At 68.5% G+C, this 56,132-nt stretch carries 47 protein-coding genes, 1 pseudogene and 1 riboswitch (1 of these 49 running past the window's edge); of the genes and pseudogenes, 24 read left to right on the top strand and 24 right to left on the bottom strand.

The window, feature by feature from the left end; translation table 11 throughout:
* A protein-coding gene (locus tag FURADRAFT_RS21320) for a methyl-accepting chemotaxis protein (RefSeq protein ID WP_294867965.1) crosses the window boundary here: on the top strand, positions 1 to 131 show its 3' end. 976 nt of this gene lie to the left of the window's left edge; 131 of the gene's 1,107 nt are visible here — the last part of the coding sequence; the start codon falls outside the window, past its left edge; it ends in the stop codon at positions 129 to 131.
* A gap of 239 nt (positions 132 to 370) precedes the next feature.
* On the opposite strand, the gene glpK is transcribed toward FURADRAFT_RS21320, so the two are convergent.
* Entirely contained in the window at positions 371 to 1,855 is a 1,485-nt protein-coding gene (gene glpK, locus FURADRAFT_RS12960) for a glycerol kinase GlpK (protein ID WP_008954617.1), read from the bottom strand.
* A 113-nt stretch (positions 1,856 to 1,968) separates the two neighbouring features.
* Between glpK and FURADRAFT_RS12955 the strand changes: the two genes are divergently transcribed.
* Together FURADRAFT_RS12955 and FURADRAFT_RS12950 are read left to right on the top strand one after the other, a co-directional pair.
* Positions 1,969 to 2,733, top strand: a complete 765-nt coding sequence (locus FURADRAFT_RS12955) for a DeoR/GlpR family DNA-binding transcription regulator (protein WP_008954616.1) — start codon at positions 1,969 to 1,971, stop codon at positions 2,731 to 2,733.
* A 120-nt stretch (positions 2,734 to 2,853) separates the two neighbouring features.
* Positions 2,854 to 4,740, top strand: a complete 1,887-nt coding sequence (locus tag FURADRAFT_RS12950; protein WP_008954615.1) for a ribonuclease catalytic domain-containing protein — start codon at positions 2,854 to 2,856, stop codon at positions 4,738 to 4,740.
* An 86-nt stretch (positions 4,741 to 4,826) separates the two neighbouring features.
* Here FURADRAFT_RS12950 and FURADRAFT_RS12945 read toward each other — a convergent pair whose 3' ends face one another.
* From FURADRAFT_RS12945 to FURADRAFT_RS12925, 5 genes are all read right to left on the bottom strand, one after another.
* A complete protein-coding gene (locus FURADRAFT_RS12945) occupies positions 4,827 to 5,549 on the bottom strand; it encodes a CbtA family protein (protein ID WP_008954614.1) in 723 nt (240 codons plus the stop codon).
* A gap of 16 nt (positions 5,550 to 5,565) precedes the next feature.
* Positions 5,566 to 5,763, bottom strand: coding sequence for a CbtB domain-containing protein (locus FURADRAFT_RS12940; protein ID WP_008954613.1), 198 nt, complete (start codon positions 5,761 to 5,763; stop codon positions 5,566 to 5,568).
* A gap of 149 nt (positions 5,764 to 5,912) precedes the next feature.
* A riboswitch (cobalamin riboswitch) is annotated at positions 5,913 to 6,119 on the bottom strand.
* Between the two features lie 151 nt (positions 6,120 to 6,270).
* Positions 6,271 to 7,959 (bottom strand): DEAD/DEAH box helicase, encoded by a 1,689-nt coding sequence (locus tag FURADRAFT_RS12935; RefSeq protein WP_008954612.1) that lies wholly within the window; start codon positions 7,957 to 7,959, stop codon positions 6,271 to 6,273.
* 401 nt (positions 7,960 to 8,360) lie between these two features.
* Positions 8,361 to 9,143, bottom strand: coding sequence for a DODA-type extradiol aromatic ring-opening family dioxygenase (locus tag FURADRAFT_RS12930; RefSeq protein WP_008954611.1), 783 nt, complete (start codon positions 9,141 to 9,143; stop codon positions 8,361 to 8,363).
* Positions 9,144 to 9,181: 38 nt separating this feature from the next.
* On the bottom strand, positions 9,182 to 9,589 hold the full coding sequence (locus FURADRAFT_RS12925; RefSeq protein WP_008954610.1) for a DoxX family protein: 408 nt from the start codon (positions 9,587 to 9,589) through the stop codon (positions 9,182 to 9,184).
* Between the two features lie 103 nt (positions 9,590 to 9,692).
* On the opposite strand from FURADRAFT_RS12925, the gene FURADRAFT_RS12920 reads away from it, so the two are divergent.
* The gene (locus FURADRAFT_RS12920) at positions 9,693 to 10,589 is read left to right on the top strand and encodes a LysR family transcriptional regulator (RefSeq protein ID WP_081455957.1); all 897 of its coding nucleotides are present in this window, start codon (positions 9,693 to 9,695) and stop codon (positions 10,587 to 10,589) included.
* Between the two features lie 128 nt (positions 10,590 to 10,717).
* Positions 10,718 to 11,263: a YaeQ family protein gene (locus FURADRAFT_RS12915; protein WP_008954608.1), complete on the top strand. Its 546-nt coding sequence runs from the start codon at positions 10,718 to 10,720 to the stop codon at positions 11,261 to 11,263.
* Between the two features lie 94 nt (positions 11,264 to 11,357).
* On the opposite strand, the gene FURADRAFT_RS12910 is transcribed toward FURADRAFT_RS12915, so the two are convergent.
* Complete coding sequence (locus FURADRAFT_RS12910; RefSeq protein WP_008954607.1) at positions 11,358 to 12,830, bottom strand: NCS1 family nucleobase:cation symporter-1; 1,473 nt, start codon at positions 12,828 to 12,830, stop codon at positions 11,358 to 11,360.
* A 332-nt stretch (positions 12,831 to 13,162) separates the two neighbouring features.
* On the opposite strand from FURADRAFT_RS12910, the gene FURADRAFT_RS12905 reads away from it, so the two are divergent.
* Complete coding sequence (locus FURADRAFT_RS12905; protein ID WP_008954606.1) at positions 13,163 to 13,882, top strand: GntR family transcriptional regulator; 720 nt, start codon at positions 13,163 to 13,165, stop codon at positions 13,880 to 13,882.
* Positions 13,883 to 14,094: 212 nt separating this feature from the next.
* Entirely contained in the window at positions 14,095 to 15,456 is a 1,362-nt protein-coding gene (ccoG, locus tag FURADRAFT_RS12900; RefSeq protein ID WP_008954605.1) for a cytochrome c oxidase accessory protein CcoG, read from the top strand.
* On the opposite strand, the gene FURADRAFT_RS12895 is transcribed toward ccoG, so the two are convergent.
* On the bottom strand, positions 15,443 to 16,777 hold the full coding sequence (locus tag FURADRAFT_RS12895) for an aminotransferase-like domain-containing protein (protein WP_008954604.1): 1,335 nt from the start codon (positions 16,775 to 16,777) through the stop codon (positions 15,443 to 15,445). The genes ccoG and FURADRAFT_RS12895 overlap by 14 nt on opposite strands.
* Before the next feature lie 145 nt (positions 16,778 to 16,922).
* Here FURADRAFT_RS12895 and FURADRAFT_RS12890 point away from each other — a divergent pair, with 145 nt between their 5' ends.
* Entirely contained in the window at positions 16,923 to 17,906 is a 984-nt protein-coding gene (locus FURADRAFT_RS12890; protein WP_008954603.1) for a serine/threonine protein kinase, read from the top strand.
* Between the two features lie 80 nt (positions 17,907 to 17,986).
* Here the strand turns inward: FURADRAFT_RS12890 and FURADRAFT_RS12885 are convergent, their stop codons facing one another.
* Positions 17,987 to 19,243, bottom strand: a complete 1,257-nt coding sequence (locus tag FURADRAFT_RS12885; protein ID WP_008954602.1) for an MFS transporter — start codon at positions 19,241 to 19,243, stop codon at positions 17,987 to 17,989.
* A 336-nt stretch (positions 19,244 to 19,579) separates the two neighbouring features.
* Between FURADRAFT_RS12885 and FURADRAFT_RS12880 the strand changes: the two genes are divergently transcribed.
* On the top strand, positions 19,580 to 20,710 hold the full coding sequence (locus FURADRAFT_RS12880) for a porin (protein WP_008954601.1): 1,131 nt from the start codon (positions 19,580 to 19,582) through the stop codon (positions 20,708 to 20,710).
* Between the two features lie 108 nt (positions 20,711 to 20,818).
* Here FURADRAFT_RS12880 and FURADRAFT_RS12875 read toward each other — a convergent pair whose 3' ends face one another.
* Complete coding sequence (locus FURADRAFT_RS12875; protein WP_008954600.1) at positions 20,819 to 21,868, bottom strand: sigma-54-dependent Fis family transcriptional regulator; 1,050 nt, start codon at positions 21,866 to 21,868, stop codon at positions 20,819 to 20,821.
* Between the two features lie 133 nt (positions 21,869 to 22,001).
* Here FURADRAFT_RS12875 and FURADRAFT_RS12870 point away from each other — a divergent pair, with 133 nt between their 5' ends.
* The gene (locus tag FURADRAFT_RS12870) at positions 22,002 to 22,508 is read left to right on the top strand and encodes a M48 metallopeptidase family protein (protein WP_008954599.1); all 507 of its coding nucleotides are present in this window, start codon (positions 22,002 to 22,004) and stop codon (positions 22,506 to 22,508) included.
* Positions 22,509 to 22,657: 149 nt separating this feature from the next.
* Here the strand turns inward: FURADRAFT_RS12870 and FURADRAFT_RS12865 are convergent, their stop codons facing one another.
* Together FURADRAFT_RS12865 and FURADRAFT_RS12860 are read right to left on the bottom strand one after the other, a co-directional pair.
* Entirely contained in the window at positions 22,658 to 23,194 is a 537-nt protein-coding gene (locus FURADRAFT_RS12865; RefSeq protein ID WP_008954598.1) for a glycine zipper 2TM domain-containing protein, read from the bottom strand.
* A 101-nt stretch (positions 23,195 to 23,295) separates the two neighbouring features.
* Positions 23,296 to 24,192, bottom strand: coding sequence for a DMT family transporter (locus tag FURADRAFT_RS12860; protein ID WP_008954597.1), 897 nt, complete (start codon positions 24,190 to 24,192; stop codon positions 23,296 to 23,298).
* 101 nt (positions 24,193 to 24,293) lie between these two features.
* On the opposite strand from FURADRAFT_RS12860, the gene FURADRAFT_RS12855 reads away from it, so the two are divergent.
* Complete coding sequence (locus FURADRAFT_RS12855; RefSeq protein WP_008954596.1) at positions 24,294 to 24,860, top strand: helix-turn-helix domain-containing protein; 567 nt, start codon at positions 24,294 to 24,296, stop codon at positions 24,858 to 24,860.
* Between the two features lie 191 nt (positions 24,861 to 25,051).
* On the opposite strand, the gene ggt is transcribed toward FURADRAFT_RS12855, so the two are convergent.
* Positions 25,052 to 26,812: a gamma-glutamyltransferase gene (gene ggt / locus FURADRAFT_RS12850; RefSeq protein ID WP_008954595.1), complete on the bottom strand. Its 1,761-nt coding sequence runs from the start codon at positions 26,810 to 26,812 to the stop codon at positions 25,052 to 25,054.
* 409 nt (positions 26,813 to 27,221) lie between these two features.
* On the opposite strand from ggt, the gene FURADRAFT_RS12845 reads away from it, so the two are divergent.
* A complete protein-coding gene (locus tag FURADRAFT_RS12845) occupies positions 27,222 to 28,838 on the top strand; it encodes an NAD(P)/FAD-dependent oxidoreductase (protein WP_008954594.1) in 1,617 nt (538 codons plus the stop codon).
* 221 nt (positions 28,839 to 29,059) lie between these two features.
* Here FURADRAFT_RS12845 and FURADRAFT_RS21250 read toward each other — a convergent pair whose 3' ends face one another.
* Complete coding sequence (locus tag FURADRAFT_RS21250; RefSeq protein WP_008954593.1) at positions 29,060 to 29,182, bottom strand: hypothetical protein; 123 nt, start codon at positions 29,180 to 29,182, stop codon at positions 29,060 to 29,062.
* A gap of 249 nt (positions 29,183 to 29,431) precedes the next feature.
* Here FURADRAFT_RS21250 and FURADRAFT_RS12840 point away from each other — a divergent pair, with 249 nt between their 5' ends.
* The 4 genes from FURADRAFT_RS12840 (at position 29,432) to FURADRAFT_RS12825 (ending at position 36,229) form a co-directional block, all read left to right on the top strand.
* Positions 29,432 to 29,623: a Lar family restriction alleviation protein gene (locus FURADRAFT_RS12840; RefSeq protein WP_008954592.1), complete on the top strand. Its 192-nt coding sequence runs from the start codon at positions 29,432 to 29,434 to the stop codon at positions 29,621 to 29,623.
* 240 nt (positions 29,624 to 29,863) lie between these two features.
* Positions 29,864 to 31,720, top strand: a complete 1,857-nt coding sequence (locus tag FURADRAFT_RS12835; RefSeq protein ID WP_008954591.1) for an ABC transporter ATP-binding protein — start codon at positions 29,864 to 29,866, stop codon at positions 31,718 to 31,720.
* A 522-nt stretch (positions 31,721 to 32,242) separates the two neighbouring features.
* A complete protein-coding gene (locus tag FURADRAFT_RS12830) occupies positions 32,243 to 33,571 on the top strand; it encodes an MFS transporter (protein WP_008954590.1) in 1,329 nt (442 codons plus the stop codon).
* A 246-nt stretch (positions 33,572 to 33,817) separates the two neighbouring features.
* Complete coding sequence (locus FURADRAFT_RS12825; RefSeq protein WP_008954589.1) at positions 33,818 to 36,229, top strand: EAL domain-containing protein; 2,412 nt, start codon at positions 33,818 to 33,820, stop codon at positions 36,227 to 36,229.
* A 327-nt stretch (positions 36,230 to 36,556) separates the two neighbouring features.
* Here FURADRAFT_RS12825 and gabP read toward each other — a convergent pair whose 3' ends face one another.
* Positions 36,557 to 37,963 carry a GABA permease gene (gene gabP, locus FURADRAFT_RS12820; protein WP_008954588.1) on the bottom strand — a complete coding sequence of 469 codons (1,407 nt, stop codon included), beginning with the start codon at positions 37,961 to 37,963 and terminating at the stop codon, positions 36,557 to 36,559.
* Between the two features lie 202 nt (positions 37,964 to 38,165).
* On the opposite strand from gabP, the gene pdxR reads away from it, so the two are divergent.
* Positions 38,166 to 39,671, top strand: a complete 1,506-nt coding sequence (gene pdxR, locus FURADRAFT_RS12815) for a MocR-like pyridoxine biosynthesis transcription factor PdxR (RefSeq protein WP_008954587.1) — start codon at positions 38,166 to 38,168, stop codon at positions 39,669 to 39,671.
* Positions 39,672 to 39,677: 6 nt separating this feature from the next.
* Here the strand turns inward: pdxR and FURADRAFT_RS12810 are convergent, their stop codons facing one another.
* From FURADRAFT_RS12810 to FURADRAFT_RS12800, 3 genes are all read right to left on the bottom strand, one after another.
* Positions 39,678 to 40,463, bottom strand: coding sequence for a substrate-binding periplasmic protein (locus tag FURADRAFT_RS12810; protein ID WP_008954586.1), 786 nt, complete (start codon positions 40,461 to 40,463; stop codon positions 39,678 to 39,680).
* 247 nt (positions 40,464 to 40,710) lie between these two features.
* Positions 40,711 to 40,926: a YdcH family protein gene (locus tag FURADRAFT_RS12805; RefSeq protein ID WP_008954585.1), complete on the bottom strand. Its 216-nt coding sequence runs from the start codon at positions 40,924 to 40,926 to the stop codon at positions 40,711 to 40,713.
* A 233-nt stretch (positions 40,927 to 41,159) separates the two neighbouring features.
* Entirely contained in the window at positions 41,160 to 41,771 is a 612-nt protein-coding gene (locus FURADRAFT_RS12800) for a phosphorylase family protein (protein WP_008954584.1), read from the bottom strand.
* Positions 41,772 to 41,987: 216 nt separating this feature from the next.
* Between FURADRAFT_RS12800 and FURADRAFT_RS12795 the strand changes: the two genes are divergently transcribed.
* Both FURADRAFT_RS12795 and FURADRAFT_RS12790 read left to right on the top strand, forming a co-directional pair.
* Entirely contained in the window at positions 41,988 to 43,349 is a 1,362-nt protein-coding gene (locus FURADRAFT_RS12795; RefSeq protein ID WP_008954583.1) for a pyridoxal-phosphate dependent enzyme, read from the top strand.
* A gap of 192 nt (positions 43,350 to 43,541) precedes the next feature.
* Positions 43,542 to 44,684: a cystathionine gamma-synthase gene (locus tag FURADRAFT_RS12790; protein WP_008954582.1), complete on the top strand. Its 1,143-nt coding sequence runs from the start codon at positions 43,542 to 43,544 to the stop codon at positions 44,682 to 44,684.
* A 114-nt stretch (positions 44,685 to 44,798) separates the two neighbouring features.
* Here FURADRAFT_RS12790 and metH read toward each other — a convergent pair.
* Positions 44,799 to 48,517 (bottom strand): annotated as a pseudogene (metH, locus tag FURADRAFT_RS12785) (methionine synthase).
* Between the two features lie 112 nt (positions 48,518 to 48,629).
* On the opposite strand from metH, the gene FURADRAFT_RS12780 reads away from it, so the two are divergent.
* The gene (locus FURADRAFT_RS12780; protein WP_008954579.1) at positions 48,630 to 49,397 is read left to right on the top strand and encodes a substrate-binding periplasmic protein; all 768 of its coding nucleotides are present in this window, start codon (positions 48,630 to 48,632) and stop codon (positions 49,395 to 49,397) included.
* A gap of 19 nt (positions 49,398 to 49,416) precedes the next feature.
* Here the strand turns inward: FURADRAFT_RS12780 and FURADRAFT_RS12775 are convergent, their stop codons facing one another.
* Entirely contained in the window at positions 49,417 to 49,932 is a 516-nt protein-coding gene (locus tag FURADRAFT_RS12775) for an acyloxyacyl hydrolase (RefSeq protein WP_008954578.1), read from the bottom strand.
* A 291-nt stretch (positions 49,933 to 50,223) separates the two neighbouring features.
* On the opposite strand from FURADRAFT_RS12775, the gene FURADRAFT_RS12770 reads away from it, so the two are divergent.
* Together FURADRAFT_RS12770 and FURADRAFT_RS12765 are read left to right on the top strand one after the other, a co-directional pair.
* Positions 50,224 to 50,817: a YqiA/YcfP family alpha/beta fold hydrolase gene (locus FURADRAFT_RS12770; RefSeq protein WP_008954577.1), complete on the top strand. Its 594-nt coding sequence runs from the start codon at positions 50,224 to 50,226 to the stop codon at positions 50,815 to 50,817.
* Positions 50,818 to 50,929: 112 nt separating this feature from the next.
* Positions 50,930 to 51,904 carry a quinone oxidoreductase family protein gene (locus FURADRAFT_RS12765; protein ID WP_008954576.1) on the top strand — a complete coding sequence of 325 codons (975 nt, stop codon included), beginning with the start codon at positions 50,930 to 50,932 and terminating at the stop codon, positions 51,902 to 51,904.
* 104 nt (positions 51,905 to 52,008) lie between these two features.
* Here the strand turns inward: FURADRAFT_RS12765 and FURADRAFT_RS12760 are convergent, their stop codons facing one another.
* The 3 genes from FURADRAFT_RS12760 to FURADRAFT_RS12750 all read right to left on the bottom strand — a co-directional run bounded on the left by FURADRAFT_RS12760 (position 52,009) and on the right by FURADRAFT_RS12750 (position 53,238).
* A complete protein-coding gene (locus FURADRAFT_RS12760) occupies positions 52,009 to 52,455 on the bottom strand; it encodes a hypothetical protein (protein WP_008954575.1) in 447 nt (148 codons plus the stop codon).
* A 105-nt stretch (positions 52,456 to 52,560) separates the two neighbouring features.
* Complete coding sequence (locus tag FURADRAFT_RS12755; protein ID WP_014085518.1) at positions 52,561 to 52,947, bottom strand: hypothetical protein; 387 nt, start codon at positions 52,945 to 52,947, stop codon at positions 52,561 to 52,563.
* A gap of 63 nt (positions 52,948 to 53,010) precedes the next feature.
* Positions 53,011 to 53,238 carry a hypothetical protein gene (locus FURADRAFT_RS12750; protein ID WP_008954573.1) on the bottom strand — a complete coding sequence of 76 codons (228 nt, stop codon included), beginning with the start codon at positions 53,236 to 53,238 and terminating at the stop codon, positions 53,011 to 53,013.
* Positions 53,239 to 53,406: 168 nt separating this feature from the next.
* Here FURADRAFT_RS12750 and ompR point away from each other — a divergent pair, with 168 nt between their 5' ends.
* Both ompR and FURADRAFT_RS12740 read left to right on the top strand, forming a co-directional pair.
* Positions 53,407 to 54,132 carry an osmolarity response regulator transcription factor OmpR gene (ompR, locus tag FURADRAFT_RS12745; RefSeq protein ID WP_008954572.1) on the top strand — a complete coding sequence of 242 codons (726 nt, stop codon included), beginning with the start codon at positions 53,407 to 53,409 and terminating at the stop codon, positions 54,130 to 54,132.
* Positions 54,133 to 54,142: 10 nt separating this feature from the next.
* The gene (locus FURADRAFT_RS12740) at positions 54,143 to 55,474 is read left to right on the top strand and encodes an ATP-binding protein (protein WP_008954571.1); all 1,332 of its coding nucleotides are present in this window, start codon (positions 54,143 to 54,145) and stop codon (positions 55,472 to 55,474) included.
* Here the strand turns inward: FURADRAFT_RS12740 and FURADRAFT_RS19890 are convergent.
* Positions 55,425 to 55,898, bottom strand: a complete 474-nt coding sequence (locus tag FURADRAFT_RS19890; protein ID WP_081455956.1) for a TolC family protein — start codon at positions 55,896 to 55,898, stop codon at positions 55,425 to 55,427. The two genes, FURADRAFT_RS12740 and FURADRAFT_RS19890, sit on opposite strands and share 50 nt — an antisense overlap.
* Positions 55,899 to 56,132 lie beyond the last annotated feature (234 nt).

Genomic DNA, 56,132 nt, shown 5'->3' with positions numbered 1-56,132 from the left:
CCGTGGAGCTGTTCTACGCCGGGCGCTTCGAGCAGGCGCTGACCGAACTGGCGGCGATGGAACAGGCCAACGCCGCGGTGATGAGCGGCCTCACCCGCATGCTGTCCGAGCAGGCGCCGGCCGGCCGCTGACCCTGCCCCGCGGGCCGACGTTCTGCCGGCCCGCCCGCTTACCCCCCAGCGCCGATGCCAGTCGGCGCGCACCAAAGCCGGCCGGACGTCGCCTGAAGCGTAGGATGGGAAGAGCAAGGCGACCCCCGTCGGACGATGGTCGATGGGGTTCGGCACTGACGTGGCGAGGAAAGCAGCGCATCGTGTGGCGATGGTGCCATCGCCCGGATGCCAGCCTCACGAGACGCCGGCGCTACCGCCTAACGGGCCAGGCTTTCCGGCTGGCTCAGGGTGCGCGCCACCGCCACCCGCCAGCCCTGATACAGCACCGCGCGCCGCTCCTCGCTCATGCCCGGCTCGAAACGCTGCTGGCGCCGCCACAGCGCCGCCAGCTCGTCGAGCGAGCCGTACACCCCCGCCCCCAGCCCCGCCAGGAACGCCGCCCCGAGCGCGGTGGTTTCGCTCACCGTCGCGCGCTCCACCGGCACCGCCAGCATGTCGGCCAGGAACTGCATCAGCCAATCGTTGCCGACCATGCCGCCGTCGACGCGCAGGCTGGCGGGGCGCGCCGCGCCGTCGGCCTGCATCGCCTCCATCAGGTCGCGCGTCTGGTAGCACACCGACTCCAGCGCGGCGCGCACGATGTGGGCGATGCCGGAGTCGCGCGTCAGGCCGATGATGGCGCCGCGCGCCAGCGGGTCCCAGTACGGCGCGCCGAGCCCGGTGAACGCCGGCACCAGATAGACGCCGCCGGTGTCGGCCAGCTGGCGCGCCAGCGTTTCGCTCTCGCCGGCCGAGTGGATCAGCCGTACCGCGTCGCGCAGCCATTGCAGCGCGGCGCCGGCGACGAAGATGCTGCCTTCCAGCGCGTAGGTGGTGCGTCCTTCCAGCCGGTAGCACACCGTCGACAGCAGGCGGTGGCGCGACGCCAGCACCTCGCTACCGGTGTTCTGCACCAGGAAGCAGCCGGTGCCGTAGGTGGACTTGATCATGCCCGGCTCGAAGCAGGCCTGGCCGACGGTGGCGGCCTGCTGGTCGCCGGCCAGCGCGGTGATCTTCAGGGGTTGGCCGAACAAGGTGGTGACGCCGTAGTCGGCGACGTTGTCGCGCACCTCCGGCAGCAGCGCGCGCGGGATGGCGAACAGCGCCAACAGCTCGTCATCCCACTCTTGGGTGTGGATGTTGAACAGCAAGGTGCGCGCGGCGTTGCTGGCGTCGGTGGCGTGCACCCGACCTTCGGTCAGGCGCCACAGCAGGAAGCTATCGACGGTGCCGAACGCCAGCTCGCCGCGCTCGGCGCGTTCGCGCGCGCCGGGGACCTGGTCGAGCAGCCAGGCGAGCTTGCTGGCGGAGAAGTAGGGGTCGAGCACCAGGCCGGTTCGGGCGCTCACCAGCGCGGCGTTGTCCGGCGTGGCGAGCGCCGCGCAGTGCTCGGCGGTGCGCCGGTCCTGCCACACGATGGCGCGATGCAGCACCCGGCCGCTGGCGCGCTCCCACAACAGCGTGGTCTCGCGCTGGTTGGTGAGCCCCAGCGCCACCGGGGTGGCCCCGTGCGCCAGCACCTCGCGCGCCAGCGCCAGCGTGTCGCGCCAGATGTCCTCCGGCTCGTGCTCCACCCAGCCCGGCTGAGGAAAGTGCTGCGGCAGCTCGCGCTGGGCGCGGGCCAGCACCCGGCCCCCGGCGTCGAACAGCATGGCGCGGGTGCTGGTGGTGCCCTGGTCGATTACCAGCAGTGTTGCCGTCATAGGCCGAACTCCTTGCGATTGGCGCGCGGCGCCGACAAAATCGCGCCCCGATTTGCCCGCGGGCGGCGAAATATGTTAATTAACAGACGACAGATTTTCGGAATCGAACCAACATGAGCCGCTCCCCCCGCCACGAAAAGATTCTGCAACTGGTCCGCGAAAACGGCTTCATGCCGATCGAGGAACTGGCCCGCCTGCTCGACGTCACGCCGCAGACCATCCGCCGCGACATCAACCAGCTGTGCGAGGAAAACCTGCTGCGCCGCTACCACGGCGGCGCCGCGCTCGGCAGCAGCGTCGAGAACGAAGACTACGTGGCGCGCAAGGGCAAGCTGCAGAGCGAGAAGGCGTACATCGCCGACATGATCGCCGAGAACATCCCGGACCACGCCTCGCTGTTCATGAGCATCGGCACCACCATCGAGGCCGTGGCCCAGGCGCTCACCGCCAGCCACAAGGGCTTGCGCGTGATCACCAATAATATTCACGTGGCATCGATCATGTCGACCAACCCGGACTTCAACGTGCTGATCACCTCCGGCGTGGTGCGCGCTTCGGACGGCGGCATCACCGGGGTCGCCACGCTCGACTTCATCAACCAGTTCAAGGTCGACTACGCCATCCTCGGCGTCTCCGGCATCGAGCCGGACGGCTCGCTGCTCGACTTCGACTACCGCGAAGTGCGCGTGGCGCAGGCGATGATGAACAACGCGCGCCATCGCTACCTCGCCGCCGACCACAGCAAGTTCGGCCGCAACGCGCTGGTGCGCATGGGCCACATCAGCGAATTCCACGCCGTGTTCACCGACGAAACCCCGCCCGAGCCGCTGGCCAAGATGATGTCCGAACACAACGTGCGCCTGTACCTTGCAGAATAGGCGGCAACCGGCTCCCGGCCAAAGCCCGCCGCGCGCGGGCTTTTTTACGCCGGCGCCGCGGCGCCCCGGCCCCTGCTGGTATACTGCAGCGTTTGCAAGCAACAACAAGCCTGACGCGCCATGAACGTTTTTTACGAAGAAAGCGGCAGCTTCAAGGTGGGCGCCGTGGTGTCCCGCAATGACGCCAGCCTGCAGGTCGACACCCTCCACGGCAAACGCGCCAAGATCAAGTCGGCCAACGTGATGCTGGAATTCAACTCGACGCTGGCCGAGTTCCTGCCGGCGGTCGAGAAGCTGGCCGCCGAGATCGACGTCGACTTCCTGTGGGAAGTGAGCGGCCAGGATGAATTCGGCTTCGAGGCGCTGGCCGCCGACTACTGGGGCCACACCCCGAGCGCGGCCGAAGCCGCCGCCATCATCCAGCGCCTGTTCGAGGCGCCGATGTACTTCTACAAGAAGGGCAAGGGGCGCTTCAAGGCGGCACCGGAAGAGTCGCTGAAGGCGGCGCTGGCCGGCATCGAGAAGAAGAAGCGCGAGCAGGAGCAGATCGACGCCTGGGTGACCGAGCTGAAATCCGGCCGCCTGCCGGACGCCATCCGTGCCCAGCTGATGACGCTGCTGTTCCGCCCGGACAAGAACACGCTGGAGTTCAAGGCCTTCGACCAGGCCTGCCGCGAGCGCAACCTGCCCCCGGTGCGGCTGGCGGCCGCGGTCGGCGGCATCCCCTCGGTGCCGGACTACCTGATGGCGGGCTTCCTGCTCGAGTACTTCCCCAAGGGCACCGGTTTCGGCCAGTACGCCGCGCCGACGCTGCCGGGCGACGACGAGCTGCCGCTCGCCGAGGTGGCCGCGTTCTCGATCGACGACGCCGCCACCACCGAGATCGACGACGCGCTGTCGCTGGTCGTGCTGCCCAACGGCAACCAGCGCGTCGGCATCCATATCGCCGCGCCGACGCTGGGCGTGGCGCCCGGTTCGGACATCGAGAAACTGGTGTTCCAGCGCCTCTCCACGGTGTACTTCCCCGGCGACAAGATCACCATGCTGCCGGACGAGCTGGTCGAACAGTTCACGCTGAAGGAAGGCCAGGCCTGCCCGGCGGTGAGCCTGTACGTCGAGGTGACGCCGGAGTTCGAGCCGGTCGGCTACGAGAGCCGCATCGAGCGCGTGACCATCGCCGCCAACCTGCGCCATGACCAGCTGGAACAGGTGTTCAACGAAGACACCCTGGCGCGCCCGGACGGCGGGCCGGACTACGCGTTCAAGCATGAGCTGACCTGGCTGTGGCAGTTCGCCAACGCGCTGGAGAAGCGCCGCGGCAAGTACGACCCGACGCGTCCGGTGCAGATGGACTACAACTTCAACGTGGTCGACGGCAAGGTGCAGATCACGCTGCGCAAGCGCGGTGCGCCGATGGACAAACTGGTGTCCGAGCTGATGATCCTCGCCAACAGCGAGTGGGGCCGCATGTTGGCCGAAGCCGACATCCCGGCGATGTACCGCGCGCAAAGCATGGGCAAGGTGCGCATGACCACCCGTCCCGAGCCGCACATCGGCCTGGGCGTGGCGCAGTACGCCTGGTCCACCTCGCCGCTGCGCCGCGCCACCGACTTCGTCAACCAGCGCCAGCTCACCGCGATGATCCGCGGCGACAAGCCCGAGTTCGAGCAGGGCAACGCCATGCTGTTCGCCATCCTGCGCGACTTCGACGCCACCTACAGCGCCTACCTCGCCTTCCAGGACCGCATGGAGCACTTCTGGTGCCTGCGCTGGTTCAGCCAGGAGGGCGTCACCGAGCCGACCGCGACGCTGATCAAGGAAGACCTGGTGCGCATCGACGGCCTGCCGCTGCGCCTGCGCGTGCCCGGCCTGCCGGAACTGGCGAGCGGCGACAAGGTACGCCTGGCGGTGATCCGCATCGACGAGCTGACGCAGGAGATCGAGCTGCGCTACGCCGGCAAGGTCGGCCACGAGGACGTGCCGGTCGAGGAAGACAGCACGGTGTGAGCGCAGGCCGGCTTCGGCCAACCTTGAGAAACAAAAAAGCCCCGGAATCGCTTCCGGGGCTTTTTCTTTGCGAGACGACCAAGCGGTTAGCGCGATTCCACCGGGAAGCGCTGCAACAGCCCCCCCAGCACGCCGCCCAGTGCCAGCCACAGCACCGCCGCGGAGGCCAGCGCCGCCAGCATGAAGTCGCTCATCAGGCGCGCGGGCACCAGCGTGTGCACCTCGGCCAGTACCGGCGCGCCGACCAGGTGCGGCAGCGCCGCCAGCGCCAGCGCACCCGCCGCCCACCGCAGGCGGCGCTGGCTCCAGGCGCGATGGAGCCCGAACAGCGCGCCGGCGGTGCAGGCGACGGTGAGCAGCCACCACAGCTGGCGCTGCTGCAGGTCGGCCGCGGGCACGCCCGGCGGCTCCGGCGGCAGGCCCAGCGCCGGCGCCAGCTGGAACACCACGAAGCCCAACGCGCCGAACAACAGGCCGCGCCGCCAGTCGATGTGGCCGAACTGCGACAGCACCGCACCCAGCAGCAGGGCGTAGCCCATCGCCGCCAGCGTGATCGAGACCGCGGTGGCGACGGCGCGGTGCGTCTTGTCGTCGGACGGCTCCTCGCTCGCCATCGCCTCGTGCGAGTGTCCCTCGGCCGCCACGGCGTCGTGCGCCGCGTGAACGTGCGCCGTGGCGGCCTCGAGCTGCTGCTCGTAGCCTTCGGCCTGCTCGATCAGCGGCTGGACCAGCGCCAGCTGGACCGGCGTCGCCACCACGCCGGCCAGCAGCCCGGCCAGCAGCGACAGGGCAACAATACGTGCAAACATGACAACCCTTCGCCGGTCAGTGGCAGACGAAGCCCATGGTATGGCGCGTATCGTGGCTCTCGCCGTGGGCGATGCCCGGCGCGAAGCCGACGCCGTAGAGGATCACCGCGCCCAGCAGCGCGGCGCACAGCGCGGCGGAACGGGCTTTCCAGCGCGCGGCGCTGGCGGGGTCGAGCTGGCCGATCGGTCGAGCGGCGGATTTGTGCAACTGCATGTCTATCTCCTGGGTCTTTCCATGGCCCCCCCTGTCTCGCGGTGTCGGTTGGCGGCAAGCCGCCGCACAGCGATGGACCGACGATGGCGCGGCAGGGTAAGGGAGGGGCACACTGGAAGAAACGTTAAGCGCACCGCCCTCCGCGGTGCATAGCGTCGTCGCCTTCGGCCGGTCTCCGGGCTCACGAGCCGGGAGCGCGCTCCCACGCCGGCGCCTTCCCGGGTGCGACCCCAGTGGCGTGTTGCCGACGCTGACTCGATTACCGTTGCGGGGGCAGCGACGGATTTGCCGATCGGCACACCGTCTTCCCGTTGAAGTTCCCCAGACGGCGGGAAACCTCAAGCCCCGGGCCGATCCGGACCGGGGCACACCGAAAGCTGCTTAAGGATAGCAGAAGCGCACCGGCGGCACGGTCAAAATGCATAGGAAGCGGGACCAGTTGGGCCGGGCGAAAAAAAACCGCCCCCGGCAAGCGGGTAGCGGTCTGGCGCGGACGCGGGCGGAGCGTCAGCGGTTGCTGTCGCGCTTGGGCGCGAACAGCGCGGCGGTCTGGCGACCGCCCGCCGGCTTGCTGCGGCGCGCCTCGCCCGGGCGGCTGCTGCCCGGACGCTGGTTGCCGTTGTTGGGCTTGCCGCGCGGCGGCATCACGTTGCCGTTCACCTCTTTCGGCGGCGGCGGCATCACGTTGCCGTTGGGCTCGCCACGCTGGCCGTTGGCCGGCGCGGTATGGCGCCCCTTGGGCTGCTGGGAACCGGTGTTGCTCTTGGGCGGACGGGCACCCGGCTGGCGCGCGCCGTCGGCATGCTCGTGGCGACGCCCATTCTGGCCGCCGCTGGCGCCGGCGCTACTACGTGCGTTGCCGGCCTGGCCGTCGCCGCCACGGCGCTGGCCTTGGCCTTGGCCCTGGCCCTGGCCTTGACCCTGACGCGGCTGGGACTGGCCCTGACGCGCGGCTCCCTGGCCTTGACGCGCTCCCTGGCCCTGACGCTGCCCCTGACCTTGGCCTTGGCCACGACGCTGGCCACCCATCAGGATCGGCTCCGGCGTCACCGTCAGATCGGCCTCGTAGCCGGGAACGGTGAACTGCGGGATGTCTTTCTTGATCAGCTTCTCGATGTCCTTGAGGAACTTGAACTCGTCCACGCACACCAGCGACACCGCCTCGCCCTCGTTACCGGCGCGGCCGGTGCGGCCGATGCGGTGCACGTAGTCTTCCGGCACGTTGGGCAGCTCGAAGTTGACCACGTGCGGCAGCTGGTCGATGTCCAGCCCGCGCGCGGCGATGTCGGTGGCCACCAGCACCTGCAGCGTGTTGGCCTTGAAGTCGGCCAGCGCCTTGGTACGCGCGTTCTGGCTCTTGTTGCCGTGAATCGCCGCAGCGGTGATGCCGCTCTTGTCGAGCTTCTCGGCCAGGCGGTTGGCGCCGTGCTTGGTGCGGGTGAACACCAGCACCTGGTGCCAGTCGCCCTGGCTGATCAGGTGGGTCAGCAGCTCGGTCTTCTTGTCGCGGTCGACCAGGTGCACCTTCTGCTCGACCAACTCGTTGGCGGTGTTGCGGCGCGCCACTTCGACCAGCTGCGGGTTGTTCAGCAGGCGGTCGGCGAGCACCTTGATCTCGTCGGAGAAGGTCGCCGAGAACAGCAGGTTCTGACGCTTGGCCGGCAGCAGCGCCAGCACCTTCTTGATGTCGTGGATGAACCCCATGTCGAGCATGCGGTCGGCTTCGTCCAGCACCAGGATCTCGACCCCGGACAGATCGACGGTCTTCTGACCGGCGTGGTCGAGCAGACGGCCCGGCGTGGCCACCAGGATGTCCAGCGGCTTCCTGAGCGCGGCGATCTGCGGATTGATCCCGACCCCGCCGAACATCACCATCGACTTGTGCGGCAGGTACTTGCCGTAGGTGCGCACCGATTCTTCCACCTGCGCCGCCAGTTCGCGCGTCGGCGTCAGCACCAGGGCGCGCGGACGGCCCTTGAGGTGGGTCGGCGCCGGGCCGAGGCGGTGCAGCAGCGGCAGGGTGAAGCCTGCGGTCTTGCCGGTGCCGGTCTGGGCTGCGGCCAAGAGGTCGCCCCCCTTGATCACCTGCGGAATGGCCTGCGCCTGGATCGGGGTGGGCGTGGTGTAGCCGGTTTCGGCCACGGCACGCAACAGGGGCTCGGACAGGCCGAGGTCGGTAAATTTGATTTCGAACATGAAAACTCCAGCGACGGCCCAATCGCAGGTTGTGCGACACCAATCCAGGCAGACGTCGATGATGGAAAATGCGGGGGCTTCGGCGTTGAAGCTAGACCGCGCGCCGATTGGCACGACGCGGGAAGGCGACAGTGTACAGGGGTTGGCGCGACAGTGGAACCCGCTGCCGACAGTAAACGCTCAGAACCTATCCCAGTAGGCGAGCGAACCAAAGCAGGTTGAGTGCCGCCAGCGCACAGGAACCGGAATGGACACGGTGTACATGAGGACTCCGTATCGCTAAGCGAATTCCTGCGTGCCAATCTATCGCTGGGCAAATCAAAGATTTGCACGCAGAGATTGGCTCAGCGATGAATTCGCACGCAGTACTGCCGGCACTCAAGATACGAAGGCGCAGTCGCTTAATGGGATAGGTTCTCACCAAACGCCAGCGCGTCCATGGCGATGCTGCCGTGCTCCATGCCGCTATGCAGCACGCTGCGCGGCGTGCCGCCGGCGCCGAGCGCGAAGAACAGCGGCAACAGGTGCTCGGCGGTGGGATGGTTGCGCCGCGCCTGCGGCGCCTGCCGTTCCCAGTCCAGCACCGCGTCGACGTCGCCTTCGGCCAAGCGCTCGAGCATCCAGCTCTGGAATTCCAGCGCCCACGCTTCGGGGCCGGCGTTCCACGCCACTTCGTACAGGTTGTGGGTGAGGCTGCCCGAGCCCACCAGCAGCACGCCCTCCTCGCCCAGCCCCGCCAGCGCCTGACCGAGCCGGTAATGGGTGGCGGCGTCCGCCGCCGGCAGCACCGGCAGGGTCACCACCGGGATGTCGGCGTCGGGGTACATCGCCAGCAGCGGCACCCAGGCACCGTGGTCGAGACCGGGGCGCTCGTCCGGCTGCACCGCGAAGCCGGCGGCGGCGAGACGGCGGTCGATGTCGTCCGCCAGGGCGCGTTCGCCCTGTGCCGGGTACTGCAGCCGGTAGAGCTGTTCCGGGAAGCCGCCGAAATCGTGCACGGTGCGCCAGTGCGCCGCGCTGCCGGCACCCGGCTGCCGTGCCGGGCGGTGCGCCGACAGGCTGACGATGGCGCGCGGGCGGTCGTGGGCGTCGGCCCAGCGCCGCCAGGCGGCCGGCGCGGGCGAGCCGTCGATCAGTACGGTCGGGGCGCCGTGCGAGATGAACAGGCTGGGCAGACGGGACATGGTGTTCTCCTTGGGTCTTTAGTCGATGATACGCCGCGTCAGGTGCGACGGCCGAGCGGCTTGAGGGCGAAGGCGCCGTCGCCAAGCAGGGCCACACTCAGCGCCACCGCGCTCAGGAAGGCGGTGTATTCCCAGCCGCCGCCCGGGTTGGTGAAGGCCCAGCCGTTGGCCAGATGCACCAGCAGGGTGGCGCCCAGCAGCACCGGGCTCAGCAGCAGCGCCACCTGGCGCCCGCCCACGCCAAGGATCAGCAACACGCCGCCGCCGATCTCGGCCACCATGGTGAGCGGGCCGACGAAGCCGGGCAGGCCGAGCGAGGCAAAGAACTGGGCAGTGCCGGCCGGGGTAAACACGAACAGCTTGGTCAGGCCGTGGGCCAGGAACATCAGGCCGAGGCTCAGGCGCAGCAGGAAGGCGGCGTAGGGAGCGGTGCGGGTGTCGATCATGGTGGTTCTCCGGTGGGTGGTTTATGGTCACCATTAAAACGCTTGCCATTCAACCGATAAACCCGCCATATTTCATAATATTGATTCTTTACAAGAAACAATCATGGACCTGATGACCGCCATGCGCGTGTTCCACGCCGTGGCCGACGGCGGCAGCTTCACCCTGGCCTCGGACAAGCTCGGCCTGTCGCGCGGCATGGCCAGCAAGTACGTGAGCTGGCTCGAAGAGCACCTGGGCACGCGCCTGCTCAACCGCACCACGCGCCGGCTGGCGCTGACCGAGAGCGGCGCGGACTATCTGGCGCGGGTGGCCAGCATCCTGGCCCAGGTCGACGAAGCCGAGGCGCAGGCCGCCGAAACCAGCCGCGAGCCGGTCGGCACGCTGCGCGTCAGCGCGCCGCTGGCGTTCGGCGTGCGCCGGCTGGGGCCGATCCTGGCCGAGTTCAACGCCCATTACCCGCGCCTGACGGTGGACTTGCTGCTGGAAGACCGCCAGCGCGACATGCTGGAGGACGGTGTCGACCTGACCCTGCGCATCACCACCGACCTCGGCCAGAGCCAGCTGGTGGCGCGCGCGCTGGCGCCGGTACGGGTGGTGGTGTGCGCCGCGCCGGCCTACCTGGCGCGCCACGGCACCCCGGCCACGCCCGCCGAACTCGCCCGTCACCGGTGCCTGCGCTACACCCTGAGCGAGCCGGTGGACGAATGGCGTTTCGGCAGCGAACGGGTCAAGGTCTCCGGCCCGCTCGCCGCCAACAACGGCGACCTGCTGGTGGACGCGGCGCGCCACGGCATGGGCATCATCTGCGAGCCGACCTTCCTGCTCGGCGACGACCTCAAGAGCGGCCGGCTGGTGCCGCTGCTGGAGGGCTACCCGCTGCCCGAATTCCGCCTCTACGCGCTCTACCCGCACCGCCAGTACCTGCCGCGCAAGGTGCGCGCGCTGGTCGATTTCCTGGCCGATCATTTCGCCGGGGAGCCCGACTGGGACGCCTACTGAGCACCTGTGCCATGAGTCGGCAGCGCCTTTGCGCCTTGGCTCGTTCTGCGATGGGGGTAGGTTCTTGACCTTCAGAACCGCTACACTAGCGCGCTTCCTCCATCAACTGCCCGCAACCGGACCCGACCATGGCACTCAAAGCCACCATCTACAAAGCCGAACTCAACATCACCGACCTGGACCGCAGCTACTACGCCAGTCACAACCTCACCCTCGCCCTGCACCCGTCGGAAACCATCGAACGCATGATGCTGCGGCTGGTGGCGTTTGCGCGCCACGCCAGCGACACGCTGACGTTCACCAAGGGCATCAGCGAGGATGACGAGCCGGACCTGTGGCAGAAGAACTATTCGGACGAGATCGAACTGTGGATCGAGCTGGGCGAGCCGGACGAGAAGCGCCTGCGCAAGGCCTGCGGCCGCGCCGACGCGGTGTGGATCTACAGCTACGGCGGACGCGCCGCCGACATCTGGTGGCAAGGCATGGAGGGCAAGGCCAGCCGCTTCGAGCATCTGCACGTCGCCGGCATCAGCCCGGACACGCTGACCGCGCTGACGGCACTGGCCGAACGCAGCATGCAACTGCAGGTGACGATCCAGGACGGCCAGATCTGGCTGTCGGACAACGTGCACAACGTGCTGGTGGAGTTCGTCGCGCTGAAAGACGCGCGCTGAGCCCGCCCGGGGCGCCTCCGCCGACCGGTAAAAAAAAGCGGCAGCCAGAGCTGCCGCGTAAACCACCGTTCGAGATAGGTACCAAGGAGAAGACTCAGGAACGGCTTAACACCATCTTGCTGATCGCCTCGGGACAACGTCCCAGCTTCCGGTAGAGCAGCGCCCCGGCAAAACCGCCGATGAACAGCGCGAAGTGGCCGAGGTACTCTCTCAGACCCGGGGTGTGCGAGCAGATCAGGGCGAGCACGGCCGCCGGCACCAGCGCCTTGATCGCGGCCTTGTTGTAGCCGTTCTCGTACCAGTAGGTATTGCCCGGCTTGTCGCTGTACAGCGCGTCGACGTCGATGCGGCGCTTCTGCACCAGGTAGTAGTCCACCAGCACGATGCCGTACAGCGGGCCGATGAAGGCGGCGAGCGAGTCGAGCGTGTAGTGGATCACTTCCGGCGAGTTGAACAGGTTCCACGGCGTGATGAAGATCGAACCGACCGCGGCGATCATGCCGCCCATGCGCCAGCTGATCTTCTGCGGGTTGACGTTGGCGAAGTCGAACGCCGGCGACACGAAGTTGGCCACGATGTTGATGCCGATGGTGGCGGTGATGAAGGTCAGCGCGCCCAGCACGGCGGCCGTGGTGTTGTCGATCAGGCCGACGGTCTCGATCGGGTCCTCGATCAGCTTGCCGAACACCGGCAGCGTGCCCGAGATCACCACCACGGTGACGATGGAGAACAGCAGGAAGTTGACCGGCAGCCCCCAGAAGTTGCCCCGCTTCACTTCGTCCATGCTCTTGGCGTAGCGCGTGAAGTCGCCGAAGTTCAGCGTCGGCCCGGAGAAGTAGGACACCACCAGCACCACGGCGAGCACCATCTGCCACGCGGCGTCGAGCCCGGTCAGGCGCTTGGTGCTGAGGTCGAAGTTGATGTTGTGCCAGCCGGCCTTGTACACGATGTACGCCATCAGCAGGAGCATCACGGCGTAAACCGCCGGGCCGGCCCAGTCGATGAACTTCTTGATCGCCTCCATGCCGTGCCAGAACACCAGCGCCTGCAGCGCCCACATCGTCATGAACCCCATCCAGCCCAGCGCCGACAGCCCGGCGAACTTGATATGGCCGAGGTACGCCAGTTCCGGGAAGAAGCGCAGCACCACGATCACCAGCGCCGAGGAGGCGAGGTAGGTCTGGATGCCGTACCAGGCCACCGCGATCAGCCCCCGGATCACCGCCGGAATGTTGGCGCCGAACACGCCGAACGACATGCGGCACACCACCGGGTAGGGAATGCCGCCCTGCTGGCTCGGCCGCCCGATCTTGTTGGCCACGTACTGCACGATGCCGATGCCGATGAGCAGGCACACCAGCACCTGCCAGCTCGCCAGGCCCAGCGCGAACAGGCTGCCGGCGAAGACGTAGCCGCCGACGCTGTGCACATCCGACATCCAGAAGGCGAAGATGTTGTACCAGTTCCAATGCTGGTCCTTGAGCGGACCGAGGTCTTCGTTGTAGAGCCGCTCGCTGTAGCCTTGCGGACACTGGCCGGCGTGGCCGGGGGAATGCGGTTGGTGCATCGAAATTCTCCTTTGCAGTTTTGCTAGTCTTAGAGGCTCTTGCTGGCCTTGTTGCTCTTCATTGTTAGCAGATTTCGTACACGCAACAATAACATTTTCGTATACGCAGTAATAACCAAGCTAGCGCACTGTTTTTACTGAGGTTTTTCTGACACACCTCGGGCGGCTCGGGCATGGGCAGCGACATTCCGCACAGCCATTGTCGAAATAGTTGTATACCATTCAATAGAATTTGGTACACAAACAAATTTGCCGGCGCCATGGGTTCGGCGCCGTTTGCGGGTTAAGATAGTGGCCAGGGTCCTATAGACGACATCAAGGAGTGAGCAACCATGCTTCGGGGACTATCACCCGCTCATCCCCAACGGGGTGAGGAAGGCACCAAGGACGAACTGGTATACGCGCGGCTGTTCACCGCGATCATCGAGCACCGCCTGCAGCCGGGCATGAAACTGCCGGAAGACGCGCTGACCGAGAGCTTCGAGGTCAGCCGCACCGTCATCCGCAAGGCACTGCAGCGCCTGGCGCTGGAGCGCCTGGTGACGATCCTGCCCAAGCGCGGCGCGACGGTGGCCAAGCCCACCATCGCCGAGGCGAAGAATATTTTTGCGGCGCGCCAGCTGATCGAAGTGGGCACGCTCGACCAGGTGATCGCGAACATCCGCCCCAGCGATATCGCTGAGCTCAGGGAGATCGCCCGCCAGGAACACGAGGCGCAGCGCGTACGCGACCACCGCCAGGCCATCAAGCTGTCCGGCCAGTTCCACGTGCGCCTGCTGAGCATCGCCGGCAACGACGACCTGACCGACTTCCTGGTGCGCTTGGTGTCGCGCTCGTCGCTGATCATCGCGGTGTACGGTTCGTCGTGGAGCGCCGACTGCAAATGCGACAGCCACGACGCGCTGATCGCCCTGCTCGAGGCCGGCGACGCGGCCCAGGCCAAGGCGTGGATGTCGCAGCATCTGAAGGAAGTGGAGTCGGCGCTCGACATGTCGCCGGAGGAAGACAGCGAGCCCGATTTCAAGAAGATCTTCAGCGAGATGGACGGCTAGCGGCCGCCTGGCACGCCGCGGGGGGCCTGGCGACGCCCGCCCCTCGCCCCGCCGGCCGTGCAGCTACCAGGCCGGCGCCGCCGCCAACCCCGGCAACACCCCGCCGCAGCCCCCACTCGGCCCTGTGCCCGTCATTTTCCCGCGCGCTGTGCCTTATGCGCCGGCCCCGCCCCGCCTACCCTGACGCCATCCCGTTTCATGATGGTGTTGCCATGTCCACAGTCCCAGCCCTACCGATCAAGCTCTACCCGCGCCTGACGCGCGGGCGCTTCAACACCTGGCGCGTCGCCTTCGTCGTCGTCACCCAGCTGCTCTACTTCGGCCTGCCCTGGCTGCCATGGCACGGTCGCCAGGCGGTCTGGCTCGACCTGGCGGGCGGGCGCTTCCACCTGTTCGGCCTGACGCTGCTGCCGCAGGACATGGTCTACCTCGCCGCGCTGTTGATGGCGAGCGCCTTCGGGCTGTTCCTGTGGACCACGCTGTCCGGCCGGCTGTGGTGCGGTTTTTCCTGTCCGCAGACGGTGTACACCGAGATCATGCTGTGGATCGAGCGCTGGACCGAGGGCAAGCCGGCGGCGCGCCGCGCCCTCGACGCCGCGCCGTGGCGTCTGAACAAGGTGATGCGCAAGGGCGGCAAGCACGTGCTGATGGCGGCGTTCTCGCTGTGGACCGGGCTCACCCTGGTCGGCTACTTCAGCCCGATGCGCGAACTGGCGGCCGGCCTGCCCACGCTCGCCATCGGTCCGTGGGAGGCGTTCTGGGCGCTGTTCTACGGCGGCTTCACCTACCTGCTGGCCGGCGTGCTGCGCGAGAAGGTGTGCCTGCACATGTGTCCGTACGCACGCTTCCAGGGCGCCATGTTCGACCCGGACACCCGGCTGGTGGCCTACGACGTGCCGCGCGGCGAACCGCGTGGCGCCTTGCGCAAGGACGCCCAGCCCGGCGTGGCGCGCGGCGACTGCGTCGACTGCGGGCTGTGCGTGCAGGTCTGCCCCACCGGCATCGACATCCGCGCCGGCCTGCAGTACGAGTGCATCGGCTGCGCCGCCTGCATCGACGCCTGCGACGCGGTGATGGACAAGATCGGCGCGCCGCACGGGCTGATCCGCTTCACCACCCAGCGCGCCGAGGACGGCGGCGATGGGCGGCCGCGCCGCCTCTGGCAGCGCCCGCGCGTGCTGGTCTACGGCGGGCTGCTGGCGATGCTGCTGGCGCTGACGGCGGCCGGCCTGCTGAACCACACGCCGTACAAGCTCGACGTGCTGCGCGACCGCGCCTCGCTGGTGCGGGAGGGCGACGACGGCTGGCTGGAAAACAGCTACAGCCTCAGGGTGATGAACGGCGACGAGCAGGCGCACCGCTTCCGTGTCGAGGTGGTGGGGCTGCCCGGCGCCCGCCTGCGCGACGACGCCCCGGTGCTGGTGCCGGCGCTCACCGTCGCCACGGTCGGGGTGCGGGTGGCAGTCGATCCGGGTGCGGTACAGCGCGGCAGCCAGCCGTTGCGCTTCGTGCTGCGCGCCGTCGACGCACCGCACCGCTACGTCAGCGCTGACAGCAGCTTCATCGGCGAGTGAGCGCCGCTGCCAGCCAGTCCAGTGCGGCGAGCTGCCGGCCGGGCTCGACGTAGCTCAGGTTGAGGCGCAGGGCGCGGCGACCGGCGCCGTCGGGGTGGAACAGCGCGCCGGGCGCGAAGTGCAGGCCGTGCCCCTGCGCCTCGGCCAGCAGCGTCTGGCTGTCCGGCCCCTCGTCCTGCTCCAGCCACAGGAAGTAGCCGCCTTGCGGGCGCGACAGCCGTACCGTCGGCGGCAGCCGATCCGCCAGCGCCTGGCGCAGCGCGGCGGCGCGGTCGGCCAGCTGCTGGCACAGCCGGCGCAGGCCGGGCGGGTCGCCACCGTCGGCCAGCAGTTCGGCGATCGCCATCTGGTTGGGCAGCGGCGAGGCCAGCGTGGTGCTGACCTTGAGCCGGCACACCGCGTCGAGGTAGCGCCCCGGCGCGATCCAGCCGACACGGTAGCCGGGTGCCAACGACTTGGAGAAGGTGGCGCAGTACAGCACCCGCCCGGCGGTGTCGCGCGCCTTGAACGGCGCCGGGGCCGGTGCCGTGAACGCCAGCTGGCGATAGGCGTCGTCCTCGATGAGCGGCACGTCGTAGCGCTCGGCGAGCTGCCACAAGGCATCGCGCGCGGCGTCGCTCAGGCAATGCCCGGTGGGATGCTGGAAGTTGGCCATCACCGCGATGCCGTGCACCCGGCCTTCGGCCAACCCTTGCGCCAAGGGCGCCAGGTCGAGCGCGCCGTCGAGCCCGACCGGCAGCGCCAGGGTGGCGATGCCGTGCTGCGCCAGCACCCCCAACAGACCGGGGAAGGCCGGCGTGGTCACCGCCAGGCACGGCGCCGCCAGCGCGTGCGTCACCACCTGCACCGCCAGCGCCAGCGCTTCCATGCCGCCGCAGGTGATCACGAGCTGGTCCCAGTCGAGCGCCATGCCCTCGGCGTGGCAGCGGCGCGCCAGTTGGCGCCGCAGCGCGTCCAGCCCGAGCAGTTCGTGCCGCGCCAGCAGTTCGGGGTAGCGCCGCTGCACGCGCACGAAGGCCTGCGCCAGCGCACGGCCGTCAAACAAGGCCGGATTGATGAACGGCGACCCCCACGGCAACAGCGCGGCCAGGTTGGCCGAAGCCGGTGCCGCGCCGCCCGGCGCCACGCGGAACCCGGCACGCGGCAGCGCCTCGACGTAGCCCTGCCGCTCCAGCTCGTAGTAGGCGCGCTTGGCGGTGTTCATGCCGACGCCGTGGGTCTCGCACAGGCGGCGCAGCGACGGCAGCGCGTCGCCGGCGCGGTAGCTGCCGTGCTCGATGGCGGCAACGAAAAAATCGACCAGCGTGGCGTACTTGGACATCGGCCCACTTCAAGACAACGGGAAAGACCCGCAGTGTAGCGGAGAATCCCCCGTCCCGGCCGGAAGGGGCGTGCCCCAGCCAGGCCCGCCCGGCCACCACGCGACGCGTCCGCGCTCGGTGTGGCGGAGGTCGTATAATGCAGCCATGACCACATCACCTCCCTTTGCCGGGCTCACCCCGGACTGCCTGCTGAACGCGCTGGAAGGCCTCGGCCTGCCGGTGAACGGCCAGCTCCTGGCGCTCAACAGCTACGAAAACCGCGTCTACCAGGTCGGCCTGGACGACGCGCCGCCGCTGGTGGCCAAGTTCTACCGCCCCGAGCGCTGGAGCGATGCGCAGATCCTGGAAGAGCACGCCTTCGTGGCGGAACTGGCCGGCCACGAGATTCCGGTGGTCGGCGCGCTCGGCATCGCCGGCCGCACACTGCATCAGCACGCCGGCTTCCGCTTCGCGCTGTTCCCGCGCCGCGGCGGACGCGCCCCGGAGCTCGACCGCCCGGACACGCTGCAATGGCTGGGGCGCTTTCTCGGCCGCATCCACGCCGTCGGCGCGGTGACGCCGTTCGCGCTGCGGCCGACGCTGGACGCGGCGAGCTTCGGCGAAGAGCCGCTGGCCTTCCTGGCCGACTGCCCGTTCATCCCGGACGAGTTGCGCGCGGTGTACCTGGGTGTGGCGCGCCAGGCGCTGGACGGCGTGGCGCGCGGCTACGACCGCGCCGGCGCCATCACGCTGCGCCGCCTGCATGGCGATTGCCACGCCGGCAACGTGCTGTGGACCGAGGCCGGGCCGCACTTCGTCGATTTCGACGACTGCCGCATGGGGCCGGCGGTGCAGGATCTGTGGATGCTGCTGTCGGGGGAGCGCAGCGAGCAGAGCGCCCAGCTGGCCGACCTGCTGGCGGGGTACGAGGATTTTTGCGAGTTCGACACGCGCGAGCTGTACCTGGTCGAGGCGCTGCGCACGCTGCGGCTGATCCACTACAGCGCCTGGCTGGCGCGACGCTGGCACGACCCGGCGTTTCCGGCGGCTTTCCCCTGGTTCGACAACCCGCGCTACTGGCAGGACCAGATCCTGGCGCTGCGCGAGCAGATCGCGCTGATGGACGAAGCGCCGCTGTGGCCGGTGTGAGCGCACCACACTGAGCCGCCGCGGCGCGGCCCGCCTTTCCCCTGTCACGCCCGCCACGCGGCGCGAAGCAAGACGGGGCCTCAGCCGGCGGTGTCGGCGGCGGGCCCCTGCACCAGGCGGTGACGCTGCGCCAGCGTCGGAAACAGCCGCATCCACAGCGCCGCCACCAACAGCGTCCCCACCCCGCCCGCCACCACCGCCGGCACCGTGCCCAACAGCGCCGCGGTGGCGCCGGACTCGAACTCGCCCAGCTGGTTGGAGGCGCCGATGAACAGCGAATTGACCGCGCTGACCCGGCCGCGCATCTCGTCCGGGGTCTCCAGCTGCACGAAGGTGGTGCGGATCACCACGCTGATCATGTCCGACGCCCCCAATACCGCCAGCGCCGCCAGCGACAGCCCGAACGAGGTCGACAGGCCGAAGGCGATGGTGGCGAGCCCGAACACCGCCACCGCCGCGAACATCACCCGCCCCACCCGCTGTGCGATCGGGAAGCGCATCAGGTAGGCCGACATCAGCAGCGCGCCCACCGCTGGCGCCGAGCGCAGCAGCCCCAGCCCCCACGGCCCGGTGTGCAGGATGTCGCGCGCGTAGATCGGCAGCAGCGCGGTGGCCCCGCCCAGCAGCACCGCGAACAGGTCGAGCGAGATGGCGCCGAGGATGTCGGGCCGGCTCTTGATGAAGCGCACCCCCACCAGCAGCGAATCGAGCGTCATGCGCTGCTGCGAGGGCTCCGACGGACGCACCGCCAGCCGCGACAGCAGCAGCGCGCCGCCGAGGTAGAGCGTCAGGTCGAGGCCGTAGGTGAACTCGGCGCCCAGCGCGTAGAGGAAGCCGCCCAGCGCCGGCGCCAGAATGGTGGCCGCCTCGTTGGCCGAAGCGGCCGCCGCCACCGCCGGCGGCAGCAGCGCGGGCGGCACCACGTTGGGCAGCAGCGCCTGCATCGCCGGCATGTCGAAGGAGCGGCAGGTGCCGATCAGCACCGACAGCGCGAAGATCAGCTCGCGGCTCACCGCAAAACCGGCGTGCGCGCTGCCCAGGCCCAGCAGCGCCGCCACCGCGGCCTGCACCAGCAGGCTCACCGTGACGATGCGCTGGCGGTCGAAGCGGTCCACCACCGAGCCCACCACCAGCACCAACAGCACCCGCGGCAGGAACTGCAGCAAGCCCACCAGGCCGAGGTCGAGCGCGCTGCCGGTGAGCGAGTACACCTGCCAGCCGATGGCCACGGTGAGGATCTGGAAACCGCTGGTGAGGCAGACGCGGGTCAGCCAGTACAGCCAGAACGGACGGAAACGACGCAACGAAACCGGCACGGCCGGCGAGGCAGGGTTCATGGGTGGGCAAGGAAATGACGGGGGAGGCCACAGCGTACCCTTGCCCCGCCCCGAGCGCCAGCCCGGGACGGCGTTGCAGACTGGCGCAACGGCCGGCGCAAAGCACTGTACCAGGCTGACACAGTGTTGCACTTCGCCACAGCGGCCGCGCCCCGCCTGGCCCGGCGCGGCCGGGCCAGGAACGCCCCCGGCGCCGTCGGAGCGCCACAAACCCCATTGGTTTCAACGAGATAGCGCATCACATACCAAAGTCGTAGACGGTTTTTCCCGGCGTGGGAATGGCGCTTGCACCTGGCGCCCGGCAGTCGCCTCGTTTGCCACCGGAATGGAGAAACCATGAAAACCAGAACTCAAACCACCCTGCTCGCCAGCCTCGTCGCCGCCCTGTTCGCCGGCCAGGCCATGGCCCTGGAGGTCTACAACGACAAGGGCTGGACGCTCGACATCAGCGGCTCGGTCAACGCCTTCTACACCACCAGCAAGACCGACAACGCCGAACGCAGCAGCCAGATCGAGAACGGCCTGTTGCCGGGTTACTTCAACATCACCGCCGCCACCAAGCAGAAGGGCCTCGACATCAAGGGCGTGATCGGCATGTGGCCGGGCCTCGACTCCGACTCGCCGGCCCTGCAATCCGCCACCGCCGGCGTCGGCAAGTCCACCGCGGACGCGCGTACCAACTATCTGAGCTTCGGCAACGACAAGATCGGTACCTTCAAGTTCGGCCGCGACATCGGCCTGTTCCAGTCCAATGCCATCCTCAACGACATGACGCTGATCGGCGTCGGCGGCGGCGCCGGCACGGCACGCAACATCAACACCACGCTGGGCGGCATCGGCGCCGGCTACATCTACGCCGAGTTCCAGCCGCAGATCACCTACACCACGCCGGACTACAACGGCTTCCACGCCAGCCTCGGCGTGTTCGACAACAAGGACGTGGACAGCACCGGCACCACCGGCAGCCATCCCGGCTACCAGGGGCTGGCCGAGTACGGCTTCAAGAGCAACGCGGCCTCGGGCAAGGCCTGGCTCGGCTTCGTCAACCAGCAGTTCACCCGCATCCGCGACAACAACGCCACCGGCTTCGAACTGGGCGCCAAGGCCGACATCGGCAACGTCGGGCTGATGGCGCAGGGCTTCAGCGGCAAGGGCATCGGCGACACCATCCTGTTCTCCGGCGGCACCGACGCCGACGGCAACAACCGCCGCTCCAACGGCTACCTGGCGCAGGCCACCTACAAGATCGACGACCTGAAGCTGGGCGTGAGCTACGGCGAGAGCCGCACCAAGGCCACCAGCGAAGAAGGCAGCGGCTACATCAACCGCGTCGCCGGCACCACGCTCGGCGCCTACTACAGCCTGACGCCGAACCTGACCCTGGTGGGCGAGCTGAACCGCCGCCGCAACAAGGTCACCGACATCGACACCGACAGCGTGTCGCTCGGCGCCATCCTGTTCTTCTGAGGCGGATGACCCGCCCGCCGCGCGGCGGGCGGGGCGCCAACGCCGCAAGCCCGACGTTCCTCTCCGGAGCGTCGGGCTTGTGCCGTGTTGGGGGGGCGAAGCGCGCCGTCAGCGCGGCGCCGGCTTGAGGCGGCGGTACAGGGTGTTGCGGCTGACCCCGAGGCGGCGCGCCGCGGCGCTGACGTTGCCGTTGCAGTCGGCCAGCACGCGGCGCATCAGCTGCAGCTCGACCTCGGCCAGGCGCTCGCCGTGGGGGGCGCTGGCACGGGGCGGCGCGGCGGACGGCGCCTCGGCCTCTTCGACCCCGGCCGCCGGCACGGCCTCCAGCAACTCCTCCGGCAGGTGGCTCGGCAGCAGGGTCTCGCCCGGTTCCAGCAGCGCGCACAGGGTGCGCAGCACGCCGTGCAGCTGGCGCAGGTTGCCGGGCCAGGGGTAGCGGGCGAACGCCTGCCACACCGCCGGCGCCACCGCCACCGGCCGCCCCCCGCACTCGTCCGCCAGCAGCTGCGCCACCAGCGGCACCAGGTCGCTGCGCTCGCGCAGCGGCGGCAGCGCCAGACGCACGCCGTTGATGCGGTAGTAGAGGTCGGCGCGGAAGCGGCCCGCCGCCACCGCCTCGGGCAGGGCGCGGTGGGTGGCGCACAGCAGCGAGAAGTCGACCGGCAGGACACGACTGGAGCCGAGCGGCGTCACCTCGCGTTCCTGCAGCACGCGCAGCAGGCGCGCCTGCAAGGCGAGCGGCATGTCGCCGATCTCGTCGAGAAACAGCGTTCCGCCGTTGGCCTGCAGCAGCTTGCCGACGTGGCCGCGCCGGCGCGCGCCGCTGAAGGCGCCCTCCTCGTAGCCGAACAGCTCCGATTCGATCAGCCCTTCCGGGATCGCGGCGCAGTTGACCGCCACGAAGGGCCGGTCGAAGCGCGACCCGCTGCGGTGGAAGGCGCGCGCGAACAGCTCCTTGCCGGTGCCGGTCTCGCCTTCGATCAGCAGCGGAATGTCCTTGCCGACCAGGCGCAGCGCGCGGCGCGCCACCGCCGCGAGCCCAGGATCGCCGGCGAGGAAGTCGTCCAGCGTGCGCGGCCGGCCGCCGCCGAAGGCCGAACGTCCGGTCTCCGCCGCGGGCGGCGCCGCGACCGGCGCGTGATGTTGCAGATAAGCCATGCAGTCTCTCCCTGTCGCCGGGCTCGCCGTCTTCCGCGAAAGACGCCCGGTCTCTCCTGCTTTGTACAAGGGAGCGCGCCGCCTCACCATTCATCTTTGGTCGGGTATGGGCGGCGCCGCGCTACAATGACGCATGTCCGATTTCCCCTACCTCGCCGGCTACCCGCCGGCGCTGCTCGAGCGCGTGCGTGCGCTGGTCGCCGACCGGCGCCTGGGCACCTGGCTGGCCGAGCGCTACCCGGAGCGCCACGCGGTGCAGACCGACCGCGCGCTGTACCAGTACCTGGCCGAGCTGCGCCAGCGCTACCTGAAGAACGCCACGCCGCTGGCCAAGGTGCTGTACGACAACCGCCAGCACCCGGTGCACGGCACCCTCGGCACCAATACCTTCGTGGCGCGGGTGCAGGGCGGCAAGTTGAAGAGCAAGAACGAGATCCGCATCGCCACGCTGTTCCGCGAGGCGCCGCCGCAGTTCCTGAAGATGATCGCGGTGCACGAGCTTTCGCACCTGAAGGAGAAGGAGCACAACAAGGCGTTCTACCAGTTGTGCTGCCATATGGAGCCGGACTACCACCAGCTGGAATTCGACCTGCGGCTGTGGCTCACCGCGCGCGAGCTGAACCTGATGCAACCCGGCTGAGCGCGCGGCGCGACGGGGAAAAGGTTGGCCGAAGACCCGGGCCTTCGGCCAACCCTGGTCAGAACCGGCTCACGATTCTTTGACGAGCGGCACGGGGCCGGTCGTACTCGGCCGCTGCCGCCCTAAGCGCATGAACAGGTTCTGACGACTCAGTAGTTGGTGGTGTTCGCCGCCGGCGCACTGGCCGCCGGCTGGGCGTTGACCGTCATCTTCAGGCGCCGGCCCGGATCGCTGGGCAGCGTCACGGTGTTGCGCTGGCCGTGGTATTCGTAGGTCACCTCGTAACCGGTCAGTTCCTCGCGCTGCGACGGGTGGCACACGGTGCGCGACGCCGTGGTCGGACGCGCGCCCTGAGTGTTGCGCGCGATCTGCTGCCCGGCCATGGCGCCGCCGATGGCGCCGACGATGGTGGCCGCGGTCTTGCCCTTGCCGCCGCCGACCTGGTGGCCCAGCACCCCGCCGACCAGGCCGCCCAAGAGCGCCCCGCCGTTCTCCGCCGTCACCATGCCCTCCAGGCCGCCGCTCGGGGCCGGCGCCGCGACCGGTTCGTTGACCTGCTCGCAGTTATCGTCCTTGACGGTCTGGTAACGCGGCTCGCTCTTCAGCACCGTGGCGTAGTCGGTAAAGGTCATCGCTTGGGCGCTGCCGGCGGCGACGAGCAGCGTGGCGATCAGCATTCTTTTCATTATCGGGATTCTCCAGAGTCGGCAATCCGCCTTCAGAGGCGGCGGTGACGGCCAGTATAAGGAGGCGATATGTATGCCTTGTAAATAGTTGTTAACGGATGTTAAGCCCGCCGCTTGCCCAGCTCGGCCACCAGCACGCTGGCCACGATCAGCGCCGCGCCGCACAGCGCCGGCACGGTGAGCGGCTCGCCGGCGAGCCAGCCCACCAGCCCGCCCCACACCGGTTCCATGGCGTAGATCAGCGTGGCGCGCGTGGCCGGCACCGTCTGCTGCGCCCAGTTCATCGCCACCTGGATCAGCGTGGTGGCCAGCCCCAGCCCGAGCACGCAGCCGATCAGCCCCGGCGTCGGCTGCGGCGCGGCCTCGCCGGTCGCCAGCATCAACAGCGTCGCCAGCAGCGCCACCGTCAGCAGTTGCACCACGGCCATGCGGCGCGGCTCGCAGCCTCCGGCGTAGCGGCCGAGCAGGCAGATTTCCAGCGCGATCATCGCCGCCCCGGCCAGGGTCAGCGCCTCGCCGAGGCCGAACGACCACTCCAGGCCGCGCGGGTCGGACAGCAGCACCAGCCCGCCGAACGCCACGGCGATGCCGAGCCAGGCCGCCAGCGGCGGCGGACGGCGGAACAGCAGCAGCATGATCAGCGGCACCAGCGGCACGTAGAGCGCGGTGAGGAAGGCCGACTTGCTGCTGGCGATCAGGCCGAGCCCCATGGTCTGCAAACCGTAACTGCCGCACAGCACCGCCCCCATCAGCACCCCGGCGCGCAGTTCGGCACGGGTCAGGCCGCGTAGCTGGCGCCACGACAGCAGCAAGGCCAGCGCCCCGGCCACGCCGAAGCGCAGCGCGACGAAGCCGAACGGCCCGGCCCATTGCAGCGCGGTCTGCACCGCGAGGAAGGTGCCGCCCCAGACCACCGTGATCAGCAGCAAGACCAGGTCCGGCAGGCGCGAGGGACGCGCCCCGGAAGGCAAGGGCAAGGTGGCGCTGGATGAGGTCATGACGGAACTCCACGGGAAGGAAAGCGAGGTTCGATTGCGGCGAAACGGCTCAGTGCACTATACTGCACATATCACTCAATGTGCAATATAGTGCTCACACCATGCCCGACACTCCCCCGCAAGTGCTGCTCGATGTTTCGGCCAACCTGCGCCAGGCGCGCCAAGCGCTGGGCTGGAGCCAGGACAAGCTGGCCACCGCCGCCGGCGTCAGCCGCCGCATGCTGGTCAACATCGAGGCCGGCGACAGCAACGTCAGCCTGGCCACGCTCGACCGCCTCGCCGCCGCGCTCGGCCTGTCGTTCGCCGAACTGGTGCGCCCGCCTGCGGCCAACCCGCGCCAGCCGGCGGCCCCGGTGACGGTGTGGCAGGGCCGGCACCCCGACAGCCATGCCAGCCTGCTGCAAAGCCTGGGCAGTGCCGGCCGCACCGTCGAGCTATGGCTCTGGCAGCTCGCCGCCGGCGAACGCTACGACGCCGAAGCCGACCCCGCCGGCAGCCACGAGATGCTGTACGTCATCGCCGGCGAGCTGGAGCTGGAACGCGCCGGCACGCGCCAGCGCCTCGGCCCCGGCGACTCGCTGGTCTTCGCCTCCGACGAGCGCTACGCCTACCTCAACCCCGGCGCCGTGCCGGTGCGCTTCACCAAGAACGTGCTGCTGGCGCGCTGAGGCGCGGGCATGCAAAAAGCCGCGTCCCGAGGGAGCGCGGCTTGGCGTGCAAACGGCAAGACGGCGGATTCCGTCACTGACCCGGAGCGGCCCGGCTGTGCCGGGTCCGGCAGCGTCGGAACAGGGCACCTTGTCAGCCGCCGGAAAGCCGCGTCCCGCAGGAACGCGGCTGGCCGCCAACAGGTCCCGGCTCAGTAGCCGAGCGTGGCGCCGTCCGGGTTGCGCGGGTCGGAGTAGCCGTACAGGCCGTCGTCACGCAGCTGGATGGTCTGGGTGCGGCCCATGGTCGGCTGCACCGACACCTTGTAGCCCTGCTTCTGCAGGATCGCCATGGTGTCCGGGCTCAGGCCCTTCTCGACGCGCAGCACGTCCGGCAGCCACTGGTGGTGCACGCGCGGCGTCGACGCCGCCTCGGCCGGGTTCATGCCGAAGTCGATGGCGTTGACGATGGTCTGCAGCGTGGTGGTGATGATGCGTGCGCCGCCCGGGCTGCCGGTCACCAGCCACGGCTTGCCGTTCTTCAGCACCAGCGTCGGCGACATCGACGACAGCGGACGTTTGCCCGGCTGGATGGCGTTGGCGTCGCCGCCGATCAGGCCGTAGGCGTTGGGCACGCCCGGCTTGGCGGAGAAATCGTCCATCTCGTCGTTGAGCAGGATGCCGGTGCCACGGGCGACGATGCCGCTGCCGAAGTTCAGGTTCAGCGTGTAGGTCACCGCCACCGCGTTGCCCTTGGCGTCGACGATCGAGTAGTGCGTGGTCTGGTCGCTTTCATACGGCTGCGGCTTGCCCGGCTTGATGGCGGAGGCCGGCAGCACCTTGACCGGATCGATCTTCTGCGCCAGCTCGTCGGCATACTTCTTCGAGGTCAGCCCCTTCACCGGCACCTTGACGAAGCCCGGGTCGCCCAGGTACTCGGCGCGGTCGGCATAAGCCAGTTTCATGGCCTCCGCCATATGGTGGATGGTCTGCGCGCTGTTCACGCCGTACTGCGCCAGCGGGTAGTGCTCCAGCATGTTGAGGATCTGGATGATGTGGGTGCCGCCCGAGCTCGGCGGCGGCATCGACACCACCTGGTAGCCACGGTACTCGCCGCGCACCGGCGCGCGCTCTTCCACCTTGTAGTTCCTGAGGTCGTCCTTGCCGATCAGGCCGCCGTGCTGCGCCATCTCGGCCACGATCTTGTCGCCGATCTCGCCGTTATAAAAGACCTTGCTGCTGTGCTTGGCGATCAGCCTGAGCGACTTGGCCAGGTCCTTCTGCACCAGCTTGTCGCCCAGCTGCAGTGGACGGCCGTTCTTGAAGAAGATGGCGCGCGTGCTGTCCCACTTGCCGAGGTTGTCCTTCTCCACTTCCAGCATCTTGGCCATGGTCGGGCTGACCACGATGCCGCCTTCGGCCAACTTGATCGACGGCGCGATCAGGTCCGCCAGCTTCATCGTGCCCCAGCGCTTGAGCGCGTGCTCCATGCCGGCCACCGTGCCCGGCACGCCGACGGCGAGGTGGGTGTAGGTCGAGCGGCCCTCGGCGACGTTGCCCTTCTCGTCCAGGTACATGTCGCGGCTGGCCTTGGCCGGGGCGATCTCGCGGAAGTCGAGCGCCACGTCCTGGCCGCTCTTGGCGTCGTGCAGCACCATGAAGCCGCCGCCGCCGAGGTTGCCGGCGTTGGGCAGCACCACCGCCAGCGCGAAGCCCACCGCCACCGCGGCGTCGACGGCGTTGCCGCCGCGCTTCAACACGTCCAGGCCGATGCGGCTGGCCAGCTCCTGCTCGGCGGCGACCATGCCATGCCTGGCGTAGACGGGGTGGAAGATGTCCTGATCGTAGTCGTACTTGACCACCGGGGCGGCAACCGGGGCTTCGGCCTGCGAGGCGACCGGGGCAAAGGCCAGCGCCAGGCCCAGGGCCATGGCGCCGAGCGCGAAGGGACGACGGATACGGGAAGACAGCATGAATGACTCTCCTTTGTTGACGGCATCGGCCAGGGCGTCGGTGCGCCCCGGTCTGGGGTGGCGGGCGCGTCGTAGCGCTGCTAGCGGCGGCGCGGACGTGCCCGGTGAAGCGGCAGGCTCTGCGGCCTGCTGGTATTTCAACCCCGCCGACGCTGCATGATTCATGCCCGCCATGACATCACCATCGGCGGTGCTAACCTCTTCATTCTATGACGTAAGATTTTTAATGAAACCGGCGCGCGTTCGGAAAACCGTCACTTGACGAGGCATGGTGCACGGAAAACCGAACGCGCCGTCCCGCTGCACGGTGAATAAGCTACCTCGCCGGGCCCGGCTCTCTATACAATAGCCACCTTGTTGATTGGTAAAGGCTTCTGCCGCGCGCCGAAGCCAAGGATCTGGATTACCCATGTTGCGATTGTCTGAAATCAAACTGCCGCTCGACCACCCGGAAGCGGCGCTGCGCCAAGCCATCGTGGCTTACCTGGGCGTGCCCGACGCCGAGGTGGGCAGCTTCACCGTGTTCAAGCGCAGCTACGACGCGCGCAAATCGACGATGCAGCTGATTTACATCGTCGACGTCGAGGTCGCCGACGAGGCCGCCTTGCTGAAGAAATTCGCCAAAGACATCCACGTCGTGCCGACCCCGGACATGAGCTACCACTTCGTCGGCCAGGCGCCCAGCACCCTGGCCAGCCGACCGGTGGTGGTGGGCTTCGGCCCGTGCGGCCTGTTTGCCGGGCTGATCCTGGCACAGATGGGCTTCCGGCCGATCGTCCTGGAACGCGGCAAGAAAGTGCGCGAGCGCACCAAGGACACCTGGGGGCTGTGGCGCAAGAACGTGCTCAACCCGGAATCCAACGTGCAGTTCGGCGAAGGCGGCGCCGGCACCTTCTCCGACGGCAAGCTGTACAGCCAGATCAAGGACCCGCGCTACCTGGGCCGCAAGGTGCTGGAAGAGTTCGTCAAGGCCGGCGCGCCCGAGGAAATCATCTACGTCAACAAGCCGCACATCGGCACCTTCCGCCTGGTCAGCATGGTGGAAAAGATGCGCGCCAACATCGAGGCGCTGGGCGGCGAGATCCGTTTCGAGCACAAGGTGACCGACGTGCTGATCGAAGACGGCCCCACCGGCAAGCAGATGCGCGGCCTGGTGCTGGCCAACGGCGAACAGATCCTGTCCGACCACGTGGTCATCGCGCTCGGCCATAGCGCGCGCGACACCTTCGAGATGCTGCACGCGCGCGAGGTGTTCATGGAGGCCAAGCCGTTCTCGGTGGGCTTCCGCATCGAGCACCCGCAAACGCTGATCGACAAGGCGCGCCTCGGCAAGTACGCCGGCCACCCCCTTCTGGGTGCGGCCGACTACAAGCTGGTGCACCACGCCAGCAACGGCCGTTCGGTGTACAGCTTCTGCATGTGCCCGGGCGGCCAGGTGGTGGCGGCCACGTCGGAACCCTACCGCGTCGTCACCAACGGCATGAGCCAGTACTCGCGCGCCGAGCGCAACGCCAACGCCGGCATCGTGGTCGGCATCACCCCGGCCGACTTCCCCGGCAGCGGCCCGCTGGCCGGCATCGTGCTGCAGCGCGAGCTGGAATCGCGCGCCTTCGTGCTGGGCGGCGGCACCTACGAGGCGCCGGGCCAGCTGGTGGGCGACTTCCTCGCCGGCCGGCCGTCCAGCCGTCTCGGCTCGGTCACGCCGTCCTACCAGCCGGGCGTCAAGCTGGGCGACTTGTCCAGCGCGCTGCCCGACTACGCCATCGCCGCCATGCGCGAGGCGATCCCGGCCTTCGACAAGAAGATCCGCGGCTTCGCCATGAACGACGCGGTGCTGACCGGCGTGGAAACCCGCACCTCGTCGCCGCTGCGCATCACCCGCGGCGAGGACTGCCAGAGCCTGAACGTGCGCGGCCTGTTCCCCGCCGGCGAAGGCGCCGGCTACGCCGGCGGCATCCTGTCGGCCGGGGTCGACGGCATCAAGGTGGCCGAGGCGGTGGCGCACAGCATCCTGAAACTGGCCTGAGCCCGCCGCCACCAGGCGCCGTGAGCCGCGACAAAAAACCCCGTCAGCATGACGGGGTTTTGTTTTGACCGGCGGCTTGGAACCGGTTCAGGATCTGTTGCGAGCGGCCCTCAGCGGGGCGAAGAGCCGCACAGAAATCCTCATGTACTCCAGTACATGAGGATTTCGCGCAGCGCATGAGCCCCGATCAGGGATCGCGCAGTAAGATCATGAACTGGTTCTTACTTCTTGGCCGGTTCGCGGCCCCTGCCCGGCGGAATGATCGAGCCCGGCTCCACCACCTTCTGCTTGGCCTGCTTCGGCTTCTTGACTTCCTTGTTGCTGCGCACTTGACCCTTAGCCATCGGATATCTCCTGGCGGTGCCGGCATCGTGCCATGCCCCGGCACCACGGTAAGGCGGTTGCAGGTATCTCCCTGCAGCGGCGCCGACGGTGGCGCCGCATAAACAGATGATAGGCCGTTCGCGCGCGGCGGGTGGCATTATCTTGCGCGGCCGCCCCGGCCAGCGCCCGCCGTGCCACGGCCGGCTTTGCGGTATCATCGGCCATTATCGGGCGGCCGCGCCGCCCCATCGCACCATCACGAGACCGCCATGAACCAGACCGTCCCCGAAACCCTCAAACCCTGCAACAAGTGCGGTTCGCGCGCCGAGCTGATCAAGAGCGGCTCGCGCCGCTACTGGGTGCAATGCACGCGCTACGCCGGCAACGGCAACTGCAACGCCATCGGCGCCCAGGCCGACAACAAGAAAGAAGCGATACATAACTGGAACAGCACGCGCTGATACCCTGTTCATGATCCTGCTGCGCGTCCCTGATCGGGGCTCATGCGCACTGCGTGCGAATCTATCACTGAGCAAATCGAAGATTTGCACGCAGTGATTCGCTCAGCGCTCAGAAATCCTCATGTACTCCAGTACATTCCGGTTTCTGTGCGGCTCTTCGCTCCGCTGAGGGCCGCTCGCGACAGATCCTGAACAGGTTCTGAGTTGTTCCTGACTACACAGGACTTAGGACACTCCCCCATGTTCGCCTGGTTCGAAAAACGGCTGCACCCCTACCCCGATACGCCACCGGCCCAGCCCCCCCAGGGCTTCTTCCCCTTCGTCTGGTCCTGCACCCGCGGCCTGCGGCCCTTGATCGCGGCGATGACCTCGCTCACCGCGCTGATCGGCGCCTTCGAGGCGCTGCTGTTCTCGATGCTGGGGTCGGTGGTGGACTGGCTGAGCAAGGTGCCGCCGGCGCAGCTATGGCAGACGCAGCAGCACAACCTGCTGCTGTTGGCCGGCATCCTGCTGGCGAGCCCGCTGCTGATCGCGTTGCAGTCGCTGTGCAAGTACCAGGGCCTGGCCGGCAATTTCCCGATGCTGCTGCGCTGGAACTTCCACCGCCACCTGCTCGGCCAGAGCATGAGCTTCTACCAGGACGAATTCGCCGGCCGGGTCTCGGCCAAGGTGATGCAGACCGCGCTGGCGGTGCGCGAGACGGTGGTCATCGTCACCGACATCCTGGTGTTCGTGGTGATCTACTTCGTCACCATGGTGGCGGTGGTGGGCCGTTTCGACCTGGTGCTGATGCTGCCCTTCCTCGGCTGGCTGGCGCTCTACGTCGCCACGCTCGCCTTCTTCGTGCCGCGCCTGGGGCGTGCCGCCAGCGCCCAGGCCGACGCGCGCAGCCTGATGACCGGGCGCATCACCGACGCCTACACCAACATCGCCACCGTCAAGCTGTTCTCGTACGGCCAGCGCGAGGCCGGCTTCGCCAGGAGCGCGATGCAGGAGTTCATGCTCACCGCCTACCGCCAGATGCGGCTGGTGAGCGGTTTCGAGGTCACCAACCACGCCCTCAGCATGGTGCTCATCGCCAGCACCGCCGGCGCCACGCTGTGGCTGTGGAGCCAGGGCCAGGTCGGGGTCGGCGCGGTGGCCGCCGCCACCGCGATGGCGCTGCGCCTCAACGGCATCTCGCACTGGATCATGTGGGAGATGTCGAGCCTGTTCGAGCACATCGGCACGGTGCAGGACGGCATCGCCACGCTGTCGCGCAGCATCGCCGTCACCGACCGCCCGGACGCCAAGCCGCTCGCGGTGACGCGCGGCGAGGTCCGCTTCGAGGCGGTCGACTTCGGCTACGGCGGCGAACGCAAGGTGATCGACCAGCTCACGCTGACGGTGCGGCCGGGCGAGAAGATCGGCCTGGTGGGGCGCAGCGGCGCCGGCAAGTCCACCATCGTCAACCTGCTCTTGCGCTTCTACGACGTGGAGGGCGGGCGCATCCTGATCGACGGCCAGGACATCGCCCACGTCACGCAGGACAGCCTGCGCGCCCAGGTCGGCATGGTGACGCAGGACACCTCGCTGCTGCACCGGTCGGTGCGCGACAACCTGCTGTACGGCCGCCCCGACGCCAGCGACGAGCAGATGGTCGCCGCCGCGCGCCGCGCCGAGGCGCACGAGTTCATCCAGACCCTGACCGACCCCAAGGGCCGCCACGGCTACGAGGCCCACGTCGGCGAGCGTGGCGTCAAGCTCTCCGGCGGCCAGCGCCAGCGCATCGCCATCGCCCGCGTGATGCTGAAGGACGCCCCGATCCTGCTGCTGGACGAAGCCACCAGCGCGCTCGATTCGGAAGTGGAAGCGGCGATCCAGGGCAGCCTGTACCGCCTGATGCAGGGCAAGACCGTGGTGGCGATCGCGCACCGCCTCTCCACCATCGCCGCGATGGACCGGCTGGTCGTGCTCGACCGCGGCCAGATCGTCGAGGAAGGCACGCACGCCGCGCTGTTGGCGCAGGGTGGGCTGTACGCGCGGCTGTGGGCGCACCAGAGCGGCGGCTTCCTCGGCGAGGAGACCGAGGACGACGAGACCGTGGCGGCGGGCTAGCCATGCCCGGCACCACCGTGCCAGCCTGAGGCCTGGGTTGGCCGAAGCCGGGCCGACGCCGGGTTTTTCCACCAGGCGCGCCGGCTCGGCCGCCGGGCCTCACAGCGGGCACCGGCCATACCGACACACGTGCTGCATGGCAACAAACCAACAGAACCACCCCCTGAATGCCGCTGTAACGGCGTCCCCTTCCGCAACGACCGATTAACGAACATATTTTCGATAATCGGAATTGTCGTCCCCTAGCCCTGTTGCTACATTTTGAGCGCCACCCGTCCCCACACCCGCAGGACGACGCGCCGCCCTCCACCGGGGGCAGAGCAAGACCCGACGGTCGCGCCGCGACATCACCGCCCCGCACGCCGTCCCTGACCAGACCCTCGGCCGCGCGCACCGCGGCACCGGGACGCCAGGCCAGCGCACCGCTTCACGCCCAATAAAAACAACACTTTGTAACAACGCGATAAAACAGCGACGACGAGATTCAGACGCCGTCGCCATAAACGAATGGAGAACAACAGGATGTCGACTACCCCCACCCCCCTGACGGCGGCCGCCCCCTCCGGCAGCGTCGGCGACAAGATCCGCAGCGCCTTCGCCATCGGCAAGATGCGCTGGGGCATGCTGGCGCTGGTCTTCTTCGCCACCACCATCAACTACATCGACCGCGCCGCGCTGGGCGTGATGCAGCCGGTGCTGGCCAAGGCCATGGCCTGGACCGCGCAGGACTACGCCAACATCAACTTCTGGTTCCAGGTCGGCTACGCCGCCGGCTTCGCCGCGCAGGGCCGCTTCATCGACAAGGTCGGCGTCAAACGCGCCTTCGCCATCGCCGTGGTGCTGTGGAGCATCGCCGCCGCCGCGCACGGCTTTGCCGCCAGCGCCGCCGGCTTCATGGTGTGCCGCTTCTTCCTCGGGCTGGCCGAAGCCGCCAACTACCCGTCCTGCGTCAAGACCACGCGGCTGTGGTTCCCGGCCGGCGAGCGCGCCATGGCCACCGGCATCTTCAACGCCGGCACCAACGTCGGCGCCATGCTGACCCCGCTGATGCTGCCGTTCATCCTGCAGGTCTGGGGCTGGCAGGCGGCGTTCTTCACCATCGGCGCACTGGGCTTCGTGTGGCTCGTGTTCTGGCTGCGCAACTACTACAACCCGGAAGAGCATCCGCGCGTCAGCCAGCAGGAACTGGCCTACGTGCAGCAGGGCGTCGAGCCGGCGCCGGCCAAGGTGCCCTACTCGCGCATCCTGAAGATGCGCGGCACCTGGGCCTTCACCGTGGCCTACGCCATCACCTCGCCGGTGTTCTGGTTCTACCTGTACTGGCTGCCGCCGTTCCTCAACCAGCAGTACCACCTCGGCATCAGCGTGACCCAGATGGGCCTGCCCTTGATGGTGATCTACCTGATGGCCGACTTCGGCAGCGTGTTCGGCGGCGCCGTGTCCTCCTACCTGATCTCGCGCGGCATGGCGCCGGTACGCTCGCGCCTGGTGTCGATGCTGGCCTTCGCGCTGTGCATCTCGTCGATCGTGTTCGCCGCCGGCGCCAGCAGCCTGTGGATGGCGGTGCTGTTCATCTCGCTGGCGGTCGGTGCGCACCAGGCCTGGACCGCCAATATCTGGAGCGTGGTGATGGACACCTCGCCCAAGCACGTGGTGAGTTCGGTGTTCGGCTTCGGCGGCATGATCAGCGCCATCGGCGGCATGTTCATGACCCAGCTGGTGGGCTACGTGCTGACCGTCACCCACAACAACTACGCCGTGCTGTTCACCATGATCCCGGTGGTCTACTTCATCGCGCTGGCCTGGCTCTACTTCATGGCGCCGCGCCAGGTGGAAGACGCCGCCGCGTAAGCGCGGCCTTCCCCGGTGGCGGCAGGGCGGTCGCGTCGACCCGCCTGCCGCCCGCGACGGGCCGGCCGACGCCGGCCCGTCGGCTTTTTCCCGCCCCCACTTCCCGCCCTGCCCCCTCCCCGCCGACCCGGCACGCCCGCCACAGCGCGGCGCCGATCCTCAGCGACGTCATGATGCCGCCGCGTCAAATGTGTTAAAAACACCTCTACGCCTCCTCACACACCCTTTTGGCAAGGCCGAAACCGCATGTCATCCGCTGCCCCTCTTCCCGACCTTGCCGCGCTGCTGGCGCAACGGGTCGATCTCGATCCGGCCGAGCTGGCACGGTACGACCTCGAGCAGCACCCGGCGCTGGCCGACACCGCCCTCCTCGGCGCCGCGCTGCACGACTTCCTGCAGCGCCAGCCGGAGACCGGCGAGCGCTTCGGCGACGCGGCCGACGCCGCGCTGCGCCAGCTGGTCGAGCACAAGGTAAGCCACTTCGCCGCCCTGCTGACGCGCCCCTGGGCCGGGGAGTCGCTCGACGCCGGGCTGGCGCTGGGACGGCAACAGCATGAGTACGGACTCTCCACCGCCTGGCTAAGCAGCGCGCACCGGGTGTATCTCGACCACCTGGAGCAGCGCGTGGGCGGCCTCGCCCTGGCGGCGGACGACCGCGCCGGCCTGACCGCGGCGCTGCGCAAACTGGTGTTCTACGACCTGCTGCTGCAACTGAGCGGCTACCACGCCGGGGCGGAAGCGGTGAGCCAGGGCGAGGCGCAGCGGCTGGCGCGCCTCAACCGCCTCTACATCACCCTGAGCCAGGTCAGCCACATCGCCGCGCGCAACGTGCGCCACCTCGGCTCGCGCGAGCTGGCGGCGCAGACCCTGCTGCGCGAGGTGTGCGAAACCGTGGTCGAGCACGGCGGCATCCACATGGCCTGGGTCGGCTTCATCGATCCGGCGTCGCAGCGCATCGACCCGTTCGCCTGGGCCGGCGCCGACGCCGCGCGCTACCTGGTCGGCATCACGGTGTCCACCGACCCGGCGCGGCCGGAAGGCCAGGGCCCCTCCGGCCGCGCGGTACGCAGCGGGCAGCTGCAACTGCTCGAGGACTCGCTCAACGCCCCGAGCTATCACGCCTGGAGCCAGCACGCGCTGCGCCAGGGCTTCCGCAGCAGCGTGGCGACGCCGTTGTGGCGCGACGGCGCGGTGATCGGCGTGCTCAACCTGTACGCCGCCGCGCCCGGCTTTTTCGGCGCGGAAGAACAGCGCCTGGCCAAGGCCATCGCCGACAAGATCGACCTCGCGCTGGGCCACCTCGACGACCTGGAACGGCAGCGCCAGGCCGAGGCCCGGCTGCTGCACCAGGCCACCCACGACCCGCTCACCGGCCTGCCCAACCGCACCCGCCTGTTCCACCGCCTGGAGCAGGCGCTGCAGGCGGACGCCGCCGACCGGCTGACGGTGCTGATGCTCGACCTGGACGGCTTCAAGGACATCAACGACCTGTTCGGCCACAGCGCCGGCGACACCCTGCTGTGCCGCATCGCCGAGCGCCTGCGCGCGCTGTGCCGCCCCGCCGACGTGGTGGCGCGCATGGGCGGCGACGAGTTCGTGGTGCTGCTGGAACAGCTGCCCGACCCGCACACCGCGCGCAACGCGGTGGAGCAGATCATCAGCGCCGTGCGGCGCCCGGTGCCGCTGCCGGACGGCGAGGTCAGCGTCAGCACCAGCATCGGCATGGTGACCGGCAGCGCCGGCGTCAGCGCCGATACCCTGCTGCGCCAGGCCGACATCGCGCTGTACCGCGCCAAGTCGCTCGGACGCGACCAGTACTGCCTGTTCGACGACGAGCTGGAACGCCAGCTCAAGCAGCAGCAGACCACGCGCCACGCCATCCGAGCCGCGCTCGACGGCGACGAGCTGGCGCTCTACTACCAGCCCAAGGTCGACCTGCAAAGCGGCGCGGTGATCGGTGCCGAGGCGCTGATCCGCTGGCTGGTCGACGGCGAGGTGCGCGCCCCCGGCCGCTTCCTGCCGGCGCTGGAAGGCACCGAACTGCTGGGGCAGATCGACAGCTGGGCGATCCGCCATGCCATCGCCCAGGCCGGGCACTGGCACCGCCACGGCCTGCCGCTGCAGATTTCGGTCAACGTCTCCGCCATCTCGCTGCGCCGGCCGGCGTTCTTCGGCGAACTGCGCGCGCTGCTCGCCGAGGCCGCCCTGCCGCACCAGGCGCTGCAGCTGGAGGTGCTGGAATCGGTCAGCCAGGACAGCCTGCAGTACATCATCGACTGCCTGCAGGCGTGCAAGGACATCGGCGTGTCGCTGGCGCTCGACGACTTCGGCACCGGCGCCTCCTCGCTGCTGCACCTGCAGCGCATCCAGCCCGACGTGATCAAGATCGACCAGCGCTTCGTGCGCTCGATGCGCGAGCAGCCGGAAAACATCGCCATCATCAAGAGCGTCAGCACCTTCTCCCAGCTCTCCGGCCGCACCGTGATCGCCGAGGGCGTGGAAACCGAGGCCATCGGCCAGGACCTGCTGGCGCTCGGGGTGCGCTTCGGCCAGGGCTACGCCATCGCCCGGCCGATGCCGGCGGCGGACTTCCCGGTCTGGGTCAGCCAGTGGCGCCCGCCCGCGGCATGGCGGGGCCACGCCACGACCGCATCCTGACCCAGCCCTGCTAGGTGGGTAGGACTTAGCCGCCGTTCAGTGGAACGGCCCCGGTCTGCCGCGCCGACAGGCGTTTGCGCATGATCTGGTACATGAAGGGTTGGCCGAAGAGGATGCTGCCGTTGCTTTAGCTGAACACGGTGGGGCTTGGTCGTAGCGGCTCGACCAAGCGCGGCCAGGGGGCGGGTCGATCAGGTTACGGGTCCCTCCCCCACATGTTGGCCGAAGTCCCCCCGACACCAACGACAAAGCCCATCGGCCGCGAGGCACGATGGGCTTTGTGTTGCCGCGCGACGGTCACGCCGTCGCGCTGGGTCAATGACGCAGTTACGAGCGGGCGGCCGCGGCGGCCACGGCCGGACGGCTCTTGCTCCACGGCGTGCCGAACAGGCGCGAGCGGGCCCAGCCCACCACCAGCAGCGCCAGCGCCAGCACGCCGGTGCCGATCACCTCGATCTGGTGCTCCGGACGGATCGCCATCATCGCCACCACGGCGCAGATGAATACGATCACCGCCCAGGTCAGCCACGGGAACAGCCACATCTTGAACGCCGGGGTCTCGCCCTTGGCGATCATGCGCTGGCGCATGCGCAGCTGCGAGATGGCGATCACCAGGTACACCAGCAAGGCGATGGTGCCGGAGGTGGCCAGCAGGATGTCGAACACCGCCTTCGGCATCAGGTAGTTGGCGATCACGGTGAGGAAGCCCACCACCATCGAGCCCAGCACCGCCTTCTGCGGCGTGCCGTTGGCGGCGGTTTCGCCGAACATCTTCAGCGCATCGCCACGGGAGGACAGCGAGTACAGCATGCGCGAGGCGGTGTAGAGCGCCGAGTTGAGGCAGCTCGCCACCGAGATCAGCACCACCACGTCGACGATGGCCTTGGCGTTGGGGATGCCGATCAACTCCAGCGTGCGCTGGTAGGAGCCGGACGAGGCCAGGAGCGGGTCGTTCCACGCCACCAGCGCGGTCACCACGAAGATCGAGCCCAGGTAGAACAGGCTGATACGCCACACCACCGAGTTGGTGGCCTTGGTGATCTGCTGCTGCGGGTTGTCCGATTCGGCGGCGGCGATGGTGACGATCTCGGTGCCGAGGAAGGTGAACATGGTGGTCAGCATCGCGCCCAGCACGGCGCCGAAGCCGTTGGGCATGAAGCCGCCGTGGGCGACCAGCTGTGATACCCCGCTCACCTGGCTGCCCGGGATGAAGCCCATGATGGCGGCGCCGGTGATGGCGAGGAAGGCGACGATCGCCACCACCTTGACCAGCGCGAACCAGAACTCGAACTCGCCGTAGTTCTTGACGCTGAACAGGTTGGTGATGGTCAGCAGCACGGTGATGCCGAGCGCGAACAGCCACATCGGCACGCCGGCAAACCAGGTGTGCAGGATGGTGGCGGCGGCGTTGGCCTCGAGCGGGATCACCAGCACCCAGAACCACCAGTACAGCCAGCCGATGATGTAGCCGGCCCAGTGGCCGATGGCGCGGTCGGCGTAGGTGGAGAAGGAACCGGTATCGGGCGCGGCGACGGCCATCTCGCCCAGCATGCGCATGACGAGCACCACCAGCAGGCCGGCGATGGCGTAGGCGATCAGTACCGCCGGGCCGGCCTCGGCGATAGCGTGGCCGGAGCCGACGAACAGGCCGGCGCCGATCACCCCGGCGATCGACAGCATGGTGACGTGACGTTGCTTGAGGCCGTGACTCAGGCCTTGGGATGAAACACTCATGAATAGATTCTCCTGACTACCCGGCCTCCGTGTGCAGAATGCGCCGGGGCCTGTGCTCGGCTGCGGCAAGGGGGCAGCGGCCGGCGTGTTATCGGTTTTTTTTATGCATGGGGAAATGCAGCGTGCGAGTGTAAGCGCGGATTGGCGATACAATTAGACCCAATCCGGTTTTTTTGATGGAGCCATTTTGGCCCGCACGCCCATGTCGCCACGTCCCAGCCCCGCTTCCTCCGCCACGCCCTCGCTGCTCACCGACCTGCTGCAGCTGCATTTCGACCCGGCCAGCAGCGAGCCCAACAACCAGCAGCTCTACCGCCTGCTGCGCGACGCCATCCTGCACGAAACGCTGCCGCCGGGGCTGCGCCTGCCCTCGTCGCGCCAGCTCGCCGCCGAGCTCAGCCTCGCCCGCAACACCGTGATCCACGTCTACGAACGGCTGGGGGCCGAGGGCTACGTCGCGGCCGGGGTCGGCCAGGGCACCTTCGTGCTCGACACGCGCCCGGACAAGCTCGCCAGCCGCGACGCGGCCGGCCCGGCGCGGCCGGTGCCGGCCACCCCGGAGGTGGTGATCTCGCGCCGCGGCGCCGAACTGGTGGAACAGGCCGGCGCCGGTGAGAAGCAATGGGGCGCCTTCATGCCGGGGGTGCCGGAGGTGCGCACCTTCCCGTCGCGCACCTGGATGCGGCTGCACAACCGCCAGTGGCGCAAGCCGCAGCCGGACCTCCTGACCTACGCCGTCGGCCCCGGCCTGCCGGCCTTGCGCAGCGCGCTGGCCGACTACCTGCACAGCTCGCGCGGGGTGCGCTGCACGCCGGAGCAGATCATTGTCACCAACGGTTCGCACTCGGCGCTGCAGCTGATCGGGCTGTTGCTGGGCGACGCCGGCGACCGCGCCTGGGTGGAAAATCCGGGTTACTGGGGGGTACACAGCGTGTGGCGCAGCGCCGGGCTCGACACGCTGCCGGTACCGGTCGACGGCGAGGGACTGCAGGTGGACGAAGGCGCCCGGCTCGGGGTGCCGAGGCTGATCTACGCCTCGCCCTCGCACCAGTACCCGCTGGGCGCGGTGATGAGCCTGGCGCGGCGCCGTCGCCTCTTGGCCTACGCGCGCCGCCACGACAGCTGGATCGTCGAGGATGATTACGACAGCGAATTCCGCTACGGCCGCCCGCCGCTGCCGTCGCTGCAGGGGCTGGACGGCCACGGCCGGGTGATCTACCTCGCCACCTTCTCCAAGGTGATCTACCCCGGTCTGCGGCTGGGCTACATGGTGGTGCCGGAGGCCCTGGTGGAAAGCTTCCAGACCGGCCTGTCCGAGCTGTTCCGCGGCGGCCAGTACCTGACCCAGGCGGTGCTGGCCGATTTCATCGTCGAGGGCCACTTCGTCTCGCACATCCGCCGCATGCGCCACCTCTACGCGGCGCGGCGCGAGGCGCTGCTGTCGGCCATCCGCCAGCATTTCGGCGACGAATTTGCCATCCACGACGGTGCCGCCGGGCTGCACCTGGTGCTGGGCCTGCCGGAAGGCAGCGACGACCGCGCCGTCACCGCCGCGGCGCTCGCGCGCGGCATCCTGACCCGGCCGCTGAGCGCCTACTACCGTGGCGACGGCCCGCACCAGCCCGGCCTGCTGCTGGGCTACGCCCACGTCGACGAGGACGACATCGCGCGTCACTTCGCCACGCTGGCCGGGGTAATCGGGGGGTGAGGGAACTCAGCGCAGCGCCGGCTTGAACCACGGCCGGCCCTGCGGCGCCGGCAGGCGGTAGCGCTTCGCCAGCGCCTCGTAGAAGCCCTGCTGGCCGAGCCGGCGCAGCGCCTGGTTGAAACGGTCGCGCGCCGTGGCATCGTGGAAGGCCAGCCGGTACGGCGTGGGCGGGAACAGCGCGAACGGGCACAGCGAGGGCGCCGTGTCGAGGCCGGGGCCGAGTTCGTCGTTGAGCTGCAGGAAGACGTTGATGTCGCTCACCGCGACGTCGGCGCGGCCGCTGTACAGCAGGCGGTTGAGGGTGATCTGCGGCGACTGCTCGACGTAGTCGGGATTGCCCGCCGCCATCGCCGCATAATCTGGGCCGAGAAAGCGCCGCGCGTTCTGAAACGCCGCCACCCGGTAACGACCGAGCTCCGGCACGGCATCGAGGCGGAGCTGGCGGCGGCACAGCGTGATCGCGGCATTCTGGTAGGTGATGTAGGGATCGGACAGGTAGCCGCCGTCGTTGGCGATGGCCGCGTCCACCCGCCCGGCGGCGAGCCACTGCTGGGCGCGCTTGTTGGGGGCGAACGACACCTGCGGCTGGTAGCCGGCGGCGCGCAGCGCGGCGGTCACCAGCTCGTACTCCAGCCCGCGCCGCTCCTCCGCCATCACGTACGGCGCCTTGGTCTCGCCGATGGCCACGCGCAACGGCGTGCCGTCCGGCACGGCAGCGGCCAGCGCCGGCAGCAACGCGCACAGCAAGGCCGCCCAGCGGCGGCTACGGTGCCTGGTGTGGATACCCTTCATGACCTTACATCCCAAGGACGAGCGCGCCGACGGCGCCGGCAGCATGGCATTTACATGGCATGGCATTGTGCATCGCGGCGGCCGGGGAGCCATGAGCCAGATCAACCCCCGCCGCCTGCCGCATAGACAAAAGGTTGGCCGAAGCCCCCTGCGAAGCTTCGGCCAACCTTTTGCCGCCCGGGCGATCAGCGCCGGGCATTGTAGCCCAACCGCGCCACCGCGTCGGCAGTGCGCGGCGCGCTCCCGATCAGGCCGCGGCGTTTTTCAGGATCTGGTACAGCTCGTCCTTGAGCTTGAGCTTTTCCTTCTTCAGGTTCTCCACGTCTTCGGCGCTGCCCGCCTCGAGGTGTGCCTCGATGTTCTTGATCTGCTGGTCCAGCGCATTGTGCTTGTCGAACAGGCGCGCGAAATGGGCGTCTTCGGTCTTGAGCTGGCTGATACGGTCGCGAAATTCGGGAAACATGACATCCTCCAAAGGTGGCGGGCCGCGCGGCGGCGGCAGGGGTTTCATGTCATGGTAGACGCCCCCCTGACCGCCGTTCTTGATTTAACGCAGAGAACCGCCTGCGCGCCTCGCCCCGCCGACATCGGGTGCGCCCGGCTCGTGGCGGGGCGACGAAGGCAGCCGCACGGTACGGAGCAACGGGTACCGAGCCGCCCCCTCCGCACCGCGCGCGACCGGTTCGGACCCCGCGCTCAGGCCGGCGCCGTGCCGGCGTCCTCCCGCTGCAACACGTCGATCAGGCGGTGCAGGCCGTCGGTCAGCGCCCGCACCGAGCCTTCCAGGTCCCAGTCGTCGTGCCCCGGCTTCACCACGTTGGAAATGGCGCGGATCTCGACGAAACGCTGCCCTTCCTGCAAGCAGACGTGGAAGAACGCCGCCCCCTCCATGTTCTCGATCTCCACCTCGCGGCTATCGATAAAGGGCGCCAGCGCCGCGTTCAGCGACACGCTCTTCGCCTGCGCGAACCCGGCCGGCAACGCCGGGCACGCCAGGGTATGGCGGCGCTCGAACGCCATGTCGAGCGGCAGATGCGCCAAGTGGGTGAAGCCCTCGGGCGTGAAGAAGCCCAGATCGCCTTCCACCTCCGACGCCACCAGCACCACGTCGCCGATCCGCAGGCCGGCGTGCGGGTACACCCCGGCCACGCCGGCCAGGATGATGACGTCGGGCTTATGCTGCTGGATCGCCTTCAGCGTGGCGTAGGCGGTGGCGGTCAGCCCGACGCCGGAAACCACGGTGGTGACGCCGGGGTGGGAAAACAGGCTCGCCTCGGTGGCGGTGGGAAACAGCACGGTGATGTTCATGGCAATCCAGCAGTTCTGAGCGTAGCGACGTCGGCATTGTAAAACGGATACGCCGGGGCAGCAGCCGGCCCCATCCACCGGCTATAGTGAACCGAAGAACCGGTCCACGATCTGCCACGCGCGGATCGCAGGCGCGGTGGAGCACTGCGGCGACGGGCCCCGGCACCGGCTGCAGTCCCCTGAACTCCACCCCGGCTCACGGCATGGAGGAACGCCATGAAGTACGAGAGCATTCTGGACGCCATCGGCCACACCCCGCTGGTGCGGCTGAACCGCCTCACCCGCCAGTTCGACTGCGCGGTCTACGCCAAGCTCGAATTCATGAACCCCGGCGGCTCGGTCAAGGACCGCATCGGCCAGTTCATGGTCGGCGAAGCCGAGCGCCGCGGCGAGATCGCGCCGGGCGGCACCATTGTCGAATGCACCTCGGGCAACACCGGCATGGGGCTCGCCATGTTCGCCGCGGCACGCGGCTACCGCACCGTGTTCACCATCGCAGACAAGCAATCGCGCGAAAAAATCGACATGCTGCGCGCCATGGGGGCGGAAGTGATCGTCTGCCCCACCGACCTGCCGCCGGACCACCCGCGCCAGTACATCGAGGTGGCGCGCCGGCTGGCGGTCGAGATTCCCGGCGCCTTCCTGTGCAACCAGTACCACAACCCGGACAACACCCGGGCGCACTACGTCAGCACCGGCCCGGAAATCTGGCACGACACCGAAGGCAAGATCACCCACTTTGTCTGCTGCATGGGCACCTGCGGCACCATCAGTGGCATCGGCCGCTACCTGAAGGAGCAGAACCCGGCGGTGCAGGTGATCGGCGTCGACCCGGAAGGCTCCATCCTGTACGACCTGTTCCACAGCGGGCGCGAGGTAGAGCCACACGTGTACAAGCTGGAAGGCATCGGCGAGGACTTCGTGCCGGGGGCGCTGGATTGGAGCGTGATCGACGACGTGATCCAGGTGGGCGACAAGGACAGCTTCCTGATGACGCGCCACCTGGCGCACAGCGAGGGCATCTTCGCCGGCGGCTCCAGCGGCGCGGCGATACTGGCCGCGCTGCAGGTGGCAGAACGGCTGGGCCCGGGAGACCTGATGGTGGTGCTGCTGCCAGACGGCGGCCGGCAGTACCTGGGCAAGATCTACAACGACGACTGGATGCGCGCCAACGGCTACCTCGAGGCACGGCCCGGTCTCACCGTCGCCGACGTGCTGCGCGCCAAACCGCCGCGCGCACTCGCCACCGCCGCCCCGGGCGATGCGCTGCGCGACGCGCTGCAACGCATGCGCGACCTGTCGTGCGCGCAACTGCCGGTATTCGACGGCGATGAGCTGCTGGGCATGCTGTACCGCCAGGACCTGATCAATGCCCTGCTCGCCGGCAAGGCGCTGGACGCGCTGATCGTGCGCGAGCTGCTGCGCGAACCGCTACCGGTACTCGAAGCCGATGCCCCGTTCGACGAGATCGCGCGGCGCGTGCCGAGCCAGGTGCCGGCGCTGCTGGTGCACACCAGTGCCGGCTACGACATCATCACCAAGAGCGATCTGCTGCGGGCGCTGGCCGCCGACGACTGAAGCGCGATGGCCGCCGCCGGACTGCGCAGGATGGGTGAAGGCGCTATTCCTTCGCGACGTGACGCTTGCCCACTCAGTCAGTGCCGCAACCCATCGAGCCACGCATCCGGCGCGGTGACGGGGTGCGCTACGCCCCCCATCCTACCGAGCGGCCGGGCAGGAAGAGTCGCTACACCGAAAGAGAGGCACACCATGCGTTTCTCCACCAAGGCCATCCACGCCGGGCTGGCGCCGGACCCCTCCACCGGCGCTGTCATGACCCCGGTCTACCTGACCTCCACCTTCGCGCAACAAGCCCCCGGCGTACACCAGGGCTACGACTACGCGCGCACCGCCAACCCCACGCGCAGCGCGCTGGAAGCCAACCTGGCAGCACTGGAGGAAGGCGCCTACGGCCTGGCGTTCGCCAGCGGCCTGGCGGCGGCAACGGCCGTGCTGCAAACGCTGTCGAGCGGCGACCACGTGCTGTGCGGGCAGGACCTGTACGGCGGCACCTACCGCCTGATGACCCAGGTGTTCGCCCGCTTCGGCGTCGCCTCCAGCTTCGTCGACGCCACCGACCCGGCGGCGGTTGCCGCCGCCTTCACCCCCGCCACCAAGCTGCTGTGGCTGGAGACGCCGAGCAACCCGCTGCTGACGGTGTGCGACATCGCCGCGCTGGCCCGGCTGGCGCACGCGCACGGCGTCACGGTGGTGGTGGACAACACCTTCGCCTCGCCCTACCTGCAGCAGCCGCTGACACTCGGCGCCGACCTGGTGCTGCACAGCACCACCAAGTACCTGGGAGGCCATTCCGACGTGGTGGGCGGCGCGCTGGTGACCAACGACGAAGCGCTGTACCAGACGCTCAAGTTCCTGCAGAACGCGGTCGGCGCGGTGCCGGGGCCGATGGACTGCTTCCTGGTGCTGCGCGGTATCAAGACGCTGGCGCTGCGCATGCGCCAGCACTGCGCCAACGCGCTGGAACTGGCGCAGCACCTGGCCGAGCACCCCGAGGTGCTGCGCGTGCACTACCCCGGCCTGCCCGACAGCCCCTGGCACGAGCTGGCGCGGCGCCAGATGTACGCCTTCGGCGGCATGATCTCGCTGGAACTCAAGGGCGGCGCCGAGCGCAGCGCCCGCTTCACCAGCCGCACCCGGCTGTTCACGTTGGCCGAAAGCCTGGGCGGCGTCGAGTCGCTGGTCAGCCTGCCCACCGCCATGACCCACGCCGCCATCCCGCCCGAGCAGCGCCACAAGGCCGGCCTGCCCGACGCGCTGGTACGGCTGTCGGTGGGGCTGGAAGACGTCGAAGACCTGATCGAGGACATCGACCAGGCGATCGCGGCGACATGAGCGGCCCGTCTCGCCATCAAGCAAAAAACCGCCCTTGACGGGCGGTTTCTGTTGAGCCGGACACGTCCCGGCTTGGCATCACGGCGGCGCATCGCCCGGTGCGAGCGGTAAGGTTCAGGCGTTGTACCCCAAATTCGACGCCAGATCGCGCTGGGCCTGCTCCACGCTGACGCCACGGCGCTGGGCGTAGCTCTCCACCTGATCGCGGCTCACCTTGCCAACGCCGAAGTAGCGCGAATCGGGGTGGCTGAAGTAGAAGCCCGACACCGCCGCGGTGGGCAGCATGGCGTAGCCTTCGGTCAGCGTCATGCCGATGGCCGGGGCGTCCAAGAGCTCGAACAGCTCCTTCTTCACGGTATGGTCCGGGCAGGCCGGGTAGCCCGGCGCCGGGCGGATGCCCTGGTACTTCTCGTCGATCAACGCCTCGTTGTCGAGCTGCTCGTGCGGCGCGTAGCCCCAGAACTCGGTGCGCACACGCTGGTGCATCAGCTCGGCGAAGGCCTCGGCGAAACGGTCGGCCAGCGCCTTGAGCAGGATCGCCGAATATCGTCGTTGGCGGCTTCGAAGCGCGCCACGTGCGGGTCGATGCCGAGGCCGCCGGTGACGGCGAAGGCGCCGATGTAGTCCTCAACGCCGCTGTCCTTGGGCGCGATGAAGTCGGCCAGGCACCAGTCCGGGTTCCTGTTGCCGTCCTTGTCGGTCTTGACGATCTGCTGGCGCAGGCCGACCCAGGTCATCAGCCGCTCGCCGCTGTCGGGGTGGTAGATCTCGATGTCGTCGTGGCCGACGCTGGCGGCCGGGAACAGCCCGATCACGGCGTTGGCGGTGAGCCATTTCTCGTCGATGATCTGCTTCAGCATGGCCTGGGCGTCGGCCCACAGCGCGCGCGCCGATTCGCCCACCACCTCGTCGGACAGGATGGCCGGGTAGCGGCCGGCCAGCTCCCAGCTCTGGAAGAACGGCGTCCAGTCGATGCAGCGGGCGATCTCGGCCAGGTCGTAGTGCTCGAAGCGGCGCACGCCGAGCCAGGACGGCTTGGGCGGGGTGTAGTTCGCCCAGTCGATCTGGTGGCGCTGTTCGCGGGCTTCGGCGATCGGCAGCAGCTTGGCCTCGCCGCGGCCCTCGAAGATGGCGCGCGCCTTGGCGTAGTCGGCGGCGACCTCCTCGACGAACACGTCGCGCAGGGTGTCGGACAGCAGGTTGGAGCACACGCCGACGGCGCGGCTGGCGTCCGGCACGTAGATCACCGGGCCGTGGTAGTTGGGGGCGATCTTCACCGCGGTGTGCACGCGGCTGGTGGTGGCGCCGCCGATCAGCAGCGGAATGGTAAAGCCCTGGCGCTGCATCTCTTTGGCCACGTGGCTCATTTCTTCCAGCGACGGGGTGATCAGGCCGGACAGGCCGATGATGTCGGCCTTGTGCTCGATCGCCGCGTCCAGAATCTTCTGGCACGGCACCATCACGCCCAGGTCGATCACCTTGTAGTTGTTACAGCGCAGCACCACGCCGACGATGTTCTTGCCGATGTCGTGCACGTCGCCCTTGACCGTGGCCATGATGATCACGCCCTTGGCCGGCGCGTCCTGCAGGCCCATGGCGATCTTCTCTTCCTCGATGAACGGCTCGAGGTGCGCCACGGCGGCCTTCATCACGCGCGCGGATTTCACCACCTGCGGCAGGAACATCTTGCCGGCGCCGAACAGGTCGCCGACCACGTTCATGCCGTCCATCAGCGGGCCTTCGATGACGTGGATCGGGCGCTCGCACTTGAGGCGGACTTCTTCGGTATCTTCGACGATATAGGTGGTAATGCCCTTGATCAGCGCGTGTTCCAGGCGCTTCTCCACCGGCAGGCTGCGCCACGCCAGATCTTCGCCCTTGGCCTCCTTGGCGTCGCCGCGGAAGCTTTCGGCCAACGTGATCAGCGCCTCGGTGGCGGCCATGCTGTCGTCGCCCTGCATCAGCACCACATCCTCGATGCGCTCGCGCAGCACCGGGTCGACTTCGTCGTACACCTCCAGCGCGCCGGCGTTGACGATGCCCATGGTCATGCCGCGCTTGATGGCGTGGTACAGGAACACGGCGTGGATCGCCTCGCGCACCTTGTTGTTGCCGCGGAACGAGAACGACACGTTGGACACGCCGCCGGAAATCTTGGCGTGCGGCAGGTTCTGCTTGATCCAGCCGGTGGCCTCGATGAAGTCGAGGCCGTAGCGCGCGTGTTCCTCGATGCCGGTGGCGACGGCGAAGATGTTGGGGTCGAAGATGATGTCTTCCGGCGGGAAACCCACCTCGTCCACCAGGATGCGGTAGCTCTTCTCGCAGATCTCGACCTTGCGCGCGTAGGTGTCGGCCTGGCCGGCTTCGTCGAACGCCATCACGATCACCGCCGCGCCGTAGCGGCGGATCAGGCGCGCCTGCTCGACGAACTTGTCGACGCCTTCCTTCATCGAGATCGAGTTGACGATGCCCTTGCCCTGGATGCACTTCAGGCCGGCCTCGATCACCTCCCACTTCGACGAGTCGATCATGATCGGCACGCGCGCGATGTCCGGTTCGGCGGCGATCAGGTTGAGGAAGCGCACCATCGCGGCGTGGGCGTCCAGCATGCCCTCGTCCATGTTGATGTCGATGATCTGCGCGCCGTTTTCCACCTGCTGGCGCGCCACGTCGAGCGCGGTGGCGTAGTCGCCGTTGAGGATCAGGCGCGCGAACGCCTTCGAACCGGTCACGTTGGTGCGCTCGCCGACGTTCACGAACAGGTCGTTGTCGCCGATGTTGAACGGCTCGAGGCCGGACAGGCGGCACTTGGGTTCGAGCGCCGGCAGCGCGCGCGGCGGCAGGTCCTGCACCGCCTGATAAATCGCCCCGATGTGCTCCGGTGTGGTGCCGCAGCAGCCGCCGACGATATTGATCAGGCCCGATTCGGCCCACTCCCTGACGTTGACCGCCATGTCCGCCGGCGACAGGTCATAGCCGCCGAAGGCGTTGGGCAGGCCGGCGTTGGCGTGCACCGAAACGAAGGTGGACGAGATGCGCGCCATTTCCTCGACGTAGGGACGCAACAGGTCCGGCCCCAGCGCACAATTCAGGCCAAAAGAAATTGCATCGGCATGCGAAAGTGAGTTGTAAAATGCCTCTGTCGTCTGACCGGTCAGGGTACGGCCGGACTGGTCGGTGATGGTGCCGGACACCATGATCGGCAGCCGGATCGCCTCCGGGCGCTCGTCGAAATACTTGTGGATGGCGAACACCGCCGCCTTGGCGTTGAGCGTGTCGAAGATGGTCTCGACCAGCAGCAGGTCGGCGCCGCCCTTGACCAGGCCGTCGATCGCCTCGGTGTAGCTCTCGACCAGGGCATCGAAGGTGACGTTGCGGTAGCCCGGGTCGTTGACGTCCGGGCTGATGGAACAGGTGCGGTTGGTCGGCCCCAGCACGCCGGCGCAGTAGCGCGGCTTGGCGGGGTTCTTCGCGGTCTCGGCGACGCACAGCTCCTTCACCAGACGCGCCGCGGCGTGGTTGATCTCCCACACCAGCGCTTCCATCTCGTAGTCGGCCATGGCGATCGAGGTGGCGTTGAAGGTGTTGGTCTCGACGATGTCGGCGCCGGCATCGAGGTAGGCCTGGTGAATGCCGCCGATGATGCCGGGCTGGGTCAGCACCAAGAGGTCGTTGTTGCCCTTGACGTCGCAACGCCAGTCCGCAAAACGTTCGCCGCGGTAGTCCTGTTCGGTGAGCTGGTGGCGCTGGATCATGGTGCCCATGCCACCGTCCAGTATCAGGATACGGCGCGACAGGTGATCGTATAGGGTGGGGTTGGTGGCGATCGTCATGGCAAACAAGTGGTTATCGTCTAAAACGGGAAGGTGGCGTCATCGGTCTGGCATCTTACCATGCTGTCCGTACCGAACCCGCCAACCTTTAAGAAGAAGAGAGCAGAAGCTTATGTTCAGGGCGCATAAACCAGTGCTGGCGATGGTGCTGGCCTTAGGGGGGGGACTGTCCGCGCAGGCGGCAGCGGTATTACGCATCGGCGTGTCGGATTCGGACGGCCCGCCCATCGTGGAGCTGGCCAGCGATCCGCAGCAGGGGCTGGTGGGCGGCCTGTACAAGGAACTGGGGACGGCACTGGCAGAAGAGCTGGGCACCACGGCGCAATTCATCGTGGTGTCGCGCAAGCGGGTGGAGCAGAACATCGAGGCCAACAAGGTCGACATCCACTGCAACGCCAACCCCTTGTGGTACGGCAACGCCAGCCGCCTGGGCTGGACCCAGGAGCTGTACCCGCAGGTGGAACGGCTGATCGCGCTCAGGTCGAACCACCCGCTGCGGCACCTGGAAGAACTGGCGGGCAAGCGCATCGGCACCACGCGCGGTTACCACTATCCGGCGGTGGAGGCGCTGTGGGCCAGCGGCCAGGCCACGCGCGTGGACGAAGCGCGCATCGAGCTGTTGATGAAATCGCTGCAGAAGAAACTGATCGACGTCGCCATCCATTCCGAACTGGAATTCGCCTACTGGGCGCGCAGCTACCCGTTCGAGGCGCGCAAGCTGGAGATGCTGCCGGTGGTGGTGTCCACCATGCCGACCATGTGCGCGGTGGCCCCGGCCAGCCGCTACAGCGTGACCGAGCTGAACCAGGCCATCGCCCGGCTGCACAAGAGCGGCAAGCTCAAGACCATTCTCAAGGCCTATCAGTGGCAGGCCAATTGAGCACAGCGCGGCCACGCCATCAGTAACGCAGCTGGTAGTACAGCGAATAGGCCTCGATGCCGTCGTTGGGCTGCTTGAGTCCGGCGTTGGAGTAATGGATGGCGCGCAGGCCGAGGGCGTGGCGGGTGCCGAAACGCAGGCCGATGCCGATGCGGTCCTCGAGCTGCAGCGCGCTGCCCAGCTGGTGATCCTCGACCTGGGTATGGCGGAACGCGGCGAGCCCGATGCCGGCCTCGACGAAGGGACGGATGTCGCTGTTGCTGAATTCGTAGACCAGCACCGGCGAGAACGACAGCGTCTGGTTGCTGGCGGCCTGGTCGCCGGCCCAGTGGGTCAGGCCGACGTCCCAGTAGCCGGTGAGGCGGCCGGTGGGGCTGTTCCACCAGCTCTGGGTGAAGTCCTGCTGCAGGCCTAGGCGGTAATAATCGGACCCCTCCCCGCTTTTCCCCAGCGACAGCGACAGATCGAGCGCCTGGGCGGCAGGCATCAGGGCAACGGTGAACAGCAAGCCGGCGACGATGGTACTTGTTTTCATTATCGGCATCCTTTGACGGCAGACCGGTGACGGACAAAGGCCAGTTAAAAAAAGTATAGTGGTCCGCATGTCATGCACAAGGCGATGCGCTCATCCGCCTTCCATGCCGGCCCCGTCCCTTTCACCAACCTCGCTTACAGAACCTGTTCACGATCTGTCGCGAGCAGCCCTCAGCGGGGTGAAGAGCAGCGCAAGAACCGGAATGTACTAGAGTACATGAGGATTCCGAGCAGCACATGAGCCCCGATCAGGGATGCGCAGCAAGATCGTAAACACGTTCTCAGGTCAGCCATGCCACACATCGTCTATCTGCACGGTTTCAATTCCAGCGAACACTCGGCCAAGGCGCGAGAAACCGCGGCCTTTCTCGACCAGTGCGGGTTGGCCGAAACGTTTCACTGCCCGCGCCTGCCGCCACACCCGGCCGATGCCATCGCCGCCGCCACGGCGCTGCTGCAGAGGCTGCCGGCGGACACGCTGCTGATCGGCAGTTCGCTGGGGGGGTTCTACGCCAGCTGGCTGGCCGAGGCGCTGGGGCTGCGCGCGGTGCTGATCAACCCGGCGGTACGCCCCGACCGCTCGCTGGCCGCCTATATCGGGCCACAGACCAACCCCTATACCGGCGAGCAGTACACGCTCGGCGAGGCCGACCTGACGGCGCTGCGCCGGCTCGCCGTGGAGCGGCCCAACGCGGAGCGCTACTGGCTGGTGCTGGGCACCGCCGACGAGGTGCTGGACTGGCGCGAGGCGGTGCGCCACTACCGCGGTGCGCGCCAGACCGTGTTCTTTGGCGACGATCACCGCCTGGCCCGCTGGCCGGAATGCCTGCCGGGGGTGCTGGCGTGGGCGGGCGACGAGCGCAGGGAACGGGTGGACGAGACGTAACGCCGCCCGCTGTTCGCTGCGCGAAACAGCCTGTTCTGCCACGGCCATTGCGCGGCCGGCGCCGCCGCGACACTATGCCGACCTAGATCGACATCGCTTGAGGAGACCCGACATGACGCTTGCCATCCGCTTTTACCAGACCGGTGGACCCGAGGTGCTGCAGACCGAAACCGTGGAAGTGGGCGCGCCCGGACCGGGCGAAGTGCGGCTGCGCCATAGCGCCATCGGCGTCAACTTCATCGACACCTACGTGCGCAGCGGGCTCTACCCGGCCAGCCTGCCGTCCGGGCTCGGCACCGAGGCGGCCGGGGTGGTCGAGGCGGTGGGCGCCGGCGTCGAGCAGGTGCGGGTGGGCGACCGGGTCGCCTACTGCGGCGGCCCGCTCGGTGCCTACAGCGGCGAGCGCCTGATCCCGGCGGCGGTGCTGGTGAAGCTGCCGGACGAGATCGGCGACGAACAGGCGGCCTGCATGATGCTGCAGGGCATGACCGTGGAGTACCTGATTCGTCGCACCTACCCGGTGCAGCCGGGCCAGACCGTACTGTGGCACGCCGCCGCCGGCGGCGTCGGGCAGATCGCGGTGCAGTGGCTGAGTTCGCTCGGCGTCAACGTGATCGGCACGGTGGGCTCGGACGCCAAAGCGCAGCGGGCCCGCGAGCTGGGCTGCGCCCACGTCATCAACTACAGTACCGAGAACGTGGTGGAGCGGGTGCGCGAGATCACCGCCGGACAGGGCGTGCCGGTGGTGTACGACTCGGTGGGCAAGGATACCTTCGAAATCTCGCTGAACTGCCTGGCACCGCGCGGCATGTTTGTCAGCTTCGGCAACGCCTCCGGCGCGGTGCCGTCATTCGCCCCGCTGCTGTTGGCGCAGAAGGGCTCGCTGTACTTCACCCGCCCCCGCCTGGGCGACTACACCGCCAGCCGCGCCGAGCTGGAGGAATCGGCCAACGCGCTGTTCGAGCGGGTGCGGGCCGGCGCGGTGCAGGTTGCCCCGTCGCACCGCTACGCCCTGGCCGACGCGGCCCAGGCGCACCGCGACCTGGAAGGGCGCCGCACCACCGGTTCGCTGATCCTGCTGCCGTAAAACCGCGCGCCGTTTGCTTTAGCGCCTGTTCAGGCTCTTGGGCAAAAAAAGTGGCCGACGCCCGCACGGGGTCGGCCACTTTTTTGTATTTATCGCGGGATGGGTCAACGCATCGCCTTGGCGACGCACTCGCGGTAGTCCGCGCCGTAGCGTTCGCTGCAGGCCTGTTCCGCCTCCGCCCGCTGGCGGCAGCGCTCGGGCGCGGCGGCACGGGTGCAGTCCGGTGCCGGCAGGCGCTCGCGGATGCACACCCGGCGCGCCTCGCCGCGCTGTGAATCGCAAGCCTGCTGCGCCTGCTGCAGGGCCTGGCAGGCACGGGGGTCGCGGCTGCGGAAGCAGTTGAGGGGCGGGGTGAACAGCTGCTCGCATTCGCGCTGGTGCTCGAGCGGCAGGTCGGAACACGACAACTGGCCCAAGCGCATCAGCTCGCAGCGCTGCGGGGCGATGCTCTGGCTACAGGAAAGCGCCAACGGCTCCGCCGACCAGCCCGTCATCGGCCAGCCTGACAACAGCGCCATCACCCCCATGGCCAGCATCTGTCGCCGCAGCATCCATCCCCCTTGTGAAGCCGACTTCCTTCAGGCGGTGGTCATGTACAGCGCAGGCCTCCACGGCCTTCACGCTGCGTTGCCCCCTTGCCCTGCGGTTGCAGGCTGTCAATCGCCACGGTCGCGTTCGTTGGCTTGTCGCCGCTTGTCGCGCCAGTAGCGTCTCTTGTTATCCGGAGCACCCGGGCCTTCCCCGGCCGAGTTGCCTGGCGCAAACGGCCAGTATTCGCGCGGCGACGGGCGCTGCTGGCGGGCTTCTTCGCGGCTCAGGTCGCCATTGCGAATGGCTTCCTTGAGGCGCAGCTCGCGCAGCCGCCGCATGTCGCCGTCCTGGCCTTGGCCATCCTGGCCCCGGCCGGCCTGCATCCAGCCCGGCGGCGAGAAACCGCCGCCGTCCATCCCGCCACCGGGAGGCCCATGCCGGCCGGCCAACGCCGGCGGCGCCAGAACCAGAACGAGACAAGCCGCCAAACCGGCGAAGACGCGATGTTTCATGCTTTCATTCTATCCTGTGCCAAGCGGACCTGCCATCCGTCGCATGCATGATATCGGCAGGGTTCAGACGTCGGCCTCGAACGGCCGCTGATTGGCGCGCCAGCCGAGTTCCGGGTAGCGCTCCCGGCTCGGGGGGGCGAGCGCGGGGCGCTGCTGCTGCACCGGCGTGCGGGACAGCGCGGCGGGGGAGAACGGGGTAGCCGCTGACGGCTGCGGGGCACCGACCCAGAGGCCCAGGGCGCCACCGCCGAGCATGGCCAGCAGCACGAGCGGAACGGTAGTGCGGATCATGGGGAACTCCTGACAGCGAGGGGATGCTGCCAGTGTAGGGGGCGGGTGTTGCCGAACCGTGTGCAAATCCGCGCCAAGTGTTAACGAGTTTGAAGCCGGCGGCACGATGTAAAATCTGTTTACTTTCCGGGCTGACACCCGCTACCGCGACACGCTACTCTTGGCATTATGGAAAACAGCAAAATCCTGGTCGTCGACGACGACGCCAAACTACGCGACCTCCTGGTGCGCTACCTCGGCCAGCAGGGCTACACCGTGGACACGCTGCCGGACGCGCGCGAACTGCAGCGCAAGCTGGCGCGCAACCGCCCCGACCTGATGGTGCTCGACGTGATGATGCCGGGCGAGGACGGGCTGGCGGTGGTGCGCCGGCTGCGCGCGCAGGGCGAGATGGTGCCGGTGATCATGCTCACCGCGCGCGGCGAGGACATCGACCGCATCCTCGGCCTCGAGATGGGCGCCGACGACTACCTGCCCAAGCCGTTCAACCCGCGCGAGCTGGTGGCGCGCATCCAGTCGGTGCTGCGCCGCCACAACGCCACGCCGGCGCTGGCGGCACGCCACGAGGAGGGCGACGCCATCGAGTTCGGGCCGTTCACGCTGCACCTCGGGCGGCGCGAGCTGACCCACCAGGACAAGGTGGTGACGCTGACCAGCGCCGAGTACGCGGTGCTGGCGGTGCTGGCGAGCCACCCGCGCCGACCGATGACGCGCGAGCAGCTGATGGAGATGGCACTGGGCAAGGGCAACGGCGAATCGCTCGACCGCAGCATCGACGTGCACATCTCGCGCCTGCGCCGCGCGCTCGACACCGATGAAGGTGGCCCGCGCTACATCCAGACGGTGTGGGGCTACGGTTACGTGTTCGTGCCCGACGGCGCGCCACGAGAATAAGGAGCACGCGTTGCGCCGTCTGCTCGGCTCGCTGTTCTTCCGTCTCGCCTTGCTGGTGGTGCTGGTGGTGCTGGCCAGCCAGGCCTTCACGCTGTGGATGAGCGCGCGCCAGCGCGAGCATCTGCTGGCCGACCAGCTCTACGCCCAGGTGATCGATACCCTGGCCGACCTGGAGGGGGCGCTCGACAATCTCACCCCGCTGCAACGGGTGGACTTCCTCATCGCCTACAACCGCCCCGGCTTCCCGCGTCTGCTGCCGGCCGCCTCGCGCCAGGACCAGCGCTTCCTGACCAGCCTTCCCTCGCTGGGGCAATCGCTGCAAGAACGCTTGTCGCTCGGCATGAACGAGCCGGTGACGGTACTGTGGGCACAACAGACCGAGCGCCAGGAGATCTGGCTCGACGTGCAGGTGATCGGCCAGCGCTACTGGCTGGTGATGCCGGTGGGACGCTACATCCCGCCGTCGGTGTCGCCGGTGCTGCTGGGCGGCCTGCTGTTCTCGCTCTTGGCGATCCTGGCCGCCTCGGTGCTGGCGTGGCGCGTGACGCGCCCGCTCACCGATCTGGCGCACGCGGCACGCCAGCTGGAGAGCGGCTACAAGCCGGAGCCGGTGCCGCCGTCCGGCCCGAGCGAGGTGCGCGTGCTGGCCAAGCGCTTCAACCGCATGGCCGAGGCGCTGGACGACGCGGCGCGCGAGCGGCGGCTGATGCTGGCCGGGCTGTCGCACGACCTGCGCACGCCGCTGACCCGGCTCAAGTTGACAGTGGAGCTGCAGCAGAACAGCCAGGACAAGGACGACATGCTGGCCGACATCGACGAGCTGTCGCGCATCGTGCGCCAGTTCGTCGACTTCGCGCGCAGCGAGGAGACCAGCCGGCGCGAACCGGTGGCGCTGGCGGAACTGGCCGCCAGCGTGGTGGCGCGCTTCCGCCGCGAGGGCATGGAGGTGGGGCTGCGGCGCGGCGCCGAGCCGGAAATCGAGGCCGACGCGCTGGCGCTGGAGCGCCTGCTCACCAACCTGATCGAGAACGCGCGGCGCTACGGCCGCCCGCCGGTACGGGTGGGGGTGGACGCCGACATGACCACGGTGACGCTGACGGTGAGCGACCGGGGCAGCGGCATCGCCCCGGCGCAGCGCGAGAACGCGCTGGCGCCGTTCGAAAGGTTGGCCGAACACCGCGGCACCGACGGCGGCAGCGGCCTGGGCCTCGCCATCGTGGCGCGCATCGTCAAGCAGCACGGCGGCGCGCTGTTCCTGGAAGACGCCCCGGAGGGCGGCTTCCGCGTGCGCATCACCCTGCCGCAGGCGGCGACGCCTGCCACCCTCCTCCCAGCGCCTTGATCAGCGCCACCCGCGCCGCGAGCTGGCTGGCGAGGATGGCGAGTCCGTTCTGCTCGGCGGACAGGCGCGTGCTCTGCACCGTGACCACGTCCAGATAACTCACCAGGCCGGCCTGGTACTGGTTGCGGGCGATGGTCTCGGCCTCGCGCGCGGCGGCCAGCGTTTCCACCTGCAACGCCGCCTGCTGATCGAGCAGGCGGATCGCGGTGAGCGAGTCCTCCACTTCCTGGAAGCCCTGCAGCACGGTCTGGCGGTAGTTGGCGACGCTGGCGTCGTAGGCGGCGGTGGCCTCGGCGGTCTTGGCGCGGGTCAGGCCGCCGTCGAACAATGTCGCCGCCAGTTGCGGCCCGAGCGACCAGAAGCGCGCCGGCAGGCTGAACCAGTCGGCCAGGCTGGCGCCGGCGTAGCCGCCGCTGGCGGCCAGCGTCAGGCTCGGGAAGTAGCCGGCCTTGGCGACGCCGATGGCGGCGTTGGCGGCGCGACGCGGCGCTCGGCGGCGGCGATGTCGGGCGCCGCTCCAACAGCTGCGACGGCAGCCCGGCCGGCAGCAGCGGCAGCGCCGGCGCTGCTTGCGCTTCGGCCAGCGTGAAGCTGGCCGGCGGGCGGCTCAACAGCACGGCGATGGCGTGCTCCAGCTGCGGCCGCGTCACGCCGCTTG

The organism is Pseudogulbenkiania ferrooxidans 2002 (genome assembly GCF_000174355.1).
GTDB lineage: Bacteria > Pseudomonadota > Gammaproteobacteria > Burkholderiales > Chromobacteriaceae > Pseudogulbenkiania > Pseudogulbenkiania ferrooxidans.
This window is presented reverse-complemented; position numbering and strand designations above follow the sequence as displayed.

Bases quoted from the DNA above. Each gene is read 5' to 3' on its own strand.
- glpK (WP_008954617.1), bottom strand. From the start codon at position 1,855: ATGACGGCAACACTGCTGGTAATCGACCAGGGCACCACCAGCACCCGC.
- FURADRAFT_RS12955 (WP_008954616.1), top strand. From the start codon at position 1,969: ATGAGCCGCTCCCCCCGCCACGAAAAGATTCTGCAACTGGTCCGCGAA.
- FURADRAFT_RS12950 (WP_008954615.1), top strand. From the start codon at position 2,854: ATGAACGTTTTTTACGAAGAAAGCGGCAGCTTCAAGGTGGGCGCCGTG.
- FURADRAFT_RS12945 (WP_008954614.1), bottom strand. From the start codon at position 5,549: ATGTTTGCACGTATTGTTGCCCTGTCGCTGCTGGCCGGGCTGCTGGCC.
- FURADRAFT_RS12940 (WP_008954613.1), bottom strand. From the start codon at position 5,763: ATGCAGTTGCACAAATCCGCCGCTCGACCGATCGGCCAGCTCGACCCC.
- FURADRAFT_RS12935 (WP_008954612.1), bottom strand. From the start codon at position 7,959: ATGTTCGAAATCAAATTTACCGACCTCGGCCTGTCCGAGCCCCTGTTG.
- FURADRAFT_RS12930 (WP_008954611.1), bottom strand. From the start codon at position 9,143: ATGTCCCGTCTGCCCAGCCTGTTCATCTCGCACGGCGCCCCGACCGTA.
- FURADRAFT_RS12925 (WP_008954610.1), bottom strand. From the start codon at position 9,589: ATGATCGACACCCGCACCGCTCCCTACGCCGCCTTCCTGCTGCGCCTG.
- FURADRAFT_RS12920 (WP_081455957.1), top strand. From the start codon at position 9,693: ATGGACCTGATGACCGCCATGCGCGTGTTCCACGCCGTGGCCGACGGC.
- FURADRAFT_RS12915 (WP_008954608.1), top strand. From the start codon at position 10,718: ATGGCACTCAAAGCCACCATCTACAAAGCCGAACTCAACATCACCGAC.
- FURADRAFT_RS12910 (WP_008954607.1), bottom strand. From the start codon at position 12,830: ATGCACCAACCGCATTCCCCCGGCCACGCCGGCCAGTGTCCGCAAGGC.
- FURADRAFT_RS12905 (WP_008954606.1), top strand. From the start codon at position 13,163: ATGCTTCGGGGACTATCACCCGCTCATCCCCAACGGGGTGAGGAAGGC.
- ccoG (WP_008954605.1), top strand. From the start codon at position 14,095: ATGTCCACAGTCCCAGCCCTACCGATCAAGCTCTACCCGCGCCTGACG.
- FURADRAFT_RS12895 (WP_008954604.1), bottom strand. From the start codon at position 16,777: ATGTCCAAGTACGCCACGCTGGTCGATTTTTTCGTTGCCGCCATCGAG.
- FURADRAFT_RS12890 (WP_008954603.1), top strand. From the start codon at position 16,923: ATGACCACATCACCTCCCTTTGCCGGGCTCACCCCGGACTGCCTGCTG.
- FURADRAFT_RS12885 (WP_008954602.1), bottom strand. From the start codon at position 19,243: ATGAACCCTGCCTCGCCGGCCGTGCCGGTTTCGTTGCGTCGTTTCCGT.
- FURADRAFT_RS12880 (WP_008954601.1), top strand. From the start codon at position 19,580: ATGAAAACCAGAACTCAAACCACCCTGCTCGCCAGCCTCGTCGCCGCC.
- FURADRAFT_RS12875 (WP_008954600.1), bottom strand. From the start codon at position 21,868: ATGGCTTATCTGCAACATCACGCGCCGGTCGCGGCGCCGCCCGCGGCG.
- FURADRAFT_RS12870 (WP_008954599.1), top strand. From the start codon at position 22,002: ATGTCCGATTTCCCCTACCTCGCCGGCTACCCGCCGGCGCTGCTCGAG.
- FURADRAFT_RS12865 (WP_008954598.1), bottom strand. From the start codon at position 23,194: ATGAAAAGAATGCTGATCGCCACGCTGCTCGTCGCCGCCGGCAGCGCC.
- FURADRAFT_RS12860 (WP_008954597.1), bottom strand. From the start codon at position 24,192: ATGACCTCATCCAGCGCCACCTTGCCCTTGCCTTCCGGGGCGCGTCCC.
- FURADRAFT_RS12855 (WP_008954596.1), top strand. From the start codon at position 24,294: ATGCCCGACACTCCCCCGCAAGTGCTGCTCGATGTTTCGGCCAACCTG.
- ggt (WP_008954595.1), bottom strand. From the start codon at position 26,812: ATGCTGTCTTCCCGTATCCGTCGTCCCTTCGCGCTCGGCGCCATGGCC.
- FURADRAFT_RS12845 (WP_008954594.1), top strand. From the start codon at position 27,222: ATGTTGCGATTGTCTGAAATCAAACTGCCGCTCGACCACCCGGAAGCG.
- FURADRAFT_RS21250 (WP_008954593.1), bottom strand. From the start codon at position 29,182: ATGGCTAAGGGTCAAGTGCGCAGCAACAAGGAAGTCAAGAAGCCGAAG.
- FURADRAFT_RS12840 (WP_008954592.1), top strand. From the start codon at position 29,432: ATGAACCAGACCGTCCCCGAAACCCTCAAACCCTGCAACAAGTGCGGT.
- FURADRAFT_RS12835 (WP_008954591.1), top strand. From the start codon at position 29,864: ATGTTCGCCTGGTTCGAAAAACGGCTGCACCCCTACCCCGATACGCCA.
- FURADRAFT_RS12830 (WP_008954590.1), top strand. From the start codon at position 32,243: ATGTCGACTACCCCCACCCCCCTGACGGCGGCCGCCCCCTCCGGCAGC.
- FURADRAFT_RS12825 (WP_008954589.1), top strand. From the start codon at position 33,818: ATGTCATCCGCTGCCCCTCTTCCCGACCTTGCCGCGCTGCTGGCGCAA.
- gabP (WP_008954588.1), bottom strand. From the start codon at position 37,963: ATGAGTGTTTCATCCCAAGGCCTGAGTCACGGCCTCAAGCAACGTCAC.
- pdxR (WP_008954587.1), top strand. From the start codon at position 38,166: ATGTCGCCACGTCCCAGCCCCGCTTCCTCCGCCACGCCCTCGCTGCTC.
- FURADRAFT_RS12810 (WP_008954586.1), bottom strand. From the start codon at position 40,463: ATGAAGGGTATCCACACCAGGCACCGTAGCCGCCGCTGGGCGGCCTTG.
- FURADRAFT_RS12805 (WP_008954585.1), bottom strand. From the start codon at position 40,926: ATGTTTCCCGAATTTCGCGACCGTATCAGCCAGCTCAAGACCGAAGAC.
- FURADRAFT_RS12800 (WP_008954584.1), bottom strand. From the start codon at position 41,771: ATGAACATCACCGTGCTGTTTCCCACCGCCACCGAGGCGAGCCTGTTT.
- FURADRAFT_RS12795 (WP_008954583.1), top strand. From the start codon at position 41,988: ATGAAGTACGAGAGCATTCTGGACGCCATCGGCCACACCCCGCTGGTG.
- FURADRAFT_RS12790 (WP_008954582.1), top strand. From the start codon at position 43,542: ATGCGTTTCTCCACCAAGGCCATCCACGCCGGGCTGGCGCCGGACCCC.
- FURADRAFT_RS12780 (WP_008954579.1), top strand. From the start codon at position 48,630: ATGTTCAGGGCGCATAAACCAGTGCTGGCGATGGTGCTGGCCTTAGGG.
- FURADRAFT_RS12775 (WP_008954578.1), bottom strand. From the start codon at position 49,932: ATGAAAACAAGTACCATCGTCGCCGGCTTGCTGTTCACCGTTGCCCTG.
- FURADRAFT_RS12770 (WP_008954577.1), top strand. From the start codon at position 50,224: ATGCCACACATCGTCTATCTGCACGGTTTCAATTCCAGCGAACACTCG.
- FURADRAFT_RS12765 (WP_008954576.1), top strand. From the start codon at position 50,930: ATGACGCTTGCCATCCGCTTTTACCAGACCGGTGGACCCGAGGTGCTG.
- FURADRAFT_RS12760 (WP_008954575.1), bottom strand. From the start codon at position 52,455: ATGCTGCGGCGACAGATGCTGGCCATGGGGGTGATGGCGCTGTTGTCA.
- FURADRAFT_RS12755 (WP_014085518.1), bottom strand. From the start codon at position 52,947: ATGAAACATCGCGTCTTCGCCGGTTTGGCGGCTTGTCTCGTTCTGGTT.
- FURADRAFT_RS12750 (WP_008954573.1), bottom strand. From the start codon at position 53,238: ATGATCCGCACTACCGTTCCGCTCGTGCTGCTGGCCATGCTCGGCGGT.
- ompR (WP_008954572.1), top strand. From the start codon at position 53,407: ATGGAAAACAGCAAAATCCTGGTCGTCGACGACGACGCCAAACTACGC.